This is a genomic window from Micromonospora sp. RTP1Z1 (assembly GCF_033804685.1).
Taxonomy (GTDB): Bacteria; Actinomycetota; Actinomycetes; order Mycobacteriales; family Micromonosporaceae; genus Micromonospora.
Genome location: NZ_JAPFQV010000035.1, coordinates 1 through 56651, shown reverse-complemented (window position 1 = coordinate 56651; position 56651 = coordinate 1). Strand labels below are relative to the sequence as shown.

Below are 56651 nucleotides of genomic sequence, written 5' to 3'. Positions count from 1 at the left end.
GAAGTAGCCGGCCGCGTCCACTTCCGCCCGGTCCGGGGCGGGGGCGGCGAGCATGTCGACGAGGCGGCCGGCGCCGGTGCGGACGTGCGCCACGAGGTCCCGGGTGGTCCAGGGTGGGCAGGGCGTGGGCCGGTCGAGGTCCGCCTCGGCGAGCCCCCGCAGGATCTCCGCCAGCCGCGCGCACTCGTCCCGGAACGCCGCCCGCACCTCGTCCATCTGTTCTCCCCCGATCATCCGGCTTGCCGGGCGTACCTTCTCACGCGGCCGTTTCGGCACCCCCGGGCCGGGTACGCGCCGGTGGACGAAAGGGGCGTCGAATGGCCGGCATCATGCTGCGCAGCACCGCGTTCAATGATCACGACCTGCTACCCGGACGCTTCTCCCGGGAAGGCGGAAACCTCTCGCCGCCGCTGGAGTGGTCCGAGGTCCCCGACGGGACCGAGGAGCTGATCCTGATCGTCGAGGACCCGGACGCCGGGAAGGCTCCTTTCCTGCACTGGCTGGTGACCGGGATCCCGCCCGAGTCCGGCGGGGTCGCCGAGGGCGCGACACCCGACGGGGGCCGCGAGTGGCCCAACAGCTTCGGCACGACCGGGTGGGGCGGCCCGCATCCGCCACCGCACGAGGACCCGCACCGGTACTTCTTCCGGCTCTACGCGCTGGAGCGTCCGCTTGAGCTGCCCGAGGCGCCCCAGGCGACCGACGTGCACCGGGCGCTGACCGATCGCGAGATCGCCAGCGGCACCATGGTCGGCACCTTCTACCGCTAAGAGTTGAGTCGTAACGGTTGTTGCGGCTCACGGCCCGGCCCAGCTAGACCCGATGGCGGGTGTGGCTGCTTGGGTTGGGTGGTCCTGCGTGGCCGTGGCACCCGGCGTACCAGGTGCTCGTTCTCATCAGGGGTGTCCCGTGGTCGGGTCTTTCGTCCGGCAGAGGCCACCAGGGTGGTGGCTGTCGCACCTGCCGTGCCACGGCCGTGGGGTCGGGGCAGGGTGATCACGGTTGACCGGGCCAGGGCCTCTTGCTGCCCTTGCACCCGGGCCGCGAGCGCGGCCCGGAAGTCTTCATCGATGTAGGCCGTTGCCGGCTGGTCGGGGTCGGTCAGGCGGACGCAGGCGGCCATCGCCGCGGCGACCAGGTCCCGATCCCCGGTCAGACCGCAGGCCGGGCAGGTGTGGGTGCGCTGGCCGAGGGCTTTCTTCTCCCGGCGGCCGCACGGGCACTGCTGCGACAGCGCCGTCTGCCGGGTTCCGGCCCGTAGCAGCCGGCCACCGGCCACCGCGCACTCGGCTTTCAGCGCGGTGGTGAGCATGCCCGGGGAGAACAGGGCGATGGCGCGGCCCCACAGCCGCGCCCAGGCGCGGATGTCGGTGTGCTCGACGACTAGGTACGGGCCGTGCACGGCGACGATGCTGCGGGCGGTGTCGCGGGACCGGGCGTGTCTCGCCTGCGACGCGGAGCGGCTGTCGGCGGCGTGCCGGCCGCGGGTGCGCCGGTAGGTGGTGGACAGCGTGTCGCAGCGGTACGCCTGTTTCGGCCGGCCGGCCGCGTCTGATACACGGGCGCCGCCGGGAAGGTCGACGCTCCTCGCCGGCAGGCCGGCGCCGGCACGCCGGGCCGCGCGCTTCTGCTGCCGTACGGACGGCTGGTACTGGTGGGGGTTGCTGTTGCGGCGGGACCGGTCCAGGGCCCGCTGCCGACGGCGGGCGGTGACTGCGGCCTTCTCCGCCGCGGCGCGCTGGTCCGGGGTGACGGTCACCTGGCCGGCGGCGAGGCCGCCAGGGGCGCCGGGGTCGGCGGGCATGGAGACGACCGACAGGTTGGACACGTTACCGTCCACGCCGCCGACCCGGTCCCGGGGTGCGGCCGCCCGCCGGGTGGCGACCGCGGGACTGGTCCAGCCCTGGTCGAGGATCATCAAATGGGCGTAGACGCGCCACCCGCCGGGCGCCTTCGGGTCCTCGACCCGCACCAGGTCGATCTTGTGCCACTGGTCGGGTCGGCCGAGGAAGTGGTCCAGGCGGCCCTGCTGTCCGGCACCCTGCGGCAGCCGGACCGGCAGGACCAGGTCCTGACCGCAGCCGGTGAACACCACCGCCAGCGGCCCGTCGTACGCCCACCAGCGGGCCGAGCCGGCGGGTCGCTCCGGTGCCGGCAGGACAGCCGGCTGCGACAGCGCGGATTCCGGGTCACGGGGCGGGAACGCCGTGCGGTGCCCGTCGAGGGAGCCGACCAGCCGGAACGTCTCCCACGTGCGCGACTTCGTGTGCGAGCGGGCCCGGCCGGGGATCCGGGTCGAATCCCACCAGGTGCCGACCCTCGGCCGGCCGTGCCGGTGGCCGGTGGCGTCGGCGAACAGGTGCCGGTCGACCGTCTCCCAGACCTCGTCGGCCAGGTGCATCGCCAGGGCTTTGGTCAGATGGTGGCGCAGCCACACCGACTCTTCGAGGTGCTGGTATGCCGCCTGCTCGAACGCGGTCCGGGACAGCCGGAACCGGCGGCGCGCCTCGGCCGGGCTGCCCTCGGCGCGTAGCTGGTGCGCGGCCCAGTACGCGTCCACCCGTGCCCGGGCCTGCCGCTGCAACGCCCGCCGCAGTTGGAACTCGGCGGCGAATATGCCGAACACCCGGCGCCGGCGGCCGGGCTCGGTCAGATCCACCTCGAGCCGGATCACCGCGGTCGGCGCGTCCTTGTCCCGGCGCCAGTTCTTCGCTTTCGACTTGCCCCGCGTGCGCCGGGCGCCGGTTGGCTCTGCCGTCAACGTTCCCGTCACCTCCACCCGCATGCGCAGCACCGCGCCGGTACACGGCAGCATACGACCAAGATCCACACATGTGCATCAGCCGCCGCTACCAGAACCTGGTGCAGCTCACCAGCCTGACTGGTCCGCAACTGTCGGCTCTCGTCGTCCGTGTCGCCGCAGCGCTACCGCCCACGACCGGCCGGCCGTGGAAGCTGTCCCTCACCGACCGCATCCTGGTCACCTGCGCGGCGGTGCGCACGAACCTGACAACCCGGGCGCTCGCCGCCGTGTTCCGCATCAGCCAGGCGATGGTCGTGCGGGTCCTGCGGCACCTGCTACCCGTGCTCGCCGGTCTGCCCCGCAGCCGGCACCGGCCCGGCCACGGCCGGCGGTGCACGTGGATCATCGACGGCACCCTCATCCCCGCCCACGACCAGCAGCGTGCAGCGCCCTCGAAGAACTACCGGCGCAGCGTGAACCTGCAGGTGGTCGTCCGCCGTTGCGACCGAAGCGTGGTTGCCGCAGGCGTCGCCTGGCCGGGGAACCGGAACGACATCGTCGTCGCCCGCGCGCAACCCGGCCTGCTCGCCGCGGCGCCGCGGCAGATCCTTGGTGATGGCGCCTACCGGTCACTGCCTGGTGTGACCACACCCACCCGCCACCAGAACGGCCGGATCATCCGGGACGACGCCTGGCGACGGCACCGCCGTCGCCGCGCCACCGTCGAACACGTGATAGCCCGGCTCAAGGACTGGCAGATGCTGCGGCAGATCCGCCGCCGCGGCGACCAGATCGACCACGTGATCGGCGCCGCCGTCGCGATCTACAACCACCGCCTCGACCAGTTGCGACTCAACTCTTAGTGCGGTGTCAACTGACGTTCACCGGGTCTCCGGTGGGTGTCGCGGATCCTCGCCTGTTGGGCGAGCGACTCCCCACCGGCTGGTGGGGCGGGCCTCCGCGGGCCAACTGATCCTCGCGCCACCCATGGGCGGCGGGGGTCACGCCGGGACCGGCCGGCAGCGAGCAGGTGTCGGCCGGCTCGACGGTGCGTGACCACCTCCGGCAGCACGACAGCTGCCGGGGTGGTGGATCCGCCGCCCGGGATGCGGGTGGCGATGCTGGCCGCCGGCCTCACACAGCAGGGCTGCCCCGGCGTCACCCGCAACGCGACACGCGCGGTGCGATGCACGACCCGCGGGGCGGCGGGATCCCCACGGCGAAGCACGAACCGAAGCCAACACCACCCCAACCACACTTTCCCCAACCCCGACCAACCCGGCCAACGATTGTGGACACCGCACTATCCCTTGTACCGCGGCACCAGGCGGTGGACCGTCGCGAGAACCAGCGCGGCCACCACGGCGATCGTCCCGACGATGCCGGCCGCGCTGCCCGCGTACCCGACGAAGAGGCTGCGGCGGGACAGTTCATCGGCCGGGACCTCGGGGAGGTCGACCAGCCAGGACAGGGCGAGCCCGGAGGCGACGAGGGCGAGCAACCCGCCGAGGCCGAGCACGGCCGCGGCGACCCGGTGCGCGTCCTCGGGGGAGATCGTCGCCCGTTCCCGCTGGAAGAAGAGCAGGACCAGGCCGGCCGCCGCCGCCCACGCCCCGACCAGGAGGAACGCCGCCACGGCGTCGCTCGGTCGGTGCCAGCCGGCGGAGAGGGTGGCCACTCCGGCGGCGGCGGCGTACCCGGCGCCGAGGAACGCGCCGAGGACCCGCACCTTGCGCGGGAGGACGAGGATCAGCGCGATCGCCACCGAGGCGGCCACCGCGGTGTGGCCGCTGGGCAGGCTGTTCCCCGCCGCCGCCCGTTCCGGGTCGACGCCGAAGTCCGGCCGGGTCAGGAAGTGCTTGAGCAGCTGGGTGCTGACGTTCGCCCCGGCGATCAGCAGGGTGGCCGTCACCGCCAGGGCCTTGCGGCCCCGGATCAGCGCGATGAAGCCGATCACCGCGGTGGCCACCAGCAGCGACACCGCCGACATGGCGTTGAGGATCCGGTCCACCGGCCCGTCGATCCGCTCCTGGCCGATCCGGTTGCCGGTGAGCGCCACCGTGTCGAGCCACTGGCCGACCTCGGTGTGCAGGGCGAAGCGCCACACCACCAGGAAGGCGGCCGCCTGCACCAGGGCCAGCACGACCAACCAGACCGCCGTCCAACCCCTCGCCGTCTCCCGCACCCGCACACCGTAGCGGCCGGCCCGCGTCGGCGCTCGGCGGGACCGCGGCGTAGGACGGCCGATGGTCCGGCGGCCCGGGCGAGGCGGCGGGGACGACCGGGCGGAGCGCGGGCCGGGCCGCTGCCGGCCGGGTGCGCGGAGCTGCGGCATCGGGGGGCGCCGTCCGATCGGGACTGCCGGGCGCGGGAACGTAAAAGAGAGGCCGCCACGGGGGGAGCGGCCTCTCTTGTGACGTACGTTACTCCGTCCACCGCCGCCGTGTGATCCCGTGCCGCCCCCATTTTCGCGGGCTTTTTCGCGGCAATCTCGTCTCCGAACGGAGTGGTGGGCCGGCTGGTCCGCTGCGTCGGCCGGACGGCCGGCCCACCCGGCCTGACCGTGGGAATCATGCCGTCCGCCGACCGGGTGTCTCCAGTTCCCCCAGGGCCGGGTCGGACTGACGGACGGGCGGGGCCGGCCGCCCGTCCGCCAGGAGCGGTCACCCGTTGGGGAACAGGTTCCAGTACCCCGGCCGCCGTCCCGGTCGAGCCCGCGCCCCGAGAGCCCCGGCCCCCGCGGGAACATGGCGTGGCAGCGCCTGCCCTATTATGGGAGCGCTCCCGGCCGTCGGGTGGCCACCTTCCTCCGAGGAGAAACGCCCATGTCGATACTCATCCGACGGCGCCTGCTCCGCCGCGCCGCCCTGTCCGCGACGGCCGCCGGAGCGGCCCGCGCCGGGCTCGCGGGCACCGTCCCGGCCGTCGTGGCCGCCACGGCCGCCGGTGGCTGCGACAGCACCCCGGACCGGGAGAGCAGCCCCGAACCGCGCGGACCGCTGCGGTTCCCGCCGGGCTTCCGCTGGGGCGCGGCCACGTCGGCGTACCAGATCGAGGGGGCGGCGAAGGAGGACGGCCGGGGCGCTTCCATCTGGGACACCTTCAGCCACACCCCCGGCCGGACCCGCAACGGCGACACCGGTGACGTCGCGGCCGACCACTACCACCGCTACCGCGACGACCTGAACCTGATGGCCGGCCTCGGGCTGCGCAGCTACCGGTTCTCCATCTCCTGGCCGAGGATCCAGGCCGACGGCGCCGGCAAGCCGAACCAGCGCGGCCTCGACTTCTACCGCCGGCTGGTCGACGGGCTGCACGAGCGGGGCATCGCGCCGATGGCCACCCTGTTCCACTGGGACCTGCCGCAGGCGTTGCAGGACGCCGGCGGCTGGGAGTCGCGGGACACCGCCCACCGCTTCGCCGAGTACGCCGACGCGGTCTTCCGCGCCCTCGGCGACCAGGTCCCGGTCTGGCTGACCATCAACGAGCCGAAGACCGTGGTCCAGAACGGCTACCTGTGGGGGCACCACGCGCCGGGCCGGCAGGACCCGCAGGCCGCCTACCTGGTCGCCCACCACCTCCAGCTGGCGCACGGCCTGGCCGTGCGCGCGCTGCGGGCCACCGGCCAGGCCGGCCGGATCGGTCCGGCGCTCAACCTGCACCCCTGCTACCCGGCCGACGACAGCCTGGAGGCGGCCGCGGCGACCCGGCTGTACGACGGCTACGAGAACCGCCTCTACCTCGACTCCGTCCTGAAGGGCTCGTACCCGCAGGACGTGCTGGCCGACCTCGGCCCGGACAGCCGGATGGTCGCCGGCATCCGCGACGGCGACCTCGACGTCATCGCCAGCCCGGTGGACCTGCTCGCGGTGCAGTACTACACGCCCATCTACGTCACCGGCACCGGCGACACCGTCCGCCGCTGGCCCACCTCTGAGGCGGACTGGCAGCAGATCCACCCCGAGGGGATGTACGACATCCTGACCCGGGTCACCCGCGACTACGGCCGGATCCCGCTCACCATCACCGAGAACGGCCTGCCCTGCCCCGACAGGCTCGGCCCCGACGACACCGTCGACGACTCCCGCCGGATCGACTTCCTCCGCGACCACTTCGCCGCGGCACACCGGGCGATCGCCGACGGGGTGCCGCTGGAGAGCTACCACGTCTGGTCGCTGCTGGACAACTTCGAGTGGGCCGAGGGGTACGACCAGCGCTGGGGCCTGGTCTACGTCGACTACCCGACGCAGCGTCGGGTGCTCAAGCGCAGCGCCCACTGGTACCGCACGGTGATCCGCGACAACGGTCTCTGAGCGCCGCGCCGGCGACCGGGCCGGGGCGTCCGCCCCCGGCCCGGTCGTCCCGGTCAGCGGGGCAGGGCCTGCTGCAGTTCCGCCCGCAGCGCGGGGGTGAGCATCTCGCCGGCCTGCTTCGCCAACCGCGCCATCTCGTAGCCGACCACGCCGATGTCGGCGTCGGCGCCGGCCAGGGTGGCCAGGATGGAGCCGTCGCGGATCTGCATGACGAGGAAGTACCCGCGCCCCATCTCCACGACCGTCTGCTTGACGACGTCGCCGTCGAACATCTGGGCGGCGCCCGCGGTGATGCTCATCAGCCCCGAGGTCACCGCGGCCAGCTTGTCGGCGTGGTCGCGGGGCAGGTGGGCGGAGAGCGCCACCAGCAACCCGTCGGAGGAGACCACCACCGCGTGCGCCACCCCGGGGACCCGTTCGGCAAACGCGTTCACCAGCCAACTCAGGTCACGCGCCTCCTGGCTCAACGTCATCATTGTTGTCCCGTTTCCTCTCATGATGCTTTGGTGAGCATGTGATTGGATGTCCCGCCTTGCGGTGGGACGGTCCCGGTCTTGCTCGCCGAAGCGATGCCGGGTTGACGCTTCACGGCCACCGGCCCGCCTTGGCGGGTCTTACGGTCGGCTTCACGTCCGGCCACCGGGCCACTCCCGGCGGTGTTCACCTCAGCCGCGAGTGCGGCGAGGTTACGTGCGGCGTTGAGGTCCCGGTCGAGGGTCAGGCCGCAGACGGTGCAGGTGCAGGTCCGCTCGGACCGGGTCAGTTTGGTTTTCACCGCGCCGCCGCCCGAGCAGGTTTTTGAGGACGGATACCAGCGGTCGGCCACGACCATCCGGCCGCCGTTCCAGGGGTCGAGCGGCGCCGGGACTTGAGCCGCGGGGTCAGGTCGAGCGCGAACCGATACGCCTGCATGATCCTCACGCTGGCTCGCCCCCGGTAGCGACTTCGACCGCCCGGCGGGCTCGGTCCGCGGCGGAACTGCTGGCCACCCCTTCACTGCGGTCGCCGATGGGCGGCATGATCAACTCTCTGGTCTCCTCGGCCTCGGCCCGCCGCACCCCGCCGTAGAAGCGGGAGAGCATGCCGCCGACCGCGTCCGGATCGGGGTCGTGGCGCGGGGTGGGCTCGTCGGGGCGGGCGGACCGGGTGACCGCGGCGAGCTGCGCCATCGGCACCCGTACCGGCAGGCCCCCCTCGTTGGTCCCGCCGGTCACCGGCGTCTCGACGGGCGGCGGGGTGACCCTGGGCGTCGACGACGACGACGACCCCTGCCGGGAGAACCAGCCACCGCCGGCGGCCGGCCCGCCCGCCGACGGCGTGAGCACGTTCTCGGCCCGGACCGGCACCTGCCTCCTCTGCCGCGGCACCGCCGGTGGCTCCGGCCGCCGACCCGCCACCGGCAGCTCCGTCGGGGCCCCCGGTCGGCCCCGCCCCGGCGGCGCCACCGGCGGCACGGCGGGCGGGGCGGACGGCCGGCTGGCCGCGAGGACCTCGGTGGTCAGCATCCGGGGCGTGACCGGCGCGTCCAGCTCGGGAGCCGGCGCCGGCGCGAGCAGCTCGGCGGGGATCCGGATCTGGGCGACCAGGCCGTCCGGACCGCCCTGCAACCGGATCCGGACGCGGTGCCGGGCACCCAAATGGCTGATCACGAACAGACCCATCCGTTCGGAGGCCGCGACGTCGGCCGCCGGCGGCTCGGCCAGCACCGCGTTCGCCTCCGCCAGCGCGCTCGGACTCATGCCGAGCCCCTGGTCGGCGATCTCCACCAGCGCCCCGAGGCCCTCGGCCCGGGCGATGACCCGGACCGTGGTGTCCGGGCGGGAGAACGCGGTCGCGTTCTCCAGCAACTCGGCGAAGAGATGCACCAGGTCGCCGACGGCATGCCCCACCACGTGCAGGTCCGCGCTCGAGGAGTGGCGGACCCGCTGGTACTGCTCGATCTCGGCGCTGGCGGCGAGCAGCACCGCCGCCAGGCCGACCGGGCGGTTCCACCGTCGGGTGGACTCCGTGCCGGCCAGCACCAGCAGGCTCTCGTCGTTACGGCGCATGCGGGCGGCCAGATGGTCCAGCTTGAACAGGTTCTCCAGCTGGTCCGGGTCGCTCTCCTCGCGTTCCAGGTCGTCGAGGAGTTCGAGCTGCCGCTCGACCAGCACCTGGCTGCGCCGGGCGAGGTTGACGAACATGGAATTGACGTTGCGTCGCATCAGCGCCTGCTCGACGGCGACGCTGACCGCGCTACGGTGCACCGCCACGAACGCCTCGGCCAGCTCGCCGATCTCGTCCAGCGAGCGGACCACCGCCGGCGCCACGTCGATCCCGGTCACCGGGCTGTCCACGGCGCGCAGCCGGTCGAGGGCCTCGGGCAGCTCGACCTGCGCGATCCGCAGCGCCTGGCTGCGCAGCAGCCGCATGGACCGGGCGATGGAGCGACCGATCAGCAGCGAGATCAGCACCGCGACCAGAAGCACCGCGACGATGGCGCCGGCCACCAGCAGGGTGTCCCGCAACTGCCCCGCGCTGGCGTCGCCGGCGCGGCGTACGGCGTCGTCGAGCACCGCGCCCTCGAGCTGCCGGAGCAGCTCCTGGCGCTCCTGGCTGGCCGCCCACCACTGCGTCGCGGGCAGCAGCTCCGGTGGGGCCGCGCCGCTGGCGAGGGTCTTCTCCTCCATCCGGGTGGCCGACACGAACGCCGGGTCCGCCGACGTCTGGTCGTAGCGGCGGACCTGGTCGGCGGTGGCCGCCACCCGGAACGCGCCCAGGGCGGTCAGCTGCTGGGCCCGCAGGTCGGTCAGGGTCACCTGGTCGTCCACCTCGTACCGGCCGGCACGGGCGGCGGCGTAGAGCTGCCCGCGGATCCGCGAGGAGAGCTCCTTGACCCGGGAGAGCTGCACGTAGCGCAGCACCACGTCGGTGAGCACCCGCTGGTCGTCGCCGGGCGAGGGCTCGGCCAGCAGGTTGAGCAGGGCGTCGATGGCCCGGTGGTAGTTGCTCAGGATGGTGTCGCTGCTGAGCACCGCCGGCGGCACCGCCGCCCGGATGTAGATGATCTGGTCGTACGCCTCGAGCGCCTCGGAGTAGGCGACCCGCCAGGCGGCGTCGGCGTCGGCGAGCGGCGCGGCCGCCCCGCGCAGGTCGGCCAGGGCCTGGTCGGAGGCGGTCTGCAGCGGCTCCAGCGCGGCGATCGCGGCGTCCCGCTCGGCGCCCCCGGCGGCCTTGCGCAGCGCGGCCAGCTCACCCGCGGTCCGGTCCCGCTCCTGCTGGATCCGGTCCACCGCGGCGGTGATCTGCCGGCCGATGCCGACCTGCTGGGCGAAGTCACTCAGGGCGGTGGTCTGCCCGACCAGCGCCCGGGTCTGCACGCCGGCCAGGACCAGGAACGCGACCGAGGGGATGATCAGCACGGTGGCGAGCTTGGTGCCCATCCGCCAGTCGCGCAGCCGCAGCGCCGACCGGCGGCGGTGCGGAACGACCCGGACGTCGAACCGACGGCGGCGGTGGTTCGAGACCGCGCCCGCGCTGGGGTCGGGACCTGCGCCCACACATGCCTCCTCGGTCCCTCGCCTCCGCCATCTCGGGGAGCGCAGTCCATCCAACCAGGCCGTCGTACGGTGTCAACGGCCCCGGCCGGCCGGTGAACGAGGAAGGTCAGCCCGGCCGGGGGCTGGCTACGGTTGGCGCGTCCGCCTCGTCCGTCCGGCCGATGCCGCCGACGCGGGCGCCGTCGGCGACCCGGCCCAGCGCCACCAGCGCGGCCCCGGTCGCCCCGATCTCCGGATGCCGCTGGTGCCGTACCGGTCGTGGCGCCAGCGCGGCAACGAACGCCTGCCGCCACCACGCCGAGGCGGCCATCGCTCCCCCGCCGAGCACCACCTCGGCCGGCTTCACGACGCCGGACTCCAGCACCACCAGGTCCTCGGCGACCAGCCGGCACAGACCCGTCATCAACCCGGCGAGGAGGTCGACGGCGGTGGCGCCGAAGCTGAGCCCGCGCAGCTCACCGGAGCCGGCCGGCGCCAGGCCCGGCGGACGGTCACCGCCGAAGCGGGGGTTGGCCTGCACCCCGCCGTCCGCCGGCAGGCGGGACAGCGCCGCCTCCAGCTCGGCGCCCTCGGGCAACCGCAGCTCCCGCTGGGCCCAGGCGAAGAGGTTCCCGCCGCTGGAGTACGCCGATCCGGTCACCACGTGCTCGTGGTCGACCCGGTAGCGCCAGAGCTGGTCGGGCAGCGGCGGCAGCTCCATCCCCGCCGGCGCCGGCTGGATGAGGCGTACCGCTGCCGAGGTCCCGACGGTGACCGCGGCCCGGGACGGGTCGACGCAGCCGGAGCCCACATTGGACGCCGCGCCGTCGCCCACCGGCGAGGTCCACCGGGCCCCGGCCAGCTGCGGCCAGCGTCGGGCGTGCTCCGGCCGCAGCCGGCCGCGCCATCCCGCCGGGGCCAACGGGGGCAGCTCGCCGGAGCGTACGCCGGCCAGCTCGCAGGCCTCCGCGTCCCAGTCCAGCCGGCGCAGGTCGAGCAGCCCGGTCCCGGAGGCCATCGAGATGGAGATCGGCGCCTCGGTGAGCAGCACCCCGAGGACGTACTCGGCCAGGCCGGCGAAGCGGGCGACCGGGGTGGCCGCGCGCTCCCGCAGCCAGGGCAGCCGCACCGACCAGTAGGAGCGGTGCCACCACGTGCCGGTGCGCTGGTGGAAGGCGTCCGGGTCGGCCGGCCCGGCGACGCCCGCGGGCGGTGTCGGCCGGGTGTCCATCCAGGTCAGCACCGGCCCGAGCGGCTCGCCGCCGGCGTCCAGCGGAACCACCGAGTGCCACTGCGCCGAGGCCGTCACCAGCCCGATGTCGCGCAGGTGGCCGGCGTCGGCCAGTTCGTCCAGGCACTCCGCCAGGCTGGCGAGGTAGCGGCGGCCGTCCTGAGTGCCGGTGCCGTCCTCGCCGGTGACCAGGCGCATCTTCCGCCGGGCCAGCGCGCCGGGCCGCGGAGTGGCGTCCGCGTCCAGCACGAGTCCCCGTACGGAGGAGGTGCCCAGGTCGAGAGCAAGAATGTCCATCGCCGGTCAACCTACCCGGCAGGGCGGGCGACGAAGCCAAGATCCGGACTCCGCCGTCGCGCGGCGATCGGGTTCCCGGGGGCCGTCCGGTCGCGTACAGTGATCGCCATGCCCGCGCACCTGTCCTGCTGGTGGCCCGCCGACCCGGCGGCCCACCCCCGCGCGTAGCTTTCCCACGCGGCCGCCCGACGAGGCGGCCGCCGGTCTCTGCCCGGCATCCCGGGCCGCCCCACCGGCGGCGCCCGGCCCGAGGAGACCCCGATGACCCGCCCGCACGACCTGCTCGCCGCCGTCGCCGACGGCGTCGACCCCGGCCCGTTCGCGCTCGTCCGCCGCGAGGGCGCCGACCACCTCGAGCTCTTCACCGGCACGGTACGCACGGCCGACCGGCTCGCCGACATCCCGCTGCCGGACGGCCCGCCCGGCCCGCGCACGCTGGCCCTGGTCCCGTACCGGCAGATCGGCGAGCGCGGCTTCGCCTGCGTCGATGACGGCGTGCCGCTGGAGTGCCTGGTCATCTCCGCACACCATCGGATCGGGCTGGCCGAGGTGCTCGACGTCCTGCCCGACCGCCCGGTACGCAGCACGGGGGCCGGCTTCGACGTCGGCGACGACGAGTACGCCGCGACCGTCGGCCGGGTGCTCGCCGACGAGATCGGCCGGGGCGAGGGCGCCAACTTCGTCATCCACCGCACCATGCGGGCCACCGTGCAGGGACCGCCGCTGGTGGCGGCGCTGGCCGCGCTGCGCCGGCTGCTGCTGCGCGAGCGCGGCGCGTACTGGACGTTCGTGGTGCACACCGGGACCCGGATCCTGGTCGGGGCCAGCCCGGAACGGCACGTCAGCGTCGACGACGGCCTCGTCATGATGAACCCGATCAGCGGCACGTTCCGGCACACCGGCGCGGCGGCGGACCGCGACGCGCTGCTGCGCTTCCTCCACGACCCGAAGGAGGTCGAGGAGCTGTACATGGTGCTCGACGAGGAGCTGAAGATGATGGCCACCGTCGCCGAGCACGGCGGCCAGGTGGTCGGGCCGTACCTGAGGGAGATGGCGCACCTCGCGCACACCGAGTACCTGCTCGCGGGGCGCGGCTCGCGGGACGTCCGGGAGGTGCTGCGGGAGACGATGTTCGCCCCGACGGTCACCGGCAGCCCGATGGAGAACGCCTGCCGGGTGATCGCCCGGCACGAGCGGACCGGCCGCCGCTACTACGCCAGTGTCCTCGCGCTGCTCGGCCGGGACGACGCCGGCCGGCAGACCCTGGACGCGCCGATCCTGATCCGGACCGCGGAGCTCTCTCCCGCCGGCGAACTGCGGGTGCCGGTCGGGGCGACCCTGGTGCGGCACTCCACCGCCGCAGGCGAGGTGGCGGAGACGCACGCGAAGGCGGCCGGGGTGCTGGCCGCGCTCGGCCTCGGCCCGGACGCGCCGGAGCCCGGCCCCCGCCCAGCGGACCGGTACGAGCAGTCCGGCTCGGCGCGTCTGACGCCGCGCCACGACTCGGAACGGTCGCTCGCCGACGACCCGGAGGTACGCGCCACGCTCGCCGCCCGCAACGCCCCGCTGGCCCGGTTCTGGCTCGACCAGCGCACGCCCGGCGCGTCCGCGCTGCCCGAGCTCACCGGCCTGCGGGCGCTGATCGTGGACGGTGAGGACACCTTCACCGGGATGCTCGCCCACCAGCTCGACGCGCTCGGCCTGCGGGTCGACCGCCGTGACTGGCGGGAACCCGGCCCGGTGAACGGCTACGACCTGGTGGTGGTCGGTCCCGGGCCGGGCGACCCGGACGATCTCTCCGCGCCGAAGATGGCGACGATGCGGGCGCTGCTGGTGGGCCTGCTGGAGTCCGGCCGGCCCACGCTGGCGGTCTGCCTCGGGCATCAACTGCTCTCCGGGCTGCTCGGACTGCCGCTGCACCGGCGGGAGGCGCCGTACCAGGGGCTGCAGCGGGACGTTACGGTCTTCGGGGCGACCCGCCGGGTGGGCTTCTACTCCACGTTCACGGCGCGCGCCGACGCCGACCGGGTGGCCACCGCGTACGGGCCGGTGGAGCTGTCCCGGGACCCGGCGGACGGGGCGGTGGACGCGCTGCGCGGCCCGGGTTTCGCCGGGGTGCAGTTCCACCCGGAGTCGGTGCTCAGCCGGGACGGCCTGGCCGTGCTGGCCGACCTGCTCGGGCATCTGCTCGCCAATCCGGCACTGACCGGGCATGGTCCGGCCGATCGGGGGTAGGGCTTTGGGCGACCGGTGGCCCGGACGGGCCGAGAGCCCCCGTTCGGCCACCGGTCGCCACCGGCCGGGGTCAGCCGGCCAGGCCCTTCTTCAGCGCCGTGCTGATCTGGATCGCGCGCTTCGCGGTCAGCGCGGTCGCGTTGAGCGCGATGTCGTCGGGCGCGGTCTCGCCGTTGTTGCTGGTGTGCGAGGCGCCGTAGGGGTTGCCCGCGACGAACTGGCTGGGGTCGGTGTAGCCGGGGGCCACCACGATGCCACCCCAGTGGTAGAAGACGTTGAACAGCGCCAGCAGGGTGGACTCCTGGCCGCCGTGCGAGGTGGCCGTCGAGCAGAACGCCGAGTACACCTTGTTGACCAGCGAACCCTGGGCCCAGAGCGGGCCGGTGGTGTCGATGAACTGCTTGAGCTGGGCGGCGACCATGCCGTACCGGGTGGGCGAACCGAAGATCACCACGTCGGCCCAGGAGAGGTCGTCGAGCTGCGCCTCCATCACGTCCTGGGTCTCCAGGTGGTGCGCCTGCCAGCCGGAGTTGGAGCGGATCGCCTCTTCGGGCGCCAGCTCACGTACCTTGCGCAGGCGCACCTCGGCCCCGGCGTCGCCGGCGGCCTCGACCGCTGACTGCGCCATCTGGTAGGTGATGCCGGTCGCGCTGTAGTAGATCACCGCGACCTTGGTCCGACCATCCATCAGACGTTCCTCCTCAATTCGGATCAGCTCCGGCGACTACCCGTTGCCTGCGGCGTCAAACGATCACCAGGCACAGTCATCGAGGTCGATAGGTCGCGGCTGCTCAAGATTTGCGCAAGTTCCGATCCGCAACGGTGTCCGCGCTCCGCCCGCCGGGGATCCTGGTCGCACCGGTGTCGGCGGAACCCTGCCGCTGCCCCACACCGGCGAACCTGAACGGGGGATCGCGCTCCGCCGGCGACGAGGCTGGCGTAGCGCGATCAGGGATCAGCGGACCAGGGCGTCCATCAGCCGGTCGAGCTCCGCCGCCGGATCGGCGGTCAGCCCGGTGTGCACCGGACTGGCCTGGATCATCGTGCTCCGCGGGGCGGCCAGCCAGCGGAACCGCTCCCCCGGCTTCATTGTCCGCGCCGGCCCGTCGCCGCCGCAGGTCCGGTCCCAGGAACCCAGCGCCGCCGCCACCGCCTCCAGGTCCACATCGGGGGCCAGGGCGCGCGCCCGGTCGGCGTCCAGATGGGTACGCGCGCCGAGGAAGTCGCGGGCCTGGCAGTACAGGATGACGCCCACGTTGATCTGCTCGCCGCGCTCCACCCGGGGCACCAGCCGGATCACCGCGTACTCGAAGGGCTCTCTCATGCCGCGCTCCCGGCGGGCAGCCAGGCGTCGGTCCGCGCGACCCGCCGGGCCAGGTGGTCCACGTACGCCGCCCGGGCGGCGTCGGGCGTGTCGAAGTCCGGGCCAGTCAACCACTCCCCCGGCACCAGCGCGAGGACCTCTGTGAGCAGCTCGCGGTCGATCCGCGGGGCCAGCTCGGCGTCCGCGTCGGCCAGCCGGGTGGCGTACGGGGCGCACGTGGTCGTCGGCCGGTAGGCCCGGTGCACGGCGGCCTCGGCCCGGGCCAGTTGTGGTGGAATTGACGCTCTTTCCGCCCTAAAGGACAGAGATTCCCTCCACGCTGCGCGTGGAACAGGGCACAGCGTCCGGGTGGATTCCTGCTTCCCGGCGCGGTGCCGGCACGGGTGCCGGTCTTACCTGCGCTCCACAGGCGTTTAGGCTCTCGGCGCGTCCCGCCGCGAGCACATTTCTGGCCGCGTTGATGTCCCGATCGTGGACAGCCCCGCAGGGGCAGGTCCACGACCGGACGCTCAGCGGCTTTGGTCCGTCGACACGGCCGCACACCGAGCACCTCTGTGAGGTGGGCATGAACCGACCGATGCGGGCGAAGGTCCGCCCGTACCGGGCGGCCTTGTACTCCAACATGTGCACGAACTGCGACCAGCCGGCGTCGTGCACGGATTTCGCCAGCCGCGTCCGGGCGAGACCGGTCACGCACAGGTCCTCGACGTACACCGCTTGGCTATCGCGGGTGATCCGTGTCGAGAGCTTGTGCTGCCAGTCCCGCCGGGTGTCGGCCACCCGGGCATGCGCCCGGGCGACCTTGACGACGGCCTTGGTGCGATTTGCGCTGCCCCGCTGCTTGCGGGACAGGTTCTGCTGCAACCGCCTGAGCTTGCGGGCGGCGCGCCGCAGGAACTTCGGGGCCGCCACCTTCTTGCCGTTGGACAGGACCGCGAAGTGGGTCAGACCCAGGTCGATACCAACGTCGACGTCGACCGGCGGCAGCGGCTCGTCGCTGGTGGTCACCACGAACGAGGCGAAGTATCGCCCGGCCGCGCCCCGGATGATCGTGACCGAACTGGGCGCGGCCGGCAGCGCCCGAGACCAACGCACGTCCAGGTCGCCGATCTTCGGCAGGCGCAGCCGCCCGTTGTCCAACATGCGGAAACCGGAGTTCTTCGTGAAGCGGATGGCCTGCCGGTTGTCCTTTCGGGACCGGAACCTCGGCGGGGCTACCGTACGGCCCTTGCGCTTGCCCGACAGTGACGTGAAGAAGTTGCGGTAGGCCGTGTTCAAGTCGGCGAGGGCCTGCTGGAGCACGACGGCGGACGCGTCGGAGAGCCACGCCCGTTCCGGCGTCTGCTTGGCCTGGGTGATGACCCGTTTCGACAGGTCACCGTCCGACAGGTACGGCTCGCCGTTCTGTCTGGCGGCCTGCCGTACGCGCAACCCGTCGTTGAACACCACCCGCGCACACCCGAACGCCCGCGCCAACGCCTCCTGCTGGCCCGGCGTCGGGTAGACCCGGTAGTTGTACCGAAGCAGCACATCGGACAGCCTTCCATCGCCCTACGACACAAATGGCTAACATGCGTGTCGGTTGATATTGCGCTTCCCGCACGCCCATTTTCGTGAAATGCCCCGGCACAACAGTGTTCGTCGACCGGCACCTGAACCGTATGGAGGAGACCAGACCTGCGGGCGGTGCGCCGACTTCGACTGCTAGCTGGTCGAGTTCAACGGCCGGGACAGGCACGTCCACCTGTTGGTGAACTTCCCACGCAAGGTCACCCTGCCGAGGTGGTCAACTCCCTCAACGGCCTTTCCTCCCGCCGACTATTGCAAGAGCTTCCCGACCTCGAGCGTCACTACCACCAGTCCGACCGGCTCTGGTCACGCTCGTACTTCGCCGGCACCGTCGCCGGCGCACCCCTTACCCCGCCTTCACCCCGCCCGAAGCGCGGCGCACGGGCCCGATCTTGGTAGCCGAGCGCGCCGGGCAGGGAGTCCATCCCCAGGTTCGGCCCGCCGCTGTTGCACAGCGGCTCCTGCACCTCCTGGTCGGGCTCGGCCCGCCGACCGACGCTCCACGGGCCGGCGGTCAGTCGTTGAGCTTGTCCCGCAGGTCGGTCACCCGCTTCTCCAGCCGGCCCACCGCCTGCTGGTTGTTGACGAAGGTGCTAATGCCGGCGGCGAGCGCGAGTCCGAGCAGCACAGCCAGGGCGCTGAGGACCAGGCCACCGATCGCCACGCCGCGCCCGGTCACCCCGGGACGCCGGCTCATCCGCAGCCCCGACGATAGCCAGGATGATGCCGATGATGCCCAGCAGCAGCCCCACCGAGGCCAGGATCGCGGTGAGCACGCTGAGCAGCGCGGCCACCCCGAACACCAGCCCGAAGGTGGCCGCGACGCTGGTCTTGGCCCGGGTCGGGGCCGCCGGACGGGCCGCGGCCAGACCGGCGCCACGGGCCGGTTCGCCGGACGCTGTCTTCCCACACCTCGCACTCCTCGCGACGGTCGCGGGCCTCGCATCTCCGCTGCCCTGGCGCATATGCGTCGGCCCGGGCCTCCGGCAAGGCACCTGCTCCTGCTGTCCGTTTCGACGAACGCCACCGGCACATCCGCGACGAACCGGGATGATCTCCGGCCAAAGATCGACGACTCCGCTCGCGTCCCGCCGGGAACGTCGGACCGGCCGCCTATGCTGGCCGCCACCATCGACGGAAGGCGGCCCGTGGACGTGCGGCTCACCGGCGCGGAGGCGCTGGCCCTGCGGATGACCAGCCTGCTGCTGCGCCCGCATCCGACCGCCCGGCCGGACGACGTGGCCGGGGTGGTCGAGTGGTTCGGCGCCATGCAGGCTCAGGACGTGGCGAGCGGCATGTGGTCGCTGGGCGTCCGCCTGCCGGGGCGCACCCTGGCCGACGTGCGGGCGGCGCTGGAGCGTCGGGAGGCGCTGCGGACCTGGCCGATGCGCGGCACCGTCCATCTCGTACCGGCCCGGGACGCCCGCTGGATGCTGGCGGTCACCGGCGTCCGTACGCTGGCCGCGGCCGGCGCCCGCCGGGCGGCCCTGGGGTTCGTCGAGGCCGAGGCCGACCGGGCGGCCGACGTGCTGGGCGCCGCGCTGGCCGGCGGCGGCCGGCTCACCCGCGCCCAGTGCCTCGCCACCCTGACCGCGGCCGGGATCGACACCACCGGCCAGCGCGGTTACCACCTGCTCTGGTACGCCAGCCAGCGCGGCGTCACCTGCATCGCCCCGCACGTCGGCTCGGAGCAGACGTTCGCCCTGCTGGACGAGTGGGCGCCCGACCCGCACCGGCCGGAGCGCGACGAGGCGCTGGGCATCCTGGCGTTGCGCTACTTCCGCAGCCACGGCCCCACCACCCGGCAGGACTTCGCCGGCTGGACCGGGCTGACCGCCGCAGACGCCCGGCGGGGCATCGCGGTGGCCGGTGACGCCCTCACCACCGTCCGGGTCGACGACACCGAGGCCGTCGTCGACGCGGCGCTGCTCGACGCGCCGCGCGGACCGGTCGACGACCTGCACGTGCTGCCGGGCTTCGACGAATACCTGCTCGGCTTCAAGGACCGGGCGCTGATGCTCGACCCGGCCCACAAGCAGGCGGTCATCCCCGGCGGCAACGGGGTCTTCCAGTCCACGGTCGTCCGCGCGGGCCGGGTGGTGGGCACCTGGAAGCGCACCCTCACCAGGACCCGGGCCACGGTCACGGTGCACCCGCTGGCCCCGTTCGACGCCGGGCTGCGGAGCCGGGTCGAGGCGGCGCTGGACGGGTACGCCCGTTTCCTCGGCCTGCCCCTTCGTCATTCCTGGTGACCGGCCGCCGCGTGGCGGGCCAGGTCGGCCGGGGTGTCCAGGTCCCGGGGTGACCCCAGGCCGTCGCAGGGCACCACGGTCACCAGGTCGGGACGGGCCCGTAGGAGGTCGCGGGCGCCCCGGTCCCCGGTCGCGTACCGGTCGAGCAGCGGCCACACTGCGCGGTCGAGCAGCACCGGGTGCCCGACCCGCCCGGCGTAGCCGGCGGCCGCGACGGGCGCGCCGGCGGCGTGGGCCGCGCACACCAGGCGCACCGCCGCCGGGGTGAGCGACGGCTGGTCGACGAGCACCACCACGGCGGCGCCGACGGGCCCGGGCAGCGACGCCAGGCCGCAGCGCAGCGAGCCGCCCAGCCCGTCCCGCCAGTGCCGGTTGTCGACCAGCACGGCCCCGGGCAGCTCGGGCAGCGCGTCCGCGCCTGCGCCGACGACGACGTGGACCGGCGCGCAGCCGCCGGCCCGGAGCAGGCGGACCGCGCGCCGGACGAGCGGCTCGCCGTCCAGCTCGACCAGCGCCTTGGGCCGGCCGAACCGGCGTCCCGCCCCGGCGGCGAGCAGCAGCCCGGCGACGGTCACCGCAGCGACCCCGCGGCACAGCCGGCGGGGATGCCGCTGCGCACGCCTCCGGACGGGTCCACGGCCAGCAGGTCGCCGGGCGCGGTCACGCCGCCCGCGGTGCTGGACACCACGGTGGCCAGTCCGAACGGGACGCCCCGCCGGCGCCAGTCCCGCGCCGCGGCCAGTACGTCGTCCATGCGGCCCCGCCGATCCACACCCGTCGGGCGTTCGCCCGGTTTTGTCCGTTAATGACAGGGGCAACGGTAGTCTGGCCGGGTGCGGGGCGGGCGGGAGAGCGGGAATCCGGCGGACGGCCAGTGGTCGTCCCGGGTCGCCGTCACCGTCAACGGCGTCGGCCACGACCTGACGCTGGACAACCGGACCACCCTGCTGGACGCGTTGCGGGAACGGCTCGGCCTGACCGGCAGCAAGAAGGGCTGCGACCATGGCCAGTGCGGCTCGTGCACGGTGTTGCTCGACGGCCGGCGGGTGAAGAGCTGCCTGATCCTGGCCGTCACCCTCGACGGTCGGGAGGTGACCACGGTGGAGGGACTCGCCGGACCGGACGGGCTCTCCCCGCTCCAGGCCGCCTTCGTCGCGCACGACGCCTTCCAGTGCGGCTACTGCACCCCCGGCCAGCTCTGCTCCGCCCGGGGGATGCTCGACGAGGTGACCCGGGACTGGCCCAGCGCGGTGACCGGGGACCTCGACGGGCCGGTGGAGCTGACCGACGCGGAGGTGCGCGAACGGATGAGCGGCAACCTGTGCCGTTGCGCCGCGTACCCGAACATCGTGACCGCGATCCGCGCGGCGGCGGCGTCGGAGTGAGAGCCTTCCGCTACCAGCGGCCCACCGACGTCGCGGAGGCGGTCGCCCTGCTCGACGCGGACCCGGAGGCGGCGTACCTGGGCGGCGGGACCAACCTGGTGGACCTGATGAAGCTCGGCGTGCACCGGCCGGGCCTGCTGGTGGACGTGACCGGGCTGCCGCTGGACACGGTGGAACCCGGGCCGGACGGCGGGTTGCGGATCGGCGCCACCGCGCGCAACAGCGACCTCGCCGCGCACCCGCTGGTCCGGCGGGACTACCCGCTGCTCGCCAGGGCCCTGCTCGCCGCCGCCTCCGGGCAGGTGCGCAACATGGCCACCACCGCCGGCAACCTGCTGCAACGCACCCGCTGCGGCTACTTCCAGGACACCGCGAAGGCGTGCAACAAGCGGGAGCCCGGCGCCGGTTGCGCGGCGCTGCATGGACAGAACCGCGAGCTGGCCATCCTCGGCTGGTCCGAACGCTGCGTGGCGACCCACCCGTCGGACCTGGCGGTCGCCCTGGTCGCACTGGACGCGGTGGTGGAGGTACGCGAGCCGGACGGCCCTCGGGACGTGCCGCTCACCGAGCTGCACCGCACCCCCGGTGACTACCCCGAACGGGAGACCACGCTCCCCCGGGGCGCGCTGATCACCGCGGTACGGGTCCCGCCGCTGCCGTTCGCCCGGCGGTCGACGTACCTCAAGGTGCGCGACCGGGCCTCGTTCGCGTTCGCGGTCGGCTCGGTGGCGGCGGCGCTCGACCTGGACGGGGACGTGGTCCGGGACGTCCGGCTGGCGTACGGCGCGGTCGCGCACCGACCGTGGCGGGCGTACCGGGCGGAGGAGCTGCTGCGCGGCCGGCCGTTCACCGCCGAGCTGGCCGCCCGGGCCGCGGACGCCGAACTCGCCGTGGCCCGGCCGTTGCGGCACAACGGGTTCAAGGTGCCGCTGATCCGCAACCTCACCGTCCGCGCGCTGACCGAGCTGGCCGGGGCGGTACGGCCGTGAGCGCGCCACCGGTCGGCGCGGTGGGCCGGGGACACCCCCGGCTGGAGGGCCGGGACAAGGTCACCGGGGCGGCCCGGTACGCGGTCGAGTATCCGGTCGCGGACGTGACGTACGGCTGGGCCGTGCCGGCGGCCGCGGCCCGCGGCCGGATCGTCCGCGTCGACGTGGCCCCGGCGCTGGCCCTGCCCGGGGTGCTCGACGTGCTGCACCACGGCAACGCGCCCCGCCTGACGCCCGGGGTGGACGCGGACCTGTTCCTGCTGCAGGAGCCGACCGTGCACTACCGGGGGCAGTTCGTCGCCGTCGTGGTGGCGGAGACCATCGAGGCGGCCCGGGAGGCGGCCGGGCTGGTCCGGATCGACTACGACACCGAGCCGCACAGCACGGTGCTGTCGGAACACCACCCGGGGCTGTACCGGCCGGACAAGGTCAACCCGAACTTTCCGACGGACACCGCCGAGGGCGACTTCGACGCCGGCTTCGCGGCCGCCGAGGTGCGCGTCGACGCGACCTACCGGACCCCGGCCTACCACAACAACCCGATGGAGCCGCACGCCACCACCGCCCGATGGCGGGACGGGCGGCTGCTGGTGCAGGACTCCAACCAGGGTTCCTCGCCGGTGCAGGCGACCCTCGCCGAGCTGTTCGGGCTGCCCCGGGAGGCGGTCCGGGTGGTCGCCGAGCACGTCGGCGGCGGTTTCGGCAGCAAGGGGTACGCCAGGGCGGCCGTGGTGCTCGCCGCGCTGGCCGCCCGGCAGGTGGACCGGCCCGTCCGGCTGGCCCTGACCCGGCAGCAGCTCTTCGGTCCGATCGGGTACCGGACCCCGACCATCCAGCGGGTCCGGCTCGACGCCGACGCCGACGGCCGGATCGCCGCGGTCTGCCACGACGCCATCAGCCAGACCTCGACGCTGACCGAGTTCGCCGAGCAGACCGCCGTCTACACCCGCAGCATGTACGCCGGGCGGCACCGGCGCACCACCCACCGGCTGGTGCGGCTGGACGTGCCGACCCCGTTCTGGATGCGCGCGCCGGGCGAGTGCCCGGGCGCGTACGCGCTGGAGTCCGCGATGGACGAGCTGGCGACGGCGTGCGGCGTCGACCCGGTCGAGCTGCGGGTCCGCAACGACCCGGCGGTCGACCCCGACGGCGGGAAGCCGTTCAGCAGCCGCAACCTGGTCGCCTGCCTGCGCGAGGGGGCGCGCCGGTTCGGCTGGGCCGACCGCGACCCGACGCCGGGGGCCCGCCGGGACGGGCGGTGGCTGGTCGGTACGGGCGTGGCCGGGTCCAGCTATCCGGCCCGGGCCCGGGCGGCGGCAGCGACGGCGACCGCCGCCCCGGACGGCACCTTCGAGGTACGGATCAACGCGACCGACATCGGCACCGGCGCCCGGACCGCGCTGTGGCAGGTGGCGGCGGACGCGCTGGGCGTACCCGTGGAGCGGGTCACGATCCGGGTGGGCGACAGCGACCTGCCGGCGGCCGGGGTGGCCGGCGGTTCGATGGGCACCGCCTCGTGGAGCTGGGCGGTGATCCGGGCCGGCGAGGGGCTGCGCGAGCGGCTTCGGGACGCCCCGGGCGGGGCGGTGCCGGACGACGGGCTGACCGTCGAGGTGAACACCGCCGACGAGGTCAAGGCGCAACGCCCGATGGCCCGGTACGCATACGGCGCCCAGTTCGCCGAGGTGCGCGTCGACGCGGACACCGGCGAGGTCCGGGTGTCCCGGCTGCTCGGCGTCTTCGCCGCGGGCCGGGTGGTGAACCCCACCACCGCCCGCAGCCAGCTCATCGGCGGCATGACGATGGGCATGTCGATGGCGCTGCACGAGGAGGGCGTGCTCGACGAGCGGTACGGCGACTGGGTCAACCACGACTTCGCCATGTACCACGTCAGCGTCTGCGCGGACGTGGAGCGGATCGAGGCGTACTGGCTGCCGGAGGAGGACCCCGATCTCAACCCGGCCGGGGTGAAGGGGCTGGGCGAGATCGGCATCGTGGGCACGGCCGCCGCGATCACGAACGCCGTGCACCACGCGACCGGGGTACGGGTCAGGGACCTGCCCGTCCGGCTCGACAAACTGCTGGAGCGCCTGCCCACGCGGTGACGGAGTTGTCGGCAGCGGTGACGGCGGATCGTCCCTGATCAGAAGGGGGGCGCGTCCTCGCCCATCAACGCCAACGTGACGCCTCCTTTTCCGCTCTTGAGGCTTTGAACCACGACCTTGCCGGTGCTGCCGTCGGGCAGCTCCAACGTGAAGGACTTTCCGACCGCGTTTTTGGGGCCGTTGCCGGCGCTGTTCGCGGGCCGGAAGTCTCCTGCCCACGGCGGGGTTCCGCCCTTGCGCCCAGGCTCGCTGAAGAGCGCGGCGGTGCCGGGGGTTCTGGTGCCGTCTGAGGAGAGAAGCGTTGAGGCACTGCGATAGGTAGCCATATGCAGCAAGGCTATCTCGGACTGCGCTCGGTCGCGCGTTGCGGTCCCGGAAGTGCCTGGTGGAGTTGGAGTCCCCGGCCGGGATCGAACCGGCGACATCTCGCCTACAAGGCGCTTTCGGCAAAGGTCGCAGCGTCCGCTGACGTCCATGGGGTTCGGCTCCGAGGCGACACCCGTCCGCACTCGTCCGGCCTCGGCCGCCACCGTTGATGTCAACGACTGATGTCAGGTCGCCGCTGCCTGGGGGTGGAGCTGAGGGGATCTGAACCCCTGACCCCCTCGATGCGAACTGGCTGCATCCTGGTCTGGTCGGGCTGTTCCTCGGTTGCCGAGGGCGATCCTCACACTACTTGCTGTAGGGTCGCGCGTCGGTGACGCCACAGCCAACGTGGCAACGGATGGGAGACCATGTCGATGTGGGCTGACCTATGGCACGTGCAGATCCCGGTGCTGGAGAAGGTGCTGCGGACCGTGCTCGTCTACGGGGGTCTGGCGGTGCTCCTGCGCGTCGGCGGTAAGCGTGAGCTTGCCCAGCTCAACACCTTCGACCTGGTGGTGATGCTGCTGCTGTCCAATGTTGTGCAGAACGCGATCATCGGCAACGACAACAGCCTGGCCGGCGGTCTGATCGGCGCGGCCGTGCTCGTCGCGATCAACGCCGGCCTGGTACGCGTGGTCAACCGGCGTCCCCGGCTGACCCGGATCTTCGAGGGAGCACAGACCGTCCTCGTCCGTGACGGCAAGGTCGACCCCGAGGCGCTGCACCGGCTCGGGCTACGCCACGCCGACCTCGCCGCGGCCCTGCGTCGCCAAGGCGCCAGTGACGTACACGAGGTCAAGAAGGCCACGCTCGACCCCGGCGGCGTGATTGTGGTGACACTGATTGAGGAGGCTCAGGACGTAACCCGCCGAGATCTCCACAGCGATCACCAAGCACTGCTGAACGACATCCGCGCGGAGATTCACGCCGCCGGCGCGGACCTCGAGGCACGCCTCACCGACCGTTTGAACCAGTTGGCCACCACCCCCCGGCCCGCCCGTACAGAAGAAAGCGGCTGACTGTTCGAAGACGAAGAAGCGGGAGAAGCGTCCACCGGCGCCTGCCCTTGCCCGCGTCGGTCTCGAAAAAGGCCGTCTCCCACTACGGGAAACGGCCTTTGAACTGGGTGGAGCTGAGGGGATTTGAACCCCTGACGGTGAGGATGCGATCGGGGGCCGGCGGCTGCTGCCACCGGCCCCCGATCGCGCCGGTCAGTCGGCGAGCGCGCCGGCCGCCCGGCCCTCGTGCAGGGTCAGGTTGCGTCCGGTGGACGGGTCGAACAGGTGGATCTTTTCCAGGTTGAACCAGACGCGCCGGTTCTCCCCCTCGGTCACCGGCGACTCGGCGGACAGCCGGGTCACCAGGCTGGCCCCACCGCCGCTGAAGTCGGCCCCCGCGTCGGCGGCCAGTTCCTCCAGCTCGGCGGCGGTGGCCTTCTCCCCCTCGATGGTGAAGTAGACGTACTTGTCCGAGCCCATCGACTCGACGATGTCGACCGGGGCCTCGAACTCCATGCCCCGGCGACGGATGTCGTCGTCGACCAACTCGGCGTCCTCGAAGTGCTCCGGCCGGACGCCGAGGATCAGCTCGCGCGGCGCGTCGCCGGCCTCCAGCTCGCGGCGGATCCGCTCGCCGATCGGCACGTCGCCGAGCGCGGTACGCAGCTTGCCATCCTCGACGGCCGCGTGCAGGAAGTTCATCGACGGCGAGCCGATGAAGCCGGCGACGAAGAGGTTGCGCGGGTGGTCGTACAGCTCCTGGGGCGGGCCGACCTGCTGCACCGCCCCGCCCCGCATGATGACCACCCGGTCGCCGAGGGTCATCGCCTCGGTCTGGTCGTGGGTCACGTAGACGGTGGTGGTGCCGAGCTGCTTCTGCAGCCGGGACACCACCGTGCGCATCTGCACCCGCAGCTTGGCGTCCAGGTTGGACAGCGGCTCGTCCATCAGGAACGCCTTCGGCTGCCGGACGATGGCCCGGCCCATCGCCACCCGCTGCCGCTGGCCGCCGGAGAGGTTGGCCGGCTTGCGGTCCAGCAGCGGGGTCAGCTCCAGGACCTTCGCCGCCTCGTCGACCTTGGCGTCGATGGTGGCCTTGTCCAGCTTCGCCAGCCGCAGCGGGAAGGCCATGTTCTCCCGGACGGTCATGTTCGGGTAGAGCGCGTACGACTGGAACACCATGGCGATGTCCCGCTCCCGGGGCGCCTTGTCGTTGACCCGCTGCCCCGCGATCCGCAGCTCACCGGAGCTGATGTCCTCCAGTCCGGCGATCATGTTGAGGGTGGTGGACTTCCCGCAGCCCGACGGGCCGACCAGGATCACGAACTCGCCGTCGGCGATCTCCAGGTCGACGTCCTGCACCGCGACGGTCCCGTCCGGGAACCTCTTGCTCACCTTGTCCAGCACGATGTCAGCCACTGTTACCACCTATCCCTTGACTGCGCCGGAGGTCAGGCCGGAGACGATGCGGCGCTGGAAGAAGAGCACGAACAGGATGATCGGAATGGTGATCACCACGGCGGCGGCGCAAATCGCCCCGGTCGGGTCCTCGAACTGCGACTCGCCGGTGAAGAACGACAGCGCGACCGGCACCGTGCGGGACCGCTCGGTGGAGGTCAGCGAGATGGCGAACAGGAAGTCGTTCCAGCAGAAGATGAAGACCAGGATCGCCGTGGTGAACAGCCCCGGCGCGGCCAGCGGGGCGATGACCCGCCGGAACGCCTGGCCCTGGGTGGCGCCGTCCATCTTCGCCGCCTTCTCCAGGTCCCACGGGATCTGCTTGAAGAACGCCGACAGCGTGTAGATCGCCAGCGGCAGGGCGAAGGTGATGTACGGCAGGATCAGCCCCGGCCAGGTGTCGAAGAGGCCGAGCTGCCGCTCGATCTCGAACAGCGGCGACACCAGCGACACCTGGGGGAACATCGCGATCAGCAGGGAGACCCCGACCAGCAGCTTCTTGCCGGGGAAGTCCAGTCGGGAGATCGCGTACGCGGCCATCGCGCCGAGCACCACCGCGACCAGGGTGGCGATCAGCGCGATGCCGATCGAGTTGGCCAGGGCCCGGACGAACTGGTCGGTGGCGAAGATCGTCCGGTAGTTGTCCAGCGTCCACTCCCGGGGCCAGAACTTCCCGTCGGTGAGGGTGCCCGGGGTCTTGAACGACAGCGAGGCGATCCAGAGCACCGGGATCAGCGCGAAGACGACGACGATGACGTCCAGCAGACCCCAGCGCAGCTTCGCCCGCGTGGTGGTTTCGACTGACATCTCAGCGCCTCTCCCCGTCGTCGCTGCCCGGGGCAGCGGTACCGAACAGCTTCACGAAGACGAAGGCGATGATCGCCACGGTGAGGAAGATCAGCACCGACATCGTGGAGCCGATGCCGAGGTTCAAACCCCGGATCAGGTTGTTGTAGGCGAGCATCGACACCGACGAGGTCTCGTTGCCGCCCGCGGTGAGCACGAAGATGTTGTCGAAGACCCGGAACGCGTCCAGCGTGCGGAACAGCAGGGCGACCAGGATCGCCGGCTTCATCACCGGCAGCATCACCTTGGTGAACCGCTGCCAGGAGGTCGCGCCGTCGGTGGAGGCCGCCTTGAGCAGGTCCTCCGGGACCAGGGCCAGGCCGGCCATCAGCAGCAGCGCCATGAACGGCGTGGTCTTCCAGATCTCCGCCAGCATGATGATCGCCAGCGAGCTGGCCCGCTCGGTCAGCGGCGCGCTTCCGTCGAAGACGTTCGCCAGGTAGCCGGTGCCGGGCGTCCAGGCGTACCGCCAGGAGAAGGCCGCGACGACGGTGACGATGCCGTACGGGATCAGCGCCGCGGTGCGGACGATGCCCCGACCGACCAGCGTGCGGTGCATGATCAGCGCGAGTCCCATGCCGAGCACCAGCTCGACTGCCACCGTGACCACGGTGATCAGCGCGGTGACCCCGAACGCGGTCCACCAGAACTGGTTGGTCAGCACGGTGGCGTAGTTGTCCAGCCCGATGAACTCGCGCTGGTCGGGGAAGCGCAGGTCGAAGCGCTGCAACGACAACCAGACCGAGTAGATGATCGGGTACGCGGTCACCAGCACCATGACCAGCGCGGCCGGCGCGCACAGCAGCCAGCCGAGCCGGCGCTCGGCCCGCTTGTTCTCGCTCAGCGGTGCCTTCGCCCGTCGGCCGGCCCGCTGGGTGGGCACCGCCGCGTGCCGGCCGGTGGGCCGTTCGGCCTCGGCGGCGACCTCGCTGCCGGCGGGGGTGGCGTTGATGCTCATGCCGTCACCTCCGGTCGACGGTCGCGGTGGATTCGCCTGTTCACGGGAGGACCCCCTTCGAGACGAGGGCGTCGGCGATGGCCTTGCGCAACTCGTTCGCGGTCTGCTCGGGCCGGATGCCCGACGGCGGCGACAGGATCGCCGACATGACGGTGGAGATGCTCTGGTAGGCGGGGGTCAGCGGACGGACCGCCGGCTCCTTGAGCTCCTCCAGGATGGTGTCCTTCATCGGGTACGCCTTGTCCATCTCCGGGTCGTCGTAGACCTGCTCGATGGTCGGTGGCACGCCGTCGTTGACGGCGGAGAACTTCTGGTTCTTGGCGTTGCGGATGCACCGGGCCGCCTCGAACGACTCCGTCGGGTGCTTGGAGTATTTGCTGACGGCCATGTTGACGCCGCCGATGGTGACCTTGCTCGGGGTGTTCCCGTCGATCCCCGGCACCCTGGCCCACTTGACCTTCTTCGCCAGGTCCGGGTTGGCCTCCTGCATGGCCGGATAGACGAAGGGCCAGTTGACCTGGAAGGCGCCCGAGCCGCCCTGGAACTCCAGCCGGACGGGGTCCTCGGTGGCGTTGCTGAAGGACGGCGACGTCACGCCCGACGTGGCGAACTTCCTGAGCTGGTCGAGCGCCTTGACGGTGCCGGCGTCCATCACCGCCTGCTTGCCGTCGTCGCTGAGGATCTTCCCGCCCGCGCTCTCGGCCAGGGTGTTGTAGAGGACGACCAGGCCCTCGTACTGGGCGCCCATGGTGAGCACCCGGTACGGCTTGCCCTGCTGCTTCAGCTGCTGGGCAGCGGAGATCATCTCGTCCCAGGTCTTCGGTGGCTGCGGCACCAGGTCGGTGCGGTACCAGAGCAGCTGGACGTTCGTGTTCTTCGGCGCCGCGTACAGCTTGCCCTCGTAGCGGGCGGTGTCCAGCGGCCCCGCGAGGGTGCCCTGCTCCACCTCCGCCTTGTCCTGGCCGGTCCACTCGCGGATCCAGTTCGCGCTGGCGAACTCCTGGGTCCAGGTGACGTCGAGGCCCAGCACGTCCATCCCGCTGTCCTGCGCGGCCAGCCGGCGCACCATCTGCACCCGCTGGTCGTCGGCCTGCCGCGGCAGCACCCGGTAGACGATCTTGTAGCGCCCCTGGGCCTGCGCGTTGCAGTCGTCGACGACCTTCTGCAGACTCTGTTCCGGGGGGTAGTACAGGTTGATCGTCGGCGTACCGCCGTCGCCGCCGGACCCGCAGGCCGCGAGCGGCGCCACCAACGTCAGCGCGGCGGCTGCCGCCGCCGCACGGAATCGTGGCCGCCGCCGGTCCGCGGCCTCGTCGGGGTCTGTCGTCATCGCCCTCCCCCTTTTCTTCGGCGAGAGCCGGGGGAAGTCGCCCGTGCCCCGGCGCACGGCGAGACGGTCGGGGCGTCGGCTGCGGCAAATCCACCCGGCCCCGGACGTTTCGTGCGGCAACAGTGCCCGACCCGCGACTCTCCGAAACCTGACGGTCACGAGACGGGAGGTACCTCGCGTGCCGGCGTGGGATCACCACGCTGCGCGCCCCCCGCGCGGCCCTTACGCTCGGCGGATGGACGCCACCTTCGTGGCGAGGTCCGTGGGTGTCAGGCCGGGCCGGCATGATGGCCGGATGATCGCGCGCTTCAAGGACCTCTGTATGGACGCCGTCGGCGCCCGGGCGCTGGCCGGGTTCTGGGCCCGGATCCTGAACGGCGAGGTGATCGACACCGGTGACGGTGACGCCCGGGTGGACGCGCACCCCGGCGGGGCCGGACCGGAGTCGATCTGGGTCAACCAGGTGCCCGAACCGCGTACCGGCAAGACCCGCGTCCACCTGGACCTGCGGCTCGCCGACGCGGACCCGTCGGCGCTGCTGGCGGCCGGCGCCCGGCTGGTCGGGGAGCCGGACGCGGAGGTCGACTGGTGGGTGCTGGCCGACCCGGACGGCAACCAGTTTTGCGCGTTCCCGCCCGGGGAGGACAAGCGGCCGGGCGTCTTCGAGCTGGTGGTGGACAGCACCGACCCGGCCGCGCAGGCGGCGTGGTGGGCCGGCGTGGTCGGCGGCCAGGTCGGCGGCGGCGGCGAGGACTACGCCTACCTGACCGGCGCCGCCGGGTTCCCCTGGGAATCGTGGATCTTCGACCCGGTGCCGGAGCGCAAGCGGGTGAAGAACCGGGTGCACTGGGACGTCGACCTGACCGGCCCGGACGCCACCGCGCTGATCGCCGCCGGCGCCACGCTGCTGCGCGAGCCCGACGACCGGGCCGCCTGGTGGGTGCTGGCCGACCCGGAGGGCAACGAGTTCTGCGCCTTCCCGCCGCGTCACACCCAGTGAACGGCGAGGCTACCCAGCGTGCGCCCGGTGCACTAGTGCGGTGTCCACTAACGTTCACCGGGTTTGCGGTGGGTGTTGTGGATCCTCGCCTGTTGGGCGAGCGACTCCCCACCGGGTGGTGGGGCGGGCCTCCGCGGGCCAACTGATCCTCGCGCCACCTTTGGTGGGCGGCGGGGGTCGCGCCGGGACCGGCCGGCACCGGGCAGGTGCCGACCGGCTCGACGGTGCGTGACCACCTCCGGCAGCACAACCGCTGTCGGGGTGGTGGATCCGCCGCCCGGGGTGCGGGTGGCGATGCTGGCCGCCGCAACGAGGTCACGGTGGCCGGAGAATGCGCAGTGCGGGCACGACAACGTCCGGCCGCAGGGTTTCGGCACCCGCCGGTGACAGGCGGGGCAGGTGGACGAGGTGCCGCGTTCGTCGACCAGCCGGACGGTGATCCCGGCCAGGGTGGCCTTGTCGACGAGGCCCTGCATCAGCCGGCCGATCTGCCACTGCCGCAACCGCAAGTTGTGCCGCCGCCCCGAAGGAAGGTCCAACACCCCGCGAGGATCACCGACGTGCAGCACACCCACCCGCTGCCGCACCGCCCACGACACGACGCTACGGGCGGCTTCGTGCTGGGCCTGACGGATCCTGCGCCGGTGCCGGCCCTCCACCAGTCGTGTCCGACGCCGGTACTGCCGCCACCGCCGCGACCCCTTCTGACCTGGCTTCGGCGCCCGACGGCCAACGGCACGTTGCCGGCCCTTCGTGTCGGCGAGGTGCATCCGGTGCTCGGCGCGGATCGCCCGCCCCGACACCAACAGTCCCTCCCCGCCCGGGCCGGCCACGGCGTAGGGGTGGATGATTCCCAGGTCCACCCCGGCCACCCTGCCAGGATCCGGTTGTTCACCGGGCGGATAGACGGCCACCGGCACCTCGGCGGTCACGTCAAGGAACAGCCGGCCACCTTCACACAGCAGGGTGATCGACCGGACCTGCTCGACCGGATACGGCACCTCCCGCGCCAGGCGCACCCACAACGGCGCACTGCCTTTACCGGTGGGGATCCGGACCCGGCGGCCGTCGAGGGTGAACGTGCCGTGATACCAGCGCACCGGCACCAACCCCCGCCGACGACGCGGAAACCGGGCCAACACGTCACCGTCCTTGCGGCGTTTCGCCGCCGCGAACCACGCATCGGAGAACCGGCGCAACACCGACCTGGCACCCGTGGTGTCCAGTTCGCCGAACGTGCCCGGCCCCGACCCGGACAGCTCCCGACACAACTGCTGATAGCCGACCTGCGGCGTGTCGTGGCGGCGGCGCCGCCAGGCGTTGACCTCCAACACACATGCCCACACATCACCGGCCGAACGCAGCAACCCGAAACACCGCCGCCGCTGCCCCGGCGTCACCCGCAACGCCACCCGGGCCGTGCGATGCACGACCCGCAGCGCAGCGGGATCCCGACGACGAGGCACGAACCGAAGCCAACACCACCCCTACGACAATTTCCCCCCAACCAACCCGCCAACGTATGTGGTCAGAGCACTAGAGTTTCGGTAGCTCCGCAGCCAGCGCGTCGCCGTCGAAGTCGATACGCCACCGGCCGACCCCCGACCCGCCCGAACGGTTGGTAATCGCGGGAACCCCCTCTGCCGCATCACCGGTTGGGCAGGATCGTCCCCAACGAGGAGGTTGTCGTGCAGGACACCCGCGCTCTCGCCCTGACGTTCGAGGTGAGCGGCCTGCCCCCGGTCAAGACCGAGGCCCTGTCCATCTTCGCCGCCGGGCACCGGCAGGCGACCCGGGTCCGTGCCCTGCTCCAGGCGGCCTGCGAAGCCGCCCAGCGCACCGGCTGGACCCCGCTCGCCGGGCCGATCGAGGTGGACCTCACCCTGCGCTGCCCGCCCGGGCACCGCACCTCCGACGCCAGCACGCTGCTGGGCGGAATCTGCGCGGTGCTGCAGGACAAGAAGCGGGTGGCCAACATCGGGCTGGCCCACCTCGGCGTACTGGTCGACGTCGCGCTCTACGACGACGACCGGCAGATCCGCCGGCTGTCGTACGTCGAGGAGCCGGCGGAGGACTTCTCGTACCAGGTCCGGGTGGCCGCCGTACCCACCGTGGTTTGACCGACGGCCGCGGTTGGGTACCGCGGCCGCCGACGAAGGGAGCGCCGATGTCGGAGCCACATGTCACGCTCGACCCGAGCGGGCTGGATCCCGTGCAGCAGAAGCTGCGCGGCCCGCTGGAGGATCAGCTGACCTCGGCCCTGCAGGCGGCCATCGAACGGGTCCGCGCGAGCTACGCGGGCGAGCCGGTCGAGGAGGTCTGCCGCCGGTTGCTCGACGAGACCCGGGCCGGCCTGCACCCGGACATCGCGGCCGGCTTCAACCCCGACATGGACGAGTTCTGCCGGGTCGCCGTGGCGATCGTCCGGGGCGGGGGCTCCTGAGGCACGCCTGAGCCGACCGCGCCGACCCTCGGTCGGCACGGTCGGTTCCGTCGGCCCGGGGCGCCCGCCTCGACCACGGCGAACGCCGCCGCGGCTCAGCTCCGGCGCACGTCGACGGAGACGACGTGGGTGCCGTCGGGACGGGCGGACTCGCCCAGCCGCACCGGCACGGCCGCGCCGGACGGCGGCTGGAGCCCGAGCCCGAAGCTGAGGTACCCCTCGAAGTCCCCGGCGGGCGCCCAGCCACGCAGCGTGGGGTAGCCGATGGTCCGCCCGGGCGCGCTCACCGTGCTCCGGCCGCTGCTGTCATGCCCCTGCGCCGGGTTGAAGCGGACCGCGAGGAACGCGGTGCCGGGCAGCTCGACCGGGGCGCCGCTGCCGTCGGACTCCACCCGGGCGACATAGCCGACCTGGTAACTCGGCGTGGGGCCGCGGAAGGCGAAGGTGATCCGGCTGAACCCCTCGGCCGGGTGGTCACCGACCTGGATCTGGACCAGGACGGGCAGTGGCTCACCCGGCGCCGGGGTGACCGGCACCCGGACGGTGTGCGCCACCCGGGCCGGCGACGAGGGCTCCGCCCAGCCGTACGTCACCCGCCACTGCCCGGCGGCCCCGGTCGGCGTGGCGGAGGGTCCCGGGGTGCCGGCGGTGGGCGGCGGCGTCGTGACGGGCGCGGTGGCGGCGGGGGTCGCGCTGGGCGCGGGCGCCGTCGACGGCGCGGAGGTCGCGTCGTCCCGGCCGGTCGTACAGGCGGCCGCCGCGAGCAGCACGACCAGGCTGGCGAGCAGTGGTACGCGCTGAGGTGTCATGACTCAGTCTGACTCCGGACGGGGGGCATCGGACAGAGCCGTTCGTCCCGGTTCAGGCGACCTCCCTGACACCGGGAAACGCCAGCCGACAGGACGGCAGGGTGGCGGCGAAATCGTACAAGCCGCTCTCGTCGCCTCCTGTCGCACCAGGTGAGTAGGCCCGCTTCACCTCCCGGCGAAACGTCAGGAACTGCTCATCATCCTGGAACGAATGCTGTCCTGAGTCTGGCAGTTCCTCGATCAGTTCCTCAACGGTCGGAGTGAGGACGAGCCTGCCGTCCACCGTCAGGAACCGGTCCGGGTCATTTCCGCCCAACAGCGTGTAACCCGAGACGAGATCAAGGTTGACGCCGACGATCCACAGGGTGGTCGCTCCACTGAGCTCCTGGATGAGACGGCAGGAAGCCCACCGGGCCGGGTGCGGTCGGTGGCTCCGCTGTCGATGCGTGGCGCGATCACCCTACGAGAAGGGCGGTACCGGCCGAGGTCCCGTGGCGGGCGGCGCACAGCGCGACCACACGATCCCTCCTCGGGCCGGAGACGGGTCAGGACCGGGTCCGCAACTCCCCGGTCCTGACCCCCAGCCGTCCGGCGTGGTAGCGGAATTCGCCGTTGCGAGCGCGGCGGGCGTGGCACGCCGCCCACGCCGGGCTCAACACGGCGAGCCGGCCCGCATGCACTCAGCTCCACGGTGCCCAACTACCGGACTTCGGCGCGTCCCCGACTCACCCCGAAGAGCCGTGAACGCGGGCCCAGGTTAGGCATCCCGCCGCAGGCCGGACAAGCTCTTGCCGGCCCGGGAGAATGTGATTGATACCTACGTTGAAATGCGGCATGTCGGCGTAACAGGGTCAGCCGGAGTGGCGCTGTTTCTCCTCGGAGCGACCGGTCCGCCCATCGACCCGCCGAGCCTCCGCCCGGCCGACCGCCACGGCGCCGGCGATCAACGCGAGCGCGCCCAGATGCAGCAGCCGCACCCCGCCCGGGGCTGGCACTGTGGCGTACGGCAGCGCCGGCAGCACCGCCGCCCCGGCGGCCGTGACGATCAGCGCCGCCCCCCAGAAGACCGTGGGTTGCGCCGGCGGCGCCGGGGGTCGTACGCCGTCAAAGATCTCATGCCGGCGCGCGGCGCGCAGGGCCAGGCCGACCACGACGACGGCGCCGACCACCGTGCTGAGCAGATCGGCGAAGAACCACCAGTACATGCCGGTGAGCGCATGCCAGTCGACACCGAGGACGCGCAGCCAGCGGTCGGTGTGGGTGACCCGGTCCAAGGCGACGTGGCTGGCCGCGCCGATCAGCGCCGAGCAGACGGTGACCTGCCAGGGATGCCGCACGCTGCCGAGCGCGGCGTGGTCGGGCCAGGCGAACGCCCGCTGCCCGGGCAGGTGGACGGCGATGCCGGCGATCACCCGACGGACGATCCAGGCGTAGCCGAGCGCCACCGGCAGGCACCACCAGAGCAGCCCGCCCAGCGTGTGAGTTCGCAGTCCGAGGTCGAACCGGGTGCCGGTGAACAGGTAGCAGACGTCCGGCGCCACCGCGCCGGTGGCCAGCGCCACCCCGTCGAACCACTGCGGGCGCCACAGCTTCAGCGGCAGCACCGGGGCCAGGTGCGAGGGGAACGTCAGCGGCACGACCTGGACATTACCGGCGGATCAGAAGTGCCGGAGCAGGTCGGGGAAGGCGGCCAGCCGGACCACCCCGGTGTCGGTCGGGTCCAGCTCGTCGTGCTCCAGCACCCAGGTGTTCTCGTTGGGGATGAACACCGCGTTCAGGCCGGCGGCCCGGGCCGGCAGGATGTCGGACCGCGGCGAGTTCCCGATCATCCACGCGCCGGCCGGGTCGAACCCGTGCTCGGTGGCCAGCCGACGGTACGTGTCGACGTCCTTCTCCCGGACGATGTGCGCGGCGCGGAAGTGGCGCAGCAGACCCGAGGCGTCGAGCTTGCGCTGCTGTTCCTCCTGCTCCCCCTTGGTCAGCAGCAGCAGGTCGTGGCGGGTGGCGAGGTCGTCCAGCGTCTCCGCGACCCCGGGCATCAGCTCGACGGTGTGCCCGACCAGCGCCGCGGCCAGCTCGTCCAGCTCCCGGCGCTCCGGCTCGGTGGCCGGCCGCTCGCGCAGCCGCTCCAGGCACTCCCCCAGGCTGCGCAGGAAGACCTTGCTGCCGTAGCCGTGCGCCACGGCGTTGGCCCGCTCGATGTCGTCGAGGACGGCCCGGATCTCGGTACGGTCCAGCGTGGGGTGGTCCAGCCAGGCGAGGAAGTCGTCGATCACCCGCTCGAAGAGGACGTTGTTCTCCCAGAGCGTGTCGTCGGCGTCGAAGATGAGCACCGTCGCCTCCCGGCGCTGCCGCATCGCGTTCCCCTTCCGTGTCCGGACCCGGGACACCCTACTGCGCACGGCCGCCCCGGACATCCGGTTATGTCCCGGGTCGACGGCCGGTCGGTCCGGGTGGACTGGCCGAAAGCCGACGTACCGGCGGCGGGCAGCCGACTGCGCGTGCCCGGGTCGCCGGGTGATGCTTCGGCGATGACGACCTCTCGCGATCATCCACGCGCGACCCGGTCCCGGCCGCCCGGCCGGAACCGGCGACACCGGAGTGCGGCCACCGGACTGGTGGCCGCACTCGTCGCGGCGGGCAGCGCCCTTTCCGCGACACCGGCCCTCGCGGTCAACGCCACCCACGCCACCGTGGTCAGCGCCGACCCGGCGAACTGGACGCCGCACGCGCTCGACGGCACCGTCTACCGGATCCTCCAGATCGGCAACCGCGTCTACCTGGCCGGCTCCTTCACCAAGGTCCGCAACGCCGGGACGACGGCCGATCTGGCCATGGCCCGGCTGATCGCCTTCGACGCCACCACCGGCCGGATCGACACCGCGTTCCGACCGGTGGTCAACGGCACCGTCAAGGCCCTCGCCGCCTCCGCCGACGGCCGGTCGCTCTACATCGGCGGGTCGTTCACCTCGGTCAACGGTGTCGCCGCGCCCCGCGTCGCCCGGATCGACGCGGCCACCGGGGCGCGGGTCGCCGGGTTCGCACCGGCGGCGCTGAACAACCAGGTCAACGACATGCGCCTCGTCGGCGGCCGGCTGATCGTGGGCGGGGCGTTCCAGACCGTGGCCGGGGTGACCCGGCGCGGGCTGGCCGCGCTGGACGCGGCCACCGGCACCGCCGACGGGTCGGTCAACCTGCGGCTCGAGGGTCCCCGGGTCACCTCGAGCGGAGTCACCGCTCCGGTGAAGGTCGAGGCGCTGGACGTCTCGGCCGACGGCGGCCGGCTGATCTTCGTGGGGAACTTCAGCTCGGTCGCCGGCCAGCCGCGCCACCAGCTCGCGGTCGCGGGGCTGACCGCTACCGGCGCCACCCTCTCCGGCTGGTCGACCACCCGGTACCAGCCACAGTGTGCCCGGAGCATGCCCACCTACCTGCGTGGGGTGGACATCTCCCCGGACGGCACCTGGTTCGTCGCGGTGAGCACCGGGGCGGCGTTCCCGGGGACGCTCTGCGACTCGGCGTCCCGCTTCGAGTTCGGCACGGAGACCGCCGGCAAGCAACCCACCTGGGTCAACTACACCGGCGGGGACACGCTGCTCTCGGTGGCGATCACCGGGACGGCGGTCTACGTCGGCGGGCACCAGCGCTGGCTGGACAATCCGTTCGGCCGCAACTCGGCCGGCGCCGGGGCGGTCTCCCGCCCCGGTATCGGGGCGATCAACCCGGTCACGGGCAGGGCCCTCGCCTGGAACCCGACCAAGGACCGGGGCGTCGGCACCGGCGAGCTGTACGCCACCGACCGCGGCCTGTTCATCGGCAGCGACACCACCAAGGTGGCCGGCGAGTACCACGGCCGGGTCGCCTTCTTCCCGCTGCCCTGACCCGCACCGCCGGGGGCGCGACGGATCACGAGGTCGCCGCGCCCCCGGGCCGGTCAGCGGCGCAGGGTGAGGATCAGGTCGGCGACCAGCGCGGTCCAGCCGGTCTGGTGCCAGGCCCCCAGGCCGGCGCCGTTGTCGCCGTGGAAGTACTCGGGGAAGCAGATCAGGTCCCGCCAGTCCGGGTGGGTCTGGAAGAGCTGGGCCGCGCCGTAGATCGGCCGCCGGCCCCAGCCGTCCCGGGTGAAGAGCGAGATCAGCCGGGCGGAGAGGTCGTCGGCGACCTCATCCAGGGTCCGCTTCTGCCCGGACCGGGTCGGGTACTCGACCTGGAGGTCGTCGCCGAAGAAGGCGGCGTAGTCGCGCAGCGCGCTGATCAGCAGGAAGTTGGTCGGCATCCAGATCGGGCCGCGCCAGTTGGAGTTGCCGCCGAACAGCCCGCTGGTCGACTCCGCCGGCTCGTAACCGACGCAGAACTCCTGGCCGCCGAGGGTCACCGCGAACGGCTTGTCCAGGTGGGCCCGGCTGAGCGTCCGCAGGCCGTACTCGGAGAGGAACTCGTCGGTGTCCAGCATCCGGGCGAGCAGCCGGACCACCTGGTCCGGGCCGACCATGGAGAGCAGCCGCTGCTGACGGCCGTCGGGGCCGAGCCGGCGGGCGCCGATCACCTCGGCGTACTCGGGGCGGTTGGTGAGGAACCACCGCAGCCGGGCACCCAGCTCGGGCAGCCGGCGCAGGGTATTCGCGGTGAGCCGGGTGGTCGCGGCGAGCGGCAGCAGCCCCACCACCGAGCGGACCTTCAGCGGGACCTGGCTGCCGTCGGCCAGCCGCAGCACGTCGTAGAAGAAGGCGTCCTCGTCATCCCACAACCCCTGGTCGTACGCGGCGGCGGCGATGTACGCGAAGTGCTCGAAGAACTTCGTCGCGGTGTCCACGTACGCCCGGTCGTGCTCGGCCAGCACGATCGCCATGTCGAGCATGTTCAGCGCGTACATGGCCATCCAGCCGGTGCCGTCGGACTGTTCGAGCACCCCGGCCACCGGCAACGCGGCCGAGCGGTCGAACGGTCCGACGTTGTCCAGCCCGAGGAAGCCGCCCTCGAAGACGTTGTTGCCGCCGGTGTCCTTGCGGTTCACCCACCAGGTGAAGTTGAGCAGCAGCTTGTGCATCACCCGGGCGAGGAACTCGTGGTCCCGGGCGCCGTCGATCTCGAAGACCTTCAGCGCCGCCCAGGCGTGCACCGGCGGGTTCACATCGCCGAACGCCCACTCGTACGCCGGGATCTGCCCGTTGGGGTGCAGGTACCACTCGCGGAGCAGGAGCAGCAGCTGCTCCTTGGCGAAGCCCGGGTCGACCCGGGCGATGGTGACACAGTGGAAGGCCAGGTCCCAGGCCGCGTACCAGGGGTACTCCCAGGGGTCGGGCATGGAGATCACGTCGAAGCTGTTCATGTGCCACCAGGCGCTGTTGCGCCCGTGCCGCCGCCCCGGCGGGGGCGGCGTCGAGCCCAGGTCGCCCTCCAGCCACCGCTTGACGTCGAAGTGGTAGAACTGCTTGCCCCACATCAGCCCGGCGATGGCCTGCCGGGCGACCAGCGCCTCGTCGGCACCGGCGGCGGCCGGGATGACGCTGTCGAAGAACCGGTTCGCCTCGGCGCGCCGGGCCCAGAGCACCGCGTCGAAGCCGTCGACCAGGTCGGCCGGCGGCGGCGGGGCGGGCGCCGGCGGCGGCGGGGCGGTCCGGGTCAACCGCAGCCGGATCTGCCGCTGCCCGCCGGCCGGCACCTCGAAGACGTAGTGCAGCGCGCCCTTGGTCCCCTCCCGGTCCGGGTTGACCGTGGCCGCGCCGGCCACGACGTGGTCGTTGATGCCGTCCTTCGGGTACGGCGACCGGCCGGGCAGCCCCCAGAGCCGCTCGGCGTTGGTGTCGTTGTCGCAGAGCAGCGGGGTCGGCGTGCCGTCGCCCTCCAGCAGGATCTGGCCGAGCACCCAGTGCTCGCCGACCAGCCGCGCGCCGTCGCCGACCAGCTTCGGCACCCGGTCGCCGCCGGGCAGCCCCCACGCCCAGGTGTTGCGGAACCAGAGCGAGGGCAGCACGTGCAGCCGCTCGGCCCGGTCGCTCCGGTTGGCGACCGTGACCAGGATGCACATGTCGGTCGGGGACGCCTTGGCGTAGTCGACGGTCACCGCCCAGTACCGGTCGTCGTCGAAGATCCCGGTGTCGACCAGCTCGTACTCGGTGTCGTCCCGGCCGCGCAGCGCGTTGACCGCGACCAGCTCGTCGTACGGGAAGGCGGCCTGCGGGTAGTGGTAGCGCCAGCGCATGAAGGAGTGGGTGGGGGTGGAGTCCTCGTACCACCAGTATTCCTTGACGTCCTCGCCGTGGTTGCCGCCGTCGCCGCCGAGGCCGAACATCCGCTCCTTGAGGATCGGGTCGTGGCCGTTCCAGAGGGCGAGGGCGAAGCAGAACGTCTGCCGGTCGTCGCAGACGCCCGCCATGCCGTCCTCGTTCCACCGGTAGGCTCGGGACCGCGCGTGATCGTGGGGGAAGTAGTCCCAGGCAGTGCCGTGTTCGCTGTAGTCCTCCCGTACCGTCCCCCACGCCCGCTCGGACAGATAGGGACCCCATGCGCGCCAGTCCTGCTCCCCGGCATCGGCCTGGGCGAGCCGGAGACGCTCGGGGTCGGGGGCAGCGGAGGTCGGACGGTCAGTGATCACCTGCACATCTTCGACGCCGCCGGGGTACATCACCACAGCGGCCATTGTCGTCGTGGCGTGTAGCACCTCGCCGTCGATGGAGGAAAGTTGATCGACATTCGTTTCGGTCCGCAGGTCTGCGGGGAGCTGACCACCGGGGCGACCCGGGAATGGCTGGTCCCGGACGGCCGGGGCGGCTACGCCATGGGCACGGTCAGCGGGCTGCGGACCCGCCGGTACCACGGGCTGCTGGTGGTGGCCGGAGAGACGCCGGCGACCCGCCGGATGGGGCTGGTCGGCCTGGACCCGGCGGTCACCCTGCCGTCCGGGGCGCGGGTGCGCCTCGGCGCCCACGAGTGGTCCTCCGGTGACGTCGACCCGCGCGGCTTCGAGCTGCTGGAGGAGTTCGCCCTCGAGGACGGGCTGCCGCGCTGGCGGTGGCGGATCGGCGACGTGGTGATCGAGCGGGAGATCGCCATGGCGTACGGCCGGTCCTGCGTGGCGGTGGTGCACCGGCTGGTGTCGGGCGGCCCGGTCCGGCTGGACCTGGCGGCGGCCTGCACCTGGCGGGACGCGCACGGCGAGCGGCGGGCCGACGGGCCGACGCCCCGGATGGAGCCGGCCGCCGGCGGGGCGGTGATCGAGGGGGCGTTCCGGCTGGCCGGGCCGGACTGGACGCCGGAGGGGCAGTGGTGGCTGGGCGTGCGCCACCGTGAGGAGGCGGCCCGCGGGCTGAACCCGGACGAGGACCTCTGGTACGCGGGCCGCTTCTCCGGGGCGCTAGAGCGCCCGGGTGACACGGTGTCGGTGCTGGCCTGGGCCGACGACCTGGCCGACGAGCCGGCCGCGGCGACCGCGCTGGTCGAGGCGGCCCGGCGGCGCAACCGGGACGTGGTGGCCGCGGCGAAGCCGGCCGACCCGGTGGAGGCCACGCTCGCCCTGGCCGCCGACGCGTTCGTGGTGCGCACCGCGACCGGCCCGGACGTGGTCGCCGGCTACCCGTGGTTCGGCGCCTGGTCGCGGGACACCATGACCTCGTACGAGGGTCTCTTCCTCTGCACCAACCGGGCGGACGAGGGTCGGGAGCTGCTGCGGGCGTACGCGGCGACGCTGTCGGAGGGGATGCTGTCGAACACCGCCGACACCGGCCGGGTGGAGTACAACACCGTCGACGCGACGCTGTGGTTCCTGCACGCGGTGGGCCGGCACGTCACCGTCACCGGGGACACCGACCTCGGCGCCGAGCTGCTGCCCGCGCTGCACGCGGTGGTCGAGGCGCACCTGGCCGGCACCCGGTACGGCATCGGCGTCGACCCGGCCGACGGGCTGCTCACCCAGGGCGGCCCGCCGGACACGGCGCTGACCTGGATGGACGCCCGGGTGTACGGGGTGCCGGTGACTCCGCGTACCGGCAAGCCGGTGGAGGTCAACGCGCTCTGGGTGAACGGGCTGGCCGGCCTGGCCGAGCTGACCGAGCTGGCCGGCCGGGACGCCACCGCGCTGTGGGGGCTGCACACGAAGGCGACCACGGCGTTCCGGAAGCGGTTCCCGGCGCCGGTGGGCTGGCTGTACGACGTGGTGGACGCGCCGGCCCCGGCGTACCCGCTGGGCGGGGCGGCGCACCACGACGACGACCTGCTCCGCCCCAACCAGCTGCTCGCCTGGTCGCTGCCGTACGCCCCGCTAAAGGCGGACGAGGCGACCCTGCGGCGCATCGCGGCCGGGCTGTTCACCCCGCTCGGGCCGCGCAGCCTCTCCCCCGACTCACCGGGTTTCGCCGGGCGGCACTTGGGCGGTCCGGCGGAGCGGGACGGGGCATACCACCAGGGCACCGTCTGGCCGTGGCTGATCGGGCCGTTCGTCGACGCGTGCCGGTCGGCCGGCCTGCCCACCGGTGACATTTTGGTCGGGCTTGAGGGCCATTTGGTGGACTACGGGCTGGGGTCGGTGAGTGAGACGGCCGACGGGCTCGCCCCGCACGCCGCGACCGGCTGCCCGTTCCAGGCCTGGTCGGTCGCCGAGCTGCTGCGCGTCCGGCAGGCCCGATAGGCACGCGTTACACACCGGCAACCACCGCGTCTCCGCTGGTTATCGACCGCTCGGCAGGATTGGCCCCACCCACCCGAGACGACGGCACCCCCCGGTGTGGTGCCGGCCGCCGCGTGGTGCGGGAACAACTAAAGGGGGCCGCCGCATGTCACCTGACGCCGACGTGATCGACATCCACCCCGCCCGGCACCAGCGGGTGCTGATCCTCTCCTGGGAGTACCCGCCCGTGCTCGTCGGTGGACTCGGCCGCCACGTGCACGCGCTCTCCGTCGCCCTGGCCGCCGCCGGCCACGAGGTCACCGTCATCACCCGGCACGCCCCGGGCGCCCCGCTTGAGGAGTACGCCGACGGCGTGCGGATCCTGCGAGCCACCGAGGACCCGGTGACCTTCCCGCTCGCCACCGGCTCGCTGCTGGCCTGGACGATGGCGTTCAACCACACCCTCACCCGGGCCGCCCTGCGTGCCGCCGAGTCCGGCTCGTACGACGTCATCCACGCCCACGACTGGCTGGTCGCGCACACCGCGGTCACCCTGGCCGAACACCTCGACCTGCCGCTGGTCACCACCATTCACGCCACCGAGGCCGGCCGGCACCAGGGCTGGCTGCCGGAGGAGATGAACCGCACCATCCACGGCGTGGAGCACTGGCTGAGCAACGCCTCGGCCCGGGTGATCGCCTGCTCCGGCTACATGCGGGACCAGGTGACCCGACTTTTCGACGTGCTGCCCGGGCGGATCGACGTGGTCCCCAACGGGGTCGACCACCGGGCCTGGCACGCCCGCCCGCGGACGGTCGCCTCCGCCCGGGCCCGCTACGCCGGGGACGGCCCACTGGTCGGGTACGCCGGCCGGCTGGTCTACGAGAAGGGCGTGCAGCACCTCGTGCACGCGGTGCCGTACCTGCGGGACCGGCACCCGGGGTTGCGGGTGGTGATCGCCGGCGACGGACCGTACAAGGAGGAGCTGATCGCCGAGGCGCGCCGGCTGCACCTCGGCGACACGGTGCGCTTCGCCGGCTTCATGGACGCCACCCAGCTGCCCGCGGTGCTCGCCGCCACCGACGCCACGGTGATCCCCAGCCTCTACGAGCCGTTCGGCATGATCGCCCTGGAGGCGGCCGCCGCTGGGGCGCCGCTCGCGGTGGCACGCACCGGCGGACTGGCCGAGATCGTCGAGCCCGGGGTGACCGGGGTGACCTTCCCGCACAGCGATCCCGGCGCCCTCGCCGGGGCGGTCGACCAGCTCCTCGGCGACGAGGTCTTCGCCCGTCGGGTCGCCCGGCGGGCCCGGACCATGGTCGCCGAGCGGTACGGCTGGTCGACCATCGCCGCCCGAACCGCCACCAGCTATGCCGCCGCCCGGCGGGAGCACAGGCCGCTCCAGGCCCGCCGGGCGGCGGCCCTGCTGGCCGGCGATCGGCCCCGGCTCGCCATCCCCGACGGAAATCTGCTGACCGGGGAGGGGGCCGCCTGCTGAACCGGCACCGCGTGGACGTCCGATAGGCCATGCCCGATCCGTTGGCTGTGGTGAAGTTCGATGTCGCGCAGGTGGCCGCCCTCGGCCAGTTCGTCCAGCCGCACGGGGAAACCACCCGAACGTGGTCCGCATCTACGACGTGGTGCACGACCGGGGCAGCCCCTGGATCGTCATGGAGTACGTGCCGTCCCGCTCGGTGCAGGAGCTGCTGAGCACCGACGGCCCGTTCCCGCCCCGGCGGACCGCGGAGATCGGGTTGGCGGTGCTGGCCGCGCTGCGCGCCGCGCACGCCGCCGGGGTGCTGCACCGGGACGTCAAGCCGCACAACGTGCTGGTCGCCCACGACGGCCGCGTGGTGCTGACCGACTTCGGGCTGGCCACGTTCGTCGGCGGGGACGGGGCGATGACCGGGCCGGGGCTGGTGCTCGGCTCACCGCAGTTCGTCGCCCCGGAGCGGGCCGGGAGGGGATCTCCGACCCGCGTACCGACCTGTGGTCGCTCGGGGCGACGCTCTGCGCGGCGTGGAGGGGCAGTCCCCGTACGCGCGCCAGCGCGATGGCGACGCTGACCGCGCTGGCCACCGCGCCGGGCGCCCCGACGGGCCGCCCGGCGGCCTTCGCCTGGACCTGGTACGTCGACCCGTCCGGGTTCCGGATCGCCGCGCCGGTGAACTGGCTGCGCTGGACCGACGGCGGGGTGACCTGCTTCCGGGAGCCCGGCGGGTCTCGGCTGCTGAGAGTTCGACTGGCAGGTCAACGCGACCTACTTCCTGATGATCCGACAAAGCTTCCGGCCCGGTCCCTGATCCCCTCCCCAGTGGACCGTCCGGGTGATGCCCCTGCGAAGCGGGGCTGAACTACAGTGGCGTAGTTTTGCCGATCAAGATCTCTGGGGAGGGCGAGTCGACATGATGGGACCGTCCCACGCGCTGTCCGGCGCGGCGGTGTGGCTGGCCGGGTCCTGGGCGCTGGACCAGTTCGCCGACTACCACCAGACGCCGCTGGCGCTCGCGGTGGGGACCGCGGTCTGCGCGGGCGGGGCGCTCTTCCCCGACCTCGACCTTTCCGGCAAGGTGACCCGCAACCAGGGTGGGGCGACGGTCGCCCGGACCTTCGGCGTGTTCAGCCTCTTCATCGCCGAGGTGATGGAGAAGGTCTCGTTGGGCGTCTACTACGCCACCAAGCTCAGCAAGGATCCGCGCCGCAACAACGGTCACCGCACGCTGACCCACACCCTCCCGTTCACCGTGCTGGTCGGCTGGGGCACCACGGCGCTCTGCGCCCACTACGGCAAGTGGGCGGTGGTCAGCATCCTCTTCTTCATGATCGGGCTGGCGCTGCGCGGGCTCTTCGACGAGTGGGCCGAGCGGGCCGGCTGGGTGATCGTCACGCTGGCCTCGGCGGCCGCCGCCTGGTTCACCTTCGCCACCCTGCCGGGCGACCGGGGCTATCCGCTGATCGGGTTGGCCGTCGGGGTGGGTTGTTTCGTGCACATCCTCGGCGACATGGTCACCCGGGCCGGGGTGCCGATCCTCTGGCCGATCCCGATCAAACGACGGATGTGGACGATGGTCGGCCTGCCGAACAGCATCGCGCTGCGCACCGGCAGCAAGGCCGAGGTGATCGTGCTCCGGGCCGCGCTGACCGTGCTGGCGGTGCTCGCCGCGGTGGGGCTGGTCGCGCCGTCGGTGCTGCACCGGTTCAACATCGAGGTATGACGGACGTCGAGGGCGTGGCGCAGCCGCCGGCCGCGGACGCCACCGTGCCGGCGTTCTGGCAGGGGCTGGGCCTGCCCGGCCTGGCGGACGTGCACACGCACTTCCTGCCGCCCCGGCTGCTGCGCAAGGTGTGGGCCTACTTCGACGCCGCCGGGCCGCTGGTCGGCACGGAATGGCCGATCCGGTACCGGTGGAGCGACGCCGAGCGGGTGGCGCACCTGCACCGGCTCGGCGTACGGGCGTTCACCGCGCTGGCGTACCCGCACCGGCCCGGCATGGCGGAAGCGCTGAACCGGTGGACGTTGGAGTTCGCCCGGGCCACGCCGCGCTGCCTGCCCTCGGCCACCTTCTACCCGGAGCCGGAGGCGGCGCGCTATGTAACCGAAGCCCTGGCCGCCGGTGCCCGGGTGTTCAAGGTGCACGTCCAGGTCGGCGGGTTCCTCCCCACCGACCCGGCGCTGGACGCCGTGTGGGGGCTGCTCGCCGACGCCGGCGTACCGGTGGTGGTGCACGCCGGGCACGCGCCGGTCGGCACCGCCCACACCGGTCCGGAGCCGTTCGCCGCGCTGCTCGCCCGGCATCCGGGACTGACCGCGATCGTGGCCCACCTGGGCGCGCCGGACTATCCCGCGTTCCTCGACCTGGCGGAGACGTACGACCGGGTGCGGCTGGACACCACCATGGCGTTCACCTCGTTCTTCGAACGCTTCATGCCGTTCCCGGCCGGGGAACTGCCCCGGCTGCGTGAGCTGGGGCTGGCCGGCAAGGTGCTGCTCGGCAGCGACTTCCCGAACATCCCCTACCCGTACGTCGAGCAGCTCGCCGGCCTGGCCGCGTTGGACCTCGGCGACGACTGGCTGCGCGCGGTCTGCTGGGAGAGCGCGGCGGCCCTGTTCGACCTGACCTGAGTCGGGGTGGCGGACACGCGGGTCGGTGCCCCCGCCGGTGGGCAAGCCGGCGTGGGCGAGGGCGGCGGGTCAGCCCATCGCCTCGGCCGCCCACCGGGTCAGCAGTTCCAGCACCGGCCGGCGGCCGGCGAACATGGCCGCCTCGTCTCGCCCGTCGTAGGTCTGACCGGTGGCACCGCCGGCCCGGTTGAGCATCACCGGCGCGAGCCAGAAGTACTTGGCCGCGCCGGTGAGCCGGACCGCGCGAACGACCAGCGCCGGGTCGACCGCGCCGCGCATCCCCGTGAGGTAGCCGTCCAGCACCGCGTCGGCCACGTCGGCCAGCAGCGCGACGTCCACCAGGCCGTCGAAGAAGGTGTCCAGCACCAGGTTGGCCGCGTCCTCGCCGATCGGTCCCGGACCCACGAAGGACCAGTCCAGCAGCACCGGACCGTCGTCGGCGAAGACCAGGTTCGCCGGCCAGAGGTCGTGGTGGCAGAGGGTACGGGGCAGCCGGTCGGTGGCGGCCAGCACCGCGTGCCGGCGCTCCCAGAGGCCGCTCAGGTCGTCCCGGAGCTGCCCCGGCCAGGCCGCGACAGCGACCGGATGGTCCCACGGCACCGGCTCGGTCACGGGACGGCTCAGGGTGTAGTCGCGCAGCCAGTCCCGGGCCAGCCAGTCGTACCGGACCGGGGACGCGGCCCGCGGCCCGCGCCCGGCCAGCCAGTCGGCGTGCCCGGCGCCGAGCCGGCGGGCCACCTCGGCCAGGTCGTCAACCGTGCCGGCGGTCCCCGGGGGTCCGTCCACCTCGGCCAGCCAGAGCGCGACCGTGCCGTCCGCCCGCTCGTCGACCGCCAGCAGCTCGGGGGCGACCAGGCCCGCGTCGGCCCAGCAAGTGGTGGCCAGTCCGCTGGCGTACGCCTCGACCTCGCGCCGCCAGTAGTTCCAGTGCCCGGGGTCCTCGCTAGCGGCCCAGTGCGCCGGACCGCTCCCGCCAACCGGCGGGGTGATCAGCTTGAGCACCGCCGGCCTGCCGTCCCGGCGGGTCCCCCAGATGCCGCCGGTGACCCCGTTGAGCGGGTTGTGGATCAGCGGCGACGCCGGCATGTCGGCGGGTACGAGGTCGAGCGGGGGGCGGGTCATTCCGGGCAGACTATCGGGGCGAAGCCCAGTGGTGGGGCCCGCCGGTGACGGTCAGGCGCCCACCCGCTGCTCGGGCACGGTGAGCCCGTACAGCGCCATCAGCTCGGGGCTGTCCACCCGGCTGCCGTCGGCCACCGAGTCGCACGAGATGTCGACGATCTGGTCCTTGTGCGCCAGCAGGTAGGGCCGGGCGCCGACGTCCGCGCTGGCCAGGGTGGCGATGCCGGCCCAGTGCCGGCGACCGAAGAGCATCGGGTAGCCGCGCAGCCCGTCGTAGGTGGCGCAGACCAGCACGTCGGGGTACGGCAGCATGGTCACCCGCCGGACCGCCCCGGCGGTGAGCCCCGGCATGTCCACGGGCACCACGACGACCGCCTCGATCCCCTCGTCGGTCAGGGTCGCCAGGCCGGCGCGGATGGAGGAACCGACCCCGGTCCCCCACGCCCGGTTGACCACCACGGTGACCCCGGTCAGGTCCGTCGTCTGGCGGACCTGGTCGGCCGCCGCGCCCAGTACGACCACGATCTGCGCGCAGCCCGCCTCGACCATCGTGTCGATCATCCGGTTCACCAGGGGCTTCTCCCCCTGGTGCAACAGCGCCTCGGGTCCGCCGATGCGACGTCCCCCGCCCGCGGCGATGATCATTCCTGCGATCCGGTTCAGCTGCGCTCCCTTGTCCTGGGGGCGGCACCGACACACTCGCATCCGGTTCGTCCCGTCGTACGCACACCGGACCCAACGAGCGCCACCCGGGCGGGGTAGCGGGGCAAAAGGGAAAATTGCCCGGCTATGCCGCGTCGCCGTAGCAGTCGACGATGGACAGATCCAGGGGAAACCGGACCGGGGTGTCGCCGAAGAGCAGCGCCGACGCCCGCGCGCCCGCGGCGGTGACCGCCTCCGCCACCGCGTCGGCCTGCCCGGCCGGGCAGTGCACGACCACCTCGTCGTGCTGGAAGAAGACCAGCTCCGCCTCGGTGCCGGCCAGCGCCGTCCGCAACGTGGCCAGCAGCGTCGAGGCCCACTCGGCAGCGGTCGCCTGGATGACGAAGTTGCGGGTGAATCGGCCCCGGGAGCGGGCGGCGCGGGCCCGGGGCCCCTGCGGGTCCACCCCGGCGTCCGGGTCCGCCTCGTCACCGTCGATGAGCCCGGCCGAGCCCGGCGGGCAGGTACGCCCGAGCCAGGAGCGCACCAGCCCACCGGCCTCGCCGGTCCGCGCCGCCGCCTCGACGTACCCGAAAGCGGTCGGGTAGTTCCGCTTGAGCACCGCCAGAGCGGGCACCGCCGACCCGCCGGTCTGCCCGTACATCGCGCCGAGCAGGGCCACCTTCGCCCGGGCCCGGTCACCGGCGAAGGCGTCCCGGGCGAGCGCGGCGTAGAGATCACCGGCCCCGCCGGCCGCCGCCAGCCGGGCGTCCCCGGAGACCGCCGCCAGCACCCGCGGCTCCAACTGGCCCGCGTCGGCGACGACGAAGGCCCAACCGGGATCGGCCACCACCGCCCGCCGGATCACCTTCGGGATCTGCAGCGCCCCGCCGCCCCGGGTGGCCCACCGGCCGGAGACCACGCCGCCGGGCACGTACTCCGGGTGGAATCGGCCGTCGGAGACCCAGGCGTCCCGCCACGCCCAGCCGTGCGCCGTCCAGATCCGGTAGAGCTCCTTGTACTCCAGGACCAGCGGCACCGCCGGATGCTCCACCCCGCGCAGCACCCAGGCCCGGGTGTTCGGCAGCTCCACCCCGGCCCGGGCGAACGCCTTCAACAGCTCCGCCGGGGAGTCCGCGTGCAGCTGCCGGACGCCGAACGCCGCCGCGATCCGGGCGGCCAGCTCGGCCAGCCGGCGCGGCGGCCCGCCCACCGGGGAGGCCTCCCCGAGCAGCTCGGCGAGGATCGCATCGTGCACCTCGGCCCGCCACGGCAGCCCGGCCGCCCCCATCTCCGTGGCGATCAGCGCGCCCGCCGACTCGGCCGCCACGAGCAGCCGGAACCGGCCGGGGTGCTCGGTCGCGGCGATCCGGGCGAGCTGGTCCGCGTACACCCGGGTCAACGCCTGGATGCCCGGGCCGGGCGGACCGGACGGCGCGTCGAAGAGCGCGGCCTGCCCGTGGCCCGGCGGCTCCGGCACGCGGGGCGCCGGGTCGGGCGGGACCGGCGCGCCGGTCAGCCGCGCCCAGGCCGCGGCGAGCGAGCGGGGCTCGCCCCAGCGGCCGACGTGCCCGAGCAGCAGCGCCTCGGTCAGCTCCACGTCGTGGCAGCGGTCCAGCCGGCCCCCGGCGCGCAGCAACGCGGGATAGACCGTCGATCCGGCGGCCCACACCCAGCGCGGACGCTCGGCGGCCTCCCGGGCGGCCACCGCGGCGGCGAGGTCGGTCACCGGCTCCGCCGGCCCGACGGGCCGACCGGCGGCATCGAGGGGTTGCAGCACTCCCCCGCCCCGCTCGTCCGCCACCACCGCCACCAGCACGGACGCGATTCTGCCCCGCCCCTGCGACACTCCGCCCCGCGCCGGCACCCGAGTGCCCTCTTTCACGGAAAGAGTGGCCATCCCGGGCGGAATGGCCACTCTTTCCGTGAAGCTGCGCCCCTCGAGGCGGGCCGGCCCCGCGGAGGCGGGCTACTTGCCCACGCCGGCCGTCAGGCCGGACTGCACCTGGCGCTGGAAGACGATGTACACGACCAGCACCGGGAGCATCGCCATGGTGACGCCCGCGAAGAGTCCGGACCAGTCGGACTTGTAGCCCTGGTTGACCGAGAGCTCGATCAGCCCCTGGGAGATCACCTGGTTCTTCGGCTCACCGGACACCGACTGCATGAGCAGGGTCGGCAGGTACCACTGGTTCCACTGGCCCAGCACGTTGAAGATGCCGATGCTGATCAGCCCCGGCTTCGACATCGGCAGCATGACGCTGAAGAAGAGCCGGCTGTGCGAGGCGCCGTCGACCATCGCCGCCTCGGCGATCGAGTCGGGCAACGTCCGGAAGAACGAGTGCATGAAGAAGATCGTGAACGACAGCGACCAGGCCACGTAGACCACGATCAGCATGACGTGCTTGTTCGGGCCGAGCAGCGGGACGACGGCGCCCGTGTTGTAGACGCCCTTGAACAGCGGCACCGCGGCGAGGTAGATCGGCAGGGTCAGCCCGGAGAGGAACATGTAGTAGATCAGCCGATTACCGCGAAACTCGTAGCGGGCCAGCGCGTACGCGGCCATCGAGCCGAGCAGCATGGTGAGGAACACGCTGCCGGCCAGCACCAGGATGGTGTTGAGGAAGAACGCCCCCAGGTGTCCCGCCCCCCAGGCCCGGGAGAAGTTGTCCCAGTGCAGCTTGTCGGGGATCAGGGACAGCGGCGCGCGGATCACCTCCGAGTCGCTCTTGAGCGCCGACATCACCACCCACAGCAGCGGGTAGATCACCATCACGGCCCAGACCAGCAGGAAGATGTGGGAGAAGCCGTTGAAGATCCGGCCGCCGATCGCGGCGGCGCGGGACGTGGTGCGCGGTGCGGGGGCCGGTGGAGTCGAGGGGCCCTGATCCGGCCGGGTCAGACCACCGTGGGTCGCCGTGCTCATCGTCCAGCCTCCTCAGAACTCGATACGGTCGCGACGGGTGATCCTCAGCTGCGCCGCGGCGAGCAGGATCGTGAAGATCGCCAGGGCGACACCCATCGCGCAGGCGTAGCCGAACTGGCCCTTCTGGAACGCGGTGAAGTTGAGCACCGACGCGAAGATCTCGCTGGCGTGGTTCGGGCCGCCCTGGCTGGGTGTCATGACGTAGACCAGGGCGTACATGTCCAGCGCGATGAAGCCCAGGTACACCCAGGCCACCGAGATGGTGTCCCGCAGCAGCGGCAGCGTGATCCGGAAGAAGGTGTGGAAGCGGCTGGCCCCGTCGAGGATGGCCGCCTCGTAGATGTCCTTCGGGATGGACTGCATCGCCGCCGAGAAGAGCACCATGTAGAAGCCGGCGCCGCTCCACACCGCGATCAGCAGCAGCCACCACAGCACCGCCGGCACGCCGAGGAAGGGCTCCGGGTCGGCGGTGAAGGCGAGCGGGTTCTCCGGGTCGCCCAGCCCCAGCTTGATGAGCAGGCCGTTGATCAGGCCCTGGCTGTCGGTCCGGTAGATCTGCTGCCACATCACGGCGATGACCACGAGGGACAGCACCTGCGGGAAGAAGAAGATGACCTTGTAGAGGGCGGAGCCGAACACGCCCCGGATGCCGGCCCTGTCCTCGCGTCCGCCCACGTTGAGCAGGAACGCGAGGAACAGGGCCAGCGCGATCGTGAACAGCGGCACGGTGACCAGGAAGAACACGTTGTGCCAGAAGGCCTTCCTGATCAACTCGTCCGACAGTAGCCGGACGTAGTTGTCAAGACCGACGAAGTGCTGGGAGTCCGAGTACCCACCCCAGTCGGTCAGCGAGTATCCCGCCGCCTGCGCGAAGGGCCATACCACGTAGAAGAGGTAGAGCCCGACGGGCAGGGCCAGGAAACCCGTGACGAAACGCGCAACACCATGCCGCATGGTCGCTCACTTCTCTAACTGATCCGGATTGATCAGGCCGTCCGGGTCTGCTTCTTGATCGAGGAGTCCTTGGCGACCTTGTCCGCGGCCGCCTGCATCTTGTCCACAAACTGCTGCGCGGTGAGCCGGCCGGCCATCAGCTCCTCGGACAGGTTCTGGCTCTCCTTGTCCAGGTCGGCGTAGAAGTCCGGGAACTTGACCGAGATCAGGTCCCCGGTAGCGTTCTTCATCAGCGTGTTCGCGGACGACAGCGCGGTGTCCTGCACGTTGTCGCCGGAGCCCTTGGTCGAGGCCAGCGACTTGGTCAGCTCCGCGAACTTCGCCGAGCCGGCCTTGGACAGGATCGCCCGCAGGAACTCCTTGGCGGCTTCCTTGTTCGGCGCCTTGCTCGGCACCACGAAGCCCTCGCCGGACCCGGCGAACACGTCCTTGGCCGCCTTGTCGCCCGGGTTGGACCAGTAGTCCGAGAGCGTCAGCTCGAAGCCCGGCGGGATGGTCGCGGACATCTCGTTCTTCAGCCAGGTGCCGACCTGGATGAACGCGGCCTTGCCGTCGAGCCAGGCCTGCTGCGACTGGGTGTGGTCGAGCTTGCCCGGCAGCAGCAGCCGGTCCTTGACCAGCTTCTCCCAGGGCTCCAGCGCCTTGAGGACGCCGTCGGCCTTCCAGGCGTTGTCCTTGAGGTTGTCAATGTCGATGACCGCCTGCTTGCCCGCGGACTTCCAGATGCTCGCCATGAGCGCCCAGCGGGGGTAGTAGCCGTGGACCGCGTCGTGCACGTACGGCGCCATGCCCTTGGCCTTGATCTTCGGCGCGAGCGCGAAGAACTCGTCCCAGGTCGTCGGCGCCTGCCAACCCTCCTTCTTGAACAGGGCCGCGTTGTACCAGTTGCCCCACACCGTGTACGCCACGTTCACGACGTAGAACTTCCCGTTCTGGGTGCCGTCGCCGACCGTGCCCGGCAGCAGCGAGTCGGCCACCGTGCCCTCGCCGTCCCACGCGGGCGCGGTGAGCAGGTCGTCGAGCGGTTCGATCGCGCCCTCGTTGATCAGCGTGCTGCGATCCATGCTGTCCGCGCCCGAGTTCATGACCAGGTCGCTCGGCTGGGTCGCCATCTTCGGCTGTTCTTCGGTCTTGATCTTCTGGGTGGAGCTCATGTTGACCGTGACCTTGGCGTGCTTCGCGTTGAAGACGACCTTGTCTTCCTTGGCCCACTGGTCGCCCAGGCCGCCGTTGAAGACGACCACCTTGACGGCGCTGCCGTCCTTGACGCCGAACGGGTTGTCCTTGCTCTTGGCGCCGGCGTCGTTGGACTTGGTCGGCTCGCTGCCGGCGCAGGCGCTGAGCAGGCCGGCGGCCGGGGTGACCAGCAGGCCGGCGGCGGCGGCCCGCCGCAGCAGGGTCCGGCGGTTGAGGTCTCCGAGGTTCTCGGGGGTAACCGACATCTCTGTTTCTCCTTGTGGTGTCCGGGTCAGGCGGTCCGCCGGAGGCGCCCGGCGTACCGCGACTCGAGGGCGAGGTTGTGCTCGTCCCCACCGGGGACGTTGGCGGAGAGGTAGATAGGGGGTACCTCCCCGGCCTGGTGGAACCGTCGTACGACCTCGGCGGTCAGCAGCTGCGCCAGCAGCGCCGCGGTGACCGACGAGACCGCACAGACCGCGCCGCCGCCCTCGAGCGGCAGCAGTGCGTCGCCGTACGGCGCGCCGTTGTCCAGCACGACGTCGGCGAGGTCGGCGAGCCGGTGCCCGGACGGGTGCCGCGGGGCGACCCGTGCGGTGTGCTCGACCGAGGTGACCGCGATCAGCGGGTGGCCGCGCTCCTTCACCAGCGTCGCCAGCTCGACGACCGAGCCGTTGATGCCGGACTGGGAGGCGACCACGAACACGTCCCGCGGATGCGGGGCCGCGAGCGCGTAGAGCTGGCGCGCGACGGCCGGGTCGCGTTCCAGCTTGGGGTCGGCGAGCACGTCGCGGGGCGCGTCGCCGTGCAGCACCAGGTCGTGCAGGGAGAGCCGGTTGGTGGGGACCAGCCCGCCGGCCCGGGCGACCAGTTCGGCGGCGAACGCCTCGGAGTGCCCGGCGCCGAAGCCCTGGAGCACCCCGCCCGCCCGCAGCCCGGCGGCGATCAGGTCGGCCGCCCGGTCGACCGCGTCGGCCTGGGTGTCGACCAGGCGGTCGAGCACCGGGCGGACGGCGTCCGCGTACCGCTGCGCACTGATCATGAGGCGGCCCCCTTTGCCGCCTTGTGCCCGTCGACTGCCTGGGCGGTACGCCGGAAGGCCGCGTGGGCGCGGTCGTGGGTGCGCTGCGCCACCGCGATGTAGAGCAGGTCGAGGACGACGAGCTGGGGATGCCGGGCGGAGAGCGCGTCCGGCCGGAAGGTGGTGGCCTGGCTGGCCGTGAGCAGCACGAAGTCGGCGAGCTCGGCCAGGGGCGAGCGGGGGAAGCCGGTCAGGGCGATGGTGGTGGCGCCCCGGCTGCCCGCCTCGGCGAGCATCTCGATGGTCTCCCGGGTCTGCCCGGTGTGCGAGATACCGAGCGCCACGTCGCCCGCGCCCAGCAGGGCGGCGCTGGCCAGCCCCTCGTGCACGTCGCTCCAGGCCCAGGCGGCCACCCCGATGCGGTGCAGGCTGAACTGCATCTCCTCGCCGACGAGGGCGCTGCCGCTGGCGCCGAAGATGTTCACCCGGCTGGCCCCGGCGATGGCCACGGCGGCACGTTCCACTTCGGCCAGGTCGAGCAGCGCGGCCGTGTCGTGCATGGCCCGGGTGTCGGCGGCCATGATCTGGTCGAGCACCCGGGACAGCGGGTCGCTCGGCTGGATCTCCCGGCCGATGTCGACCGTCCAGCCCGCCGAGCGGGCCCGGCCGGTCTCCGAGGCGATGCCAAGTCGCAGGTCGGCGTAGCCCTCGAAGCCCATCGCCCGGCAGAACCGGGTGATGGTCGCCGGTGAGGTGCCGCTGCGCTCGGCCAGCTCCACGATGGTGGCCCGGGCCGCCGCCTCCGGGTCGCTCAGCACGTGCTCAGCGACCCGGCGCAACGCCCCCGTCAGCTCCCCCGCCCCGGCCCGGACCCTGGCCAGCACCCCGTCCGCGGAGACGCCCACCGCCCCCCGCCGGTCGACCGCGTCGGCGTCGACCACCGCGTGCAGGTGCAGCGCGGGGGTGTCCACCTCGTGATCAACCATGGGACGCCTTTCGGAAAAGAGTGTTAACTGTTAGTGGTAAAAACTCTTACTGAAGGGCCCTCCGTGTCAAGGCTGTGGGCGAAGTTTTCAAACTGTTACCTGGCGCACAGCGCCCGCCGCGGCCACGGATCTTGCCTCGGGGAGCCGGGCCGACCAGCATGAAGGCCGCCAGCCAGCGACCCCAGGGAGGCCCAGCGGATGTCCGGCACCGTCGTGGTCGGTCTCGACATCGGAGGTACGTCCACCCGCGCGGCCGCGCTGCGCCTCGACGGCGTACGCCTCGGCACGGGCCGGGCCGGCGGCGGCAACCCGACCAGCCACGGCGCCGACCGGGCCGCCCACGAGCTGCTGGTGGCCCTGCGGGCCGCGCTCGCCGAGATGGACCCATCCAGGGTCCGCGCCGGCGCCATCGGGCTGGCCGGGGCCGGCCGGCTGCTCGCCGACCCGGCAGGCCGCGCGGCGTTCGACCGCGCCTGGCACGACGCCGGCCTGCGCTGCCCGTACGCGGTGCACGGCGACGCCCTCGTCGCGTACGCCTCGGGCACCGCGGTCCCGGACGGCACCGTGCTGATCGCCGGGACCGGCGCGATCGCCGCCCAGGTACGCGAGCTGCGCCTGGACCGCGTCGCGGACGGGCACGGCTGGCTCCTCGGCGACGCCGGCTCCGGCTTCTGGCTCGGCCGGGAGGCGGTCCGGCGGCTGCTGACCGACCTGGACCGGGCCCGGCCACCGGGCGTGCTCGCCACCCGGGTGCTCGCCGAGCTGACCGGCGCGACCGAGGAGGCGGCCCGACCCCGGGCGACCGCCGAGGCGGTGGTGCAGGCGGTGACCCGCCGCCCGCCGGTGGAGCTGGCCCGGCTCGCCCCACTCGTGGTGGCGGCGGCCGTCGAGGGTGAGCCGACCGGCCTCGACCTGGTCGCCCGGGCCGCC

52 protein-coding genes and 1 pseudogene (1 of these 53 running past the window's edge) are annotated in these 56651 nt (G+C 72.8%); 20 read left to right on the top strand and 33 right to left on the bottom strand.

Features of this window, described 5'->3' with window-relative positions:
- On the bottom strand, window positions 1-216 hold the 5' end (the start) of the coding sequence (locus tag SLP03_RS18595; RefSeq protein ID WP_319461875.1) for a maleylpyruvate isomerase N-terminal domain-containing protein. Its footprint begins 456 nt before the window's first position; only the first 216 of its 672 coding nucleotides appear in the window; it begins with the start codon at window positions 214-216; its stop codon lies beyond the left edge, outside the window.
- Between the two features lie 101 nt (window positions 217-317).
- Between SLP03_RS18595 and SLP03_RS18590 the strand changes: the two genes are divergently transcribed.
- Window positions 318-770, top strand: a complete 453-nt coding sequence (locus tag SLP03_RS18590) for a YbhB/YbcL family Raf kinase inhibitor-like protein (protein ID WP_319461874.1) — start codon at window positions 318-320, stop codon at window positions 768-770.
- On the opposite strand, the gene SLP03_RS18585 is transcribed toward SLP03_RS18590, so the two are convergent.
- The gene (locus SLP03_RS18585) at window positions 767-2815 is read right to left on the bottom strand and encodes a zinc ribbon domain-containing protein (protein ID WP_319461873.1); all 2049 of its coding nucleotides are present in this window, start codon (window positions 2813-2815) and stop codon (window positions 767-769) included. The two genes, SLP03_RS18590 and SLP03_RS18585, sit on opposite strands and share 4 nt — an antisense overlap.
- A 17-nt stretch (window positions 2816-2832) precedes the next feature.
- Here SLP03_RS18585 and SLP03_RS18580 point away from each other — a divergent pair, with 17 nt between their 5' ends.
- Window positions 2833-3606: a transposase gene (locus SLP03_RS18580; RefSeq protein WP_319461872.1), complete on the top strand. Its 774-nt coding sequence runs from the start codon at window positions 2833-2835 to the stop codon at window positions 3604-3606.
- 440 nt (window positions 3607-4046) lie between these two features.
- On the opposite strand, the gene SLP03_RS18575 is transcribed toward SLP03_RS18580, so the two are convergent.
- The gene (locus SLP03_RS18575) at window positions 4047-4934 is read right to left on the bottom strand and encodes a phosphatase PAP2 family protein (RefSeq protein WP_319461871.1); all 888 of its coding nucleotides are present in this window, start codon (window positions 4932-4934) and stop codon (window positions 4047-4049) included.
- A 634-nt stretch (window positions 4935-5568) separates the two neighbouring features.
- Here SLP03_RS18575 and SLP03_RS18570 point away from each other — a divergent pair.
- Window positions 5569-7056 (top strand): GH1 family beta-glucosidase, encoded by a 1488-nt coding sequence (locus SLP03_RS18570; protein ID WP_319461870.1) that lies wholly within the window; start codon window positions 5569-5571, stop codon window positions 7054-7056.
- Between the two features lie 53 nt (window positions 7057-7109).
- On the opposite strand, the gene SLP03_RS18565 is transcribed toward SLP03_RS18570, so the two are convergent.
- From SLP03_RS18565 to SLP03_RS18550, 4 genes are all read right to left on the bottom strand, one after another.
- Window positions 7110-7523: a roadblock/LC7 domain-containing protein gene (locus SLP03_RS18565; protein WP_319461869.1), complete on the bottom strand. Its 414-nt coding sequence runs from the start codon at window positions 7521-7523 to the stop codon at window positions 7110-7112.
- Between the two features lie 26 nt (window positions 7524-7549).
- Window positions 7550-8053, bottom strand: coding sequence for a zinc ribbon domain-containing protein (locus SLP03_RS18560; RefSeq protein ID WP_319461868.1), 504 nt, complete (start codon window positions 8051-8053; stop codon window positions 7550-7552).
- On the bottom strand, window positions 7974-10595 hold the full coding sequence (locus SLP03_RS18555; protein WP_319461867.1) for a nitrate- and nitrite sensing domain-containing protein: 2622 nt from the start codon (window positions 10593-10595) through the stop codon (window positions 7974-7976). Before SLP03_RS18555 ends, SLP03_RS18560 begins: the two co-directional genes overlap by 80 nt.
- Before the next feature lie 106 nt (window positions 10596-10701).
- A complete protein-coding gene (locus SLP03_RS18550; protein ID WP_319461866.1) occupies window positions 10702-12102 on the bottom strand; it encodes a gluconokinase in 1401 nt (466 codons plus the stop codon).
- Between the two features lie 261 nt (window positions 12103-12363).
- On the opposite strand from SLP03_RS18550, the gene SLP03_RS18545 reads away from it, so the two are divergent.
- A complete protein-coding gene (locus SLP03_RS18545; protein ID WP_319461865.1) occupies window positions 12364-14337 on the top strand; it encodes a chorismate-binding protein in 1974 nt (657 codons plus the stop codon).
- Window positions 14338-14407: 70 nt separating this feature from the next.
- On the opposite strand, the gene wrbA is transcribed toward SLP03_RS18545, so the two are convergent.
- From wrbA to SLP03_RS18525, 4 genes are all read right to left on the bottom strand, one after another.
- Window positions 14408-15025, bottom strand: coding sequence for an NAD(P)H:quinone oxidoreductase (wrbA, locus tag SLP03_RS18540; protein ID WP_319461864.1), 618 nt, complete (start codon window positions 15023-15025; stop codon window positions 14408-14410).
- A 267-nt stretch (window positions 15026-15292) separates the two neighbouring features.
- Window positions 15293-15661 carry a DUF3037 domain-containing protein gene (locus SLP03_RS18535; RefSeq protein WP_319461863.1) on the bottom strand — a complete coding sequence of 123 codons (369 nt, stop codon included), beginning with the start codon at window positions 15659-15661 and terminating at the stop codon, window positions 15293-15295.
- Window positions 15658-15906, bottom strand: a complete 249-nt coding sequence (locus SLP03_RS18530) for a hypothetical protein (protein ID WP_319461862.1) — start codon at window positions 15904-15906, stop codon at window positions 15658-15660. Before SLP03_RS18530 ends, SLP03_RS18535 begins: the two co-directional genes overlap by 4 nt.
- A 49-nt stretch (window positions 15907-15955) precedes the next feature.
- Window positions 15956-17191, bottom strand: coding sequence for a transposase (locus SLP03_RS18525; RefSeq protein WP_319461861.1), 1236 nt, complete (start codon window positions 17189-17191; stop codon window positions 15956-15958).
- A gap of 156 nt (window positions 17192-17347) precedes the next feature.
- Here SLP03_RS18525 and SLP03_RS31680 point away from each other — a divergent pair, with 156 nt between their 5' ends.
- Complete coding sequence (locus tag SLP03_RS31680) at window positions 17348-17629, top strand: transposase (RefSeq protein WP_413644551.1); 282 nt, start codon at window positions 17348-17350, stop codon at window positions 17627-17629.
- 115 nt (window positions 17630-17744) lie between these two features.
- Here SLP03_RS31680 and SLP03_RS18520 read toward each other — a convergent pair whose 3' ends face one another.
- Window positions 17745-17927 carry a hypothetical protein gene (locus SLP03_RS18520; protein ID WP_319461860.1) on the bottom strand — a complete coding sequence of 61 codons (183 nt, stop codon included), beginning with the start codon at window positions 17925-17927 and terminating at the stop codon, window positions 17745-17747.
- 418 nt (window positions 17928-18345) lie between these two features.
- On the opposite strand from SLP03_RS18520, the gene SLP03_RS18515 reads away from it, so the two are divergent.
- Window positions 18346-19482, top strand: coding sequence for a winged helix DNA-binding domain-containing protein (locus SLP03_RS18515; protein ID WP_413644550.1), 1137 nt, complete (start codon window positions 18346-18348; stop codon window positions 19480-19482).
- Here the strand turns inward: SLP03_RS18515 and SLP03_RS18510 are convergent.
- Window positions 19470-20078 carry a nucleotidyltransferase family protein gene (locus SLP03_RS18510; protein ID WP_413644552.1) on the bottom strand — a complete coding sequence of 203 codons (609 nt, stop codon included), beginning with the start codon at window positions 20076-20078 and terminating at the stop codon, window positions 19470-19472. The genes SLP03_RS18515 and SLP03_RS18510 overlap by 13 nt on opposite strands.
- The gene (locus SLP03_RS18505) at window positions 20054-20236 is read right to left on the bottom strand and encodes a hypothetical protein (protein ID WP_319461857.1); all 183 of its coding nucleotides are present in this window, start codon (window positions 20234-20236) and stop codon (window positions 20054-20056) included. Before SLP03_RS18505 ends, SLP03_RS18510 begins: the two co-directional genes overlap by 25 nt.
- A gap of 79 nt (window positions 20237-20315) precedes the next feature.
- Here SLP03_RS18505 and SLP03_RS18500 point away from each other — a divergent pair, with 79 nt between their 5' ends.
- The 3 genes from SLP03_RS18500 to SLP03_RS18490 are packed head-to-tail and all read left to right on the top strand — an operon-like array spanning window position 20316 to window position 23961.
- Complete coding sequence (locus SLP03_RS18500) at window positions 20316-20867, top strand: 2Fe-2S iron-sulfur cluster-binding protein (RefSeq protein WP_319461856.1); 552 nt, start codon at window positions 20316-20318, stop codon at window positions 20865-20867.
- A complete protein-coding gene (locus tag SLP03_RS18495; protein WP_319461855.1) occupies window positions 20864-21856 on the top strand; it encodes a xanthine dehydrogenase family protein subunit M in 993 nt (330 codons plus the stop codon). Before SLP03_RS18500 ends, SLP03_RS18495 begins: the two co-directional genes overlap by 4 nt.
- Entirely contained in the window at window positions 21853-23961 is a 2109-nt protein-coding gene (locus SLP03_RS18490; RefSeq protein WP_319461854.1) for a xanthine dehydrogenase family protein molybdopterin-binding subunit, read from the top strand. Before SLP03_RS18495 ends, SLP03_RS18490 begins: the two co-directional genes overlap by 4 nt.
- 38 nt (window positions 23962-23999) lie before the next feature.
- Here the strand turns inward: SLP03_RS18490 and SLP03_RS18485 are convergent, their stop codons facing one another.
- Window positions 24000-24287, bottom strand: coding sequence for a hypothetical protein (locus tag SLP03_RS18485; RefSeq protein WP_319461853.1), 288 nt, complete (start codon window positions 24285-24287; stop codon window positions 24000-24002).
- A gap of 435 nt (window positions 24288-24722) precedes the next feature.
- Between SLP03_RS18485 and SLP03_RS18480 the strand changes: the two genes are divergently transcribed.
- Window positions 24723-25346 carry a DUF421 domain-containing protein gene (locus SLP03_RS18480; RefSeq protein ID WP_319461852.1) on the top strand — a complete coding sequence of 208 codons (624 nt, stop codon included), beginning with the start codon at window positions 24723-24725 and terminating at the stop codon, window positions 25344-25346.
- 192 nt (window positions 25347-25538) lie between these two features.
- On the opposite strand, the gene SLP03_RS18475 is transcribed toward SLP03_RS18480, so the two are convergent.
- The 4 genes from SLP03_RS18475 to SLP03_RS18460 are packed head-to-tail and all read right to left on the bottom strand — an operon-like array spanning window position 25539 to window position 29917.
- Window positions 25539-26744: a sn-glycerol-3-phosphate ABC transporter ATP-binding protein UgpC gene (locus SLP03_RS18475; RefSeq protein WP_319461851.1), complete on the bottom strand. Its 1206-nt coding sequence runs from the start codon at window positions 26742-26744 to the stop codon at window positions 25539-25541.
- A 9-nt stretch (window positions 26745-26753) separates the two neighbouring features.
- Window positions 26754-27590, bottom strand: a complete 837-nt coding sequence (locus tag SLP03_RS18470; RefSeq protein WP_319461850.1) for a carbohydrate ABC transporter permease — start codon at window positions 27588-27590, stop codon at window positions 26754-26756.
- 1 nt (window position 27591) lies between these two features.
- The gene (locus SLP03_RS18465) at window positions 27592-28587 is read right to left on the bottom strand and encodes a sugar ABC transporter permease (RefSeq protein WP_319461849.1); all 996 of its coding nucleotides are present in this window, start codon (window positions 28585-28587) and stop codon (window positions 27592-27594) included.
- A 40-nt stretch (window positions 28588-28627) separates the two neighbouring features.
- The gene (locus SLP03_RS18460) at window positions 28628-29917 is read right to left on the bottom strand and encodes an ABC transporter substrate-binding protein (RefSeq protein WP_319461848.1); all 1290 of its coding nucleotides are present in this window, start codon (window positions 29915-29917) and stop codon (window positions 28628-28630) included.
- A 295-nt stretch (window positions 29918-30212) separates the two neighbouring features.
- Here SLP03_RS18460 and SLP03_RS18455 point away from each other — a divergent pair, with 295 nt between their 5' ends.
- On the top strand, window positions 30213-30917 hold the full coding sequence (locus tag SLP03_RS18455; RefSeq protein WP_319461847.1) for a VOC family protein: 705 nt from the start codon (window positions 30213-30215) through the stop codon (window positions 30915-30917).
- A 47-nt stretch (window positions 30918-30964) separates the two neighbouring features.
- Here the strand turns inward: SLP03_RS18455 and SLP03_RS18450 are convergent, their stop codons facing one another.
- A complete protein-coding gene (locus SLP03_RS18450; protein ID WP_319461846.1) occupies window positions 30965-32347 on the bottom strand; it encodes a transposase in 1383 nt (460 codons plus the stop codon).
- A gap of 258 nt (window positions 32348-32605) precedes the next feature.
- On the opposite strand from SLP03_RS18450, the gene SLP03_RS18445 reads away from it, so the two are divergent.
- A complete protein-coding gene (locus SLP03_RS18445) occupies window positions 32606-33037 on the top strand; it encodes a hypothetical protein (RefSeq protein WP_319461845.1) in 432 nt (143 codons plus the stop codon).
- 47 nt (window positions 33038-33084) lie between these two features.
- Window positions 33085-33360, top strand: coding sequence for a hypothetical protein (locus SLP03_RS18440; protein ID WP_319461844.1), 276 nt, complete (start codon window positions 33085-33087; stop codon window positions 33358-33360).
- Window positions 33361-33455: 95 nt separating this feature from the next.
- On the opposite strand, the gene SLP03_RS18435 is transcribed toward SLP03_RS18440, so the two are convergent.
- The 4 genes from SLP03_RS18435 to SLP03_RS18420 form a co-directional block, all read right to left on the bottom strand.
- Window positions 33456-34169, bottom strand: a complete 714-nt coding sequence (locus tag SLP03_RS18435; protein ID WP_319461843.1) for a hypothetical protein — start codon at window positions 34167-34169, stop codon at window positions 33456-33458.
- 52 nt (window positions 34170-34221) lie between these two features.
- Complete coding sequence (locus SLP03_RS18430) at window positions 34222-34485, bottom strand: hypothetical protein (RefSeq protein WP_319461842.1); 264 nt, start codon at window positions 34483-34485, stop codon at window positions 34222-34224.
- A gap of 535 nt (window positions 34486-35020) precedes the next feature.
- Window positions 35021-35806: a DUF4184 family protein gene (locus tag SLP03_RS18425; protein WP_319461841.1), complete on the bottom strand. Its 786-nt coding sequence runs from the start codon at window positions 35804-35806 to the stop codon at window positions 35021-35023.
- 21 nt (window positions 35807-35827) lie between these two features.
- Entirely contained in the window at window positions 35828-36526 is a 699-nt protein-coding gene (locus SLP03_RS18420; protein ID WP_319461840.1) for an HAD family hydrolase, read from the bottom strand.
- A gap of 174 nt (window positions 36527-36700) precedes the next feature.
- Between SLP03_RS18420 and SLP03_RS18415 the strand changes: the two genes are divergently transcribed.
- Complete coding sequence (locus SLP03_RS18415; RefSeq protein WP_319461839.1) at window positions 36701-38050, top strand: hypothetical protein; 1350 nt, start codon at window positions 36701-36703, stop codon at window positions 38048-38050.
- A 53-nt stretch (window positions 38051-38103) separates the two neighbouring features.
- On the opposite strand, the gene SLP03_RS18410 is transcribed toward SLP03_RS18415, so the two are convergent.
- Entirely contained in the window at window positions 38104-40809 is a 2706-nt protein-coding gene (locus SLP03_RS18410) for an MGH1-like glycoside hydrolase domain-containing protein (RefSeq protein WP_319461838.1), read from the bottom strand.
- 42 nt (window positions 40810-40851) lie between these two features.
- On the opposite strand from SLP03_RS18410, the gene SLP03_RS18405 reads away from it, so the two are divergent.
- From SLP03_RS18405 to SLP03_RS18385, 5 genes and pseudogenes are all read left to right on the top strand, one after another.
- Complete coding sequence (locus SLP03_RS18405) at window positions 40852-42792, top strand: amylo-alpha-1,6-glucosidase (protein WP_319461837.1); 1941 nt, start codon at window positions 40852-40854, stop codon at window positions 42790-42792.
- A gap of 145 nt (window positions 42793-42937) precedes the next feature.
- Window positions 42938-44269, top strand: a complete 1332-nt coding sequence (locus tag SLP03_RS18400) for a glycosyltransferase family 4 protein (RefSeq protein ID WP_319461836.1) — start codon at window positions 42938-42940, stop codon at window positions 44267-44269.
- A gap of 82 nt (window positions 44270-44351) precedes the next feature.
- A pseudogene (locus SLP03_RS18395) lies at window positions 44352-44866 on the top strand (serine/threonine-protein kinase); the annotation flags it as partial.
- 310 nt (window positions 44867-45176) lie between these two features.
- Window positions 45177-45986 (top strand): metal-dependent hydrolase, encoded by an 810-nt coding sequence (locus tag SLP03_RS18390; RefSeq protein WP_319461835.1) that lies wholly within the window; start codon window positions 45177-45179, stop codon window positions 45984-45986.
- Window positions 45983-46894, top strand: a complete 912-nt coding sequence (locus SLP03_RS18385; RefSeq protein WP_319461834.1) for an amidohydrolase family protein — start codon at window positions 45983-45985, stop codon at window positions 46892-46894. The genes SLP03_RS18390 and SLP03_RS18385 overlap by 4 nt, the downstream gene beginning before the upstream one ends.
- A 69-nt stretch (window positions 46895-46963) precedes the next feature.
- Here the strand turns inward: SLP03_RS18385 and SLP03_RS18380 are convergent, their stop codons facing one another.
- The 8 genes from SLP03_RS18380 to SLP03_RS18345 all read right to left on the bottom strand — a co-directional run bounded on the left by SLP03_RS18380 (window position 46964) and on the right by SLP03_RS18345 (window position 55721).
- On the bottom strand, window positions 46964-48016 hold the full coding sequence (locus SLP03_RS18380) for a phosphotransferase (RefSeq protein WP_319461833.1): 1053 nt from the start codon (window positions 48014-48016) through the stop codon (window positions 46964-46966).
- A gap of 51 nt (window positions 48017-48067) precedes the next feature.
- A complete protein-coding gene (locus tag SLP03_RS18375; RefSeq protein WP_319461832.1) occupies window positions 48068-48661 on the bottom strand; it encodes an NTP transferase domain-containing protein in 594 nt (197 codons plus the stop codon).
- Window positions 48662-48803: 142 nt separating this feature from the next.
- Window positions 48804-50477, bottom strand: a complete 1674-nt coding sequence (locus SLP03_RS18370; RefSeq protein ID WP_413644549.1) for a bifunctional 3'-5' exonuclease/DNA polymerase — start codon at window positions 50475-50477, stop codon at window positions 48804-48806.
- Between the two features lie 150 nt (window positions 50478-50627).
- The gene (locus tag SLP03_RS18365; RefSeq protein WP_413644548.1) at window positions 50628-51584 is read right to left on the bottom strand and encodes a carbohydrate ABC transporter permease; all 957 of its coding nucleotides are present in this window, start codon (window positions 51582-51584) and stop codon (window positions 50628-50630) included.
- A 12-nt stretch (window positions 51585-51596) separates the two neighbouring features.
- Window positions 51597-52538 (bottom strand): sugar ABC transporter permease, encoded by a 942-nt coding sequence (locus SLP03_RS18360; protein ID WP_319461831.1) that lies wholly within the window; start codon window positions 52536-52538, stop codon window positions 51597-51599.
- 32 nt (window positions 52539-52570) lie between these two features.
- Window positions 52571-53980 (bottom strand): N-acetylglucosamine/diacetylchitobiose ABC transporter substrate-binding protein, encoded by a 1410-nt coding sequence (gene ngcE, locus SLP03_RS18355; RefSeq protein WP_319461830.1) that lies wholly within the window; start codon window positions 53978-53980, stop codon window positions 52571-52573.
- A 26-nt stretch (window positions 53981-54006) separates the two neighbouring features.
- Window positions 54007-54756, bottom strand: a complete 750-nt coding sequence (locus SLP03_RS18350) for an SIS domain-containing protein (RefSeq protein WP_319461829.1) — start codon at window positions 54754-54756, stop codon at window positions 54007-54009.
- Window positions 54753-55721: a MurR/RpiR family transcriptional regulator gene (locus tag SLP03_RS18345; RefSeq protein ID WP_319461828.1), complete on the bottom strand. Its 969-nt coding sequence runs from the start codon at window positions 55719-55721 to the stop codon at window positions 54753-54755. The genes SLP03_RS18350 and SLP03_RS18345 overlap by 4 nt, the downstream gene beginning before the upstream one ends.
- 198 nt (window positions 55722-55919) lie before the next feature.
- On the opposite strand from SLP03_RS18345, the gene SLP03_RS18340 reads away from it, so the two are divergent.
- On the top strand, window positions 55920-56651 hold a 732-nt coding region (locus SLP03_RS18340), incomplete at its 3' end, for an N-acetylglucosamine kinase (RefSeq protein WP_319461827.1).

Bases quoted from the DNA above. Each gene is read 5' to 3' on its own strand.
- SLP03_RS18590 (WP_319461874.1), top strand. From the start codon at position 318: ATGGCCGGCATCATGCTGCGCAGCACCGCGTTCAATGATCACGACCTG.
- SLP03_RS18585 (WP_319461873.1), bottom strand. From the start codon at position 2,815: ATGCTGCCGTGTACCGGCGCGGTGCTGCGCATGCGGGTGGAGGTGACG.
- SLP03_RS18580 (WP_319461872.1), top strand. From the start codon at position 2,833: ATGTGCATCAGCCGCCGCTACCAGAACCTGGTGCAGCTCACCAGCCTG.
- SLP03_RS18570 (WP_319461870.1), top strand. From the start codon at position 5,569: ATGTCGATACTCATCCGACGGCGCCTGCTCCGCCGCGCCGCCCTGTCC.
- SLP03_RS18550 (WP_319461866.1), bottom strand. From the start codon at position 12,102: ATGGACATTCTTGCTCTCGACCTGGGCACCTCCTCCGTACGGGGACTC.
- SLP03_RS18545 (WP_319461865.1), top strand. From the start codon at position 12,364: ATGACCCGCCCGCACGACCTGCTCGCCGCCGTCGCCGACGGCGTCGAC.
- wrbA (WP_319461864.1), bottom strand. From the start codon at position 15,025: ATGGATGGTCGGACCAAGGTCGCGGTGATCTACTACAGCGCGACCGGC.
- SLP03_RS18535 (WP_319461863.1), bottom strand. From the start codon at position 15,661: ATGAGAGAGCCCTTCGAGTACGCGGTGATCCGGCTGGTGCCCCGGGTG.
- SLP03_RS18520 (WP_319461860.1), bottom strand. From the start codon at position 17,927: ATGAGCCGGCGTCCCGGGGTGACCGGGCGCGGCGTGGCGATCGGTGGC.
- SLP03_RS18515 (WP_413644550.1), top strand. From the start codon at position 18,346: ATGCTGGCCGCCACCATCGACGGAAGGCGGCCCGTGGACGTGCGGCTC.
- SLP03_RS18505 (WP_319461857.1), bottom strand. From the start codon at position 20,236: ATGGACGACGTACTGGCCGCGGCGCGGGACTGGCGCCGGCGGGGCGTC.
- SLP03_RS18485 (WP_319461853.1), bottom strand. From the start codon at position 24,287: ATGGCTACCTATCGCAGTGCCTCAACGCTTCTCTCCTCAGACGGCACC.
- SLP03_RS18470 (WP_319461850.1), bottom strand. From the start codon at position 27,590: ATGTCAGTCGAAACCACCACGCGGGCGAAGCTGCGCTGGGGTCTGCTG.
- SLP03_RS18465 (WP_319461849.1), bottom strand. From the start codon at position 28,587: ATGAGCATCAACGCCACCCCCGCCGGCAGCGAGGTCGCCGCCGAGGCC.
- SLP03_RS18460 (WP_319461848.1), bottom strand. From the start codon at position 29,917: ATGACGACAGACCCCGACGAGGCCGCGGACCGGCGGCGGCCACGATTC.
- SLP03_RS18455 (WP_319461847.1), top strand. From the start codon at position 30,213: ATGATCGCGCGCTTCAAGGACCTCTGTATGGACGCCGTCGGCGCCCGG.
- SLP03_RS18440 (WP_319461844.1), top strand. From the start codon at position 33,085: ATGTCGGAGCCACATGTCACGCTCGACCCGAGCGGGCTGGATCCCGTG.
- SLP03_RS18435 (WP_319461843.1), bottom strand. From the start codon at position 34,169: ATGACACCTCAGCGCGTACCACTGCTCGCCAGCCTGGTCGTGCTGCTC.
- SLP03_RS18420 (WP_319461840.1), bottom strand. From the start codon at position 36,526: ATGCGGCAGCGCCGGGAGGCGACGGTGCTCATCTTCGACGCCGACGAC.
- SLP03_RS18415 (WP_319461839.1), top strand. From the start codon at position 36,701: ATGACGACCTCTCGCGATCATCCACGCGCGACCCGGTCCCGGCCGCCC.
- SLP03_RS18410 (WP_319461838.1), bottom strand. From the start codon at position 40,809: ATGGCCGCTGTGGTGATGTACCCCGGCGGCGTCGAAGATGTGCAGGTG.
- SLP03_RS18400 (WP_319461836.1), top strand. From the start codon at position 42,938: ATGTCACCTGACGCCGACGTGATCGACATCCACCCCGCCCGGCACCAG.
- SLP03_RS18390 (WP_319461835.1), top strand. From the start codon at position 45,177: ATGATGGGACCGTCCCACGCGCTGTCCGGCGCGGCGGTGTGGCTGGCC.
- SLP03_RS18385 (WP_319461834.1), top strand. From the start codon at position 45,983: ATGACGGACGTCGAGGGCGTGGCGCAGCCGCCGGCCGCGGACGCCACC.
- SLP03_RS18380 (WP_319461833.1), bottom strand. From the start codon at position 48,016: ATGACCCGCCCCCCGCTCGACCTCGTACCCGCCGACATGCCGGCGTCG.
- SLP03_RS18375 (WP_319461832.1), bottom strand. From the start codon at position 48,661: ATGATCATCGCCGCGGGCGGGGGACGTCGCATCGGCGGACCCGAGGCG.
- SLP03_RS18365 (WP_413644548.1), bottom strand. From the start codon at position 51,584: ATGAGCACGGCGACCCACGGTGGTCTGACCCGGCCGGATCAGGGCCCC.
- SLP03_RS18360 (WP_319461831.1), bottom strand. From the start codon at position 52,538: ATGCGGCATGGTGTTGCGCGTTTCGTCACGGGTTTCCTGGCCCTGCCC.
- ngcE (WP_319461830.1), bottom strand. From the start codon at position 53,980: ATGTCGGTTACCCCCGAGAACCTCGGAGACCTCAACCGCCGGACCCTG.
- SLP03_RS18350 (WP_319461829.1), bottom strand. From the start codon at position 54,756: ATGATCAGTGCGCAGCGGTACGCGGACGCCGTCCGCCCGGTGCTCGAC.
- SLP03_RS18345 (WP_319461828.1), bottom strand. From the start codon at position 55,721: ATGGTTGATCACGAGGTGGACACCCCCGCGCTGCACCTGCACGCGGTG.